Origin of the sequence: Marinobacter segnicrescens (assembly GCF_900111555.1) — a bacterium.
Classification (GTDB): Bacteria; Pseudomonadota; Gammaproteobacteria; order Pseudomonadales; family Oleiphilaceae; genus Marinobacter; species Marinobacter segnicrescens.
Map to the genome: position 1 here is coordinate 1 of NZ_FOHZ01000006.1, position 57,356 is coordinate 57,356.

Sequence of the window (57,356 nt, forward strand, 5' to 3'; positions counted from 1 at the left end):
CCGGCGTAAAGGTTGTTATCCAGGTATACAGCTCCCGGATCTGAGCGCCGCTCAGCTTTTTGGGGCGACCAGAAATTTGCTTGGCCTTAAGTGCGTCAAAGCCACCCTCTCGGTAGGCAGCCAGCCATTCGTAAATTCGTGCCCGGCTCATGCCAAGCGCTTTGATGACGACTTCCGGGCTCTCGCCATCCATGACTCGTTGAACGGCGCGAACGCGAATGGCTTCTAATGTTTTGTGATCAAGTTTACGACCGTCATCGTGGCGCATGTGTGTAGATATCCGATAAGCTTGGCAAACGACCGCTACATTATAAATGATGTTCGCTTACTTTTGTACCCATTAGTAAAACACTGAACCGAGACCAGTGTCGCGGCTTACGCTGCAATCCGCGCCGCCGCCACCACCGATAGCCAGGGCGGAACCTGACATGAACAGCCCTGACGCGAGAGCTGCGAAGACACTGGCGAACTTCGCTTTATTTGACAGTTTCATAAAAAACCTCTTGTTATATGTTTTCTCAAAGATTACGGTTTGCTTTCTTCAAATTAAGGATTCAATTTACAGCTATGAAACCTGCGGACATCTTCCTGTGCAAAGACGTTGATTAGTCTTTCCAACAGGTTCCGAAGCAGTGTAGGAGTCGGGGTTTTTGCTTACTATCACGCGAAGTTCACAAAAAGGCCGTTATTGGAAGCTCAAATAAACGGTATATGCGCAAGTTGACAAACTAGTGTGGTAGCAAATTAATAGGCGTTCTTAAAAGTTATTAAGGGCGGGGTGATATAACGAAAATGTGCCGCATGAGAGGGTGGATGCCGGTTCTGATTTGAAAGCAAGCGGGGCATATCATGGCAGGTTACCCCGCCTATCCTGATGCCGGTGAATACTTACCCGGCCCCGGCCCCGGCCACTGCCAATTGGGCCTTCGATTCGATGATCACAATGCACAAGATCAACATTGCAAGGCTCGAGGTCAGGCGCGACTGACAGTGACGTTTGAGGTCCGGGATGAAGTCATTTCGTCTTGAGCAGGTCCCGGATCTCCATCAGTAGCTGCTCCTGGGCAGACGGGGCAGGGGGCGCGGCCGGTGTTTCGGCCTCTTTCCTGCGCATGCTGTTCAGGGCCTTGACCGCCATGAATACTGCGAATGCGACGATGATGAAGTCGAACACCGTTTGCAGGAAAACCCCATAACGCAGGGTGACCGCTTCGACACCTTCCCCGGCCGCCTTGAGGGTGATTGCCAGGTTGGTGAAATCCACGCCACCGATCAACAGTCCGATGGGCGGCATCAACACGTCCGCCACGAACGACGATACGATCTTGCCAAAAGCTACCCCGATGATGATTCCCACGGCCATGTCGACGACATTGCCCTTTACCGCAAACTCCTTGAACTCTTTCATTATGCTCATCGTGCCTGACTCCTTGAACATAAATCCTTGTGGGCCCGCCTGGTGGCTGGGCACGCCCTGTCTGGCGTACTCATAGTCTAGTGCATTAACAGAAAACAGCGCGGTATACGCTTGCCCATCGCGCCGGACAGGATGACTTGAAATGGCGAAGTGGTGGACTCAGGTAAGGGTAATCAATCCCCGAATCAGGAGGTGATCCATGCGTGTTCTCATTGCCGGTGCCAATGGCAAGATTGGCCAACACCTGGTCAGGTTGATGGCAGCCAGCCCTCACACCGCCAGGGCCATGGTCCGAAAGCCGGAACAGGCCGCTGCCCTTGAAAAGCTCGGTGCGGCAGAGACGGTTGTCGGAGACCTTGAGCAGGACTGCACCCATGCCCTCAAGGATTGTGATGCCGTGGTTTTCACTGCTGGCTCCGGCCCCCATACGGGCCCTGAGAAAACCATCGATGTGGACCAGGATGGCGCCATTCGGCTGATCGACTCGGCCCGGGCTGCCGGCGTGAAACGCTTTCTGATGGTCAGCAGCATGAGGGCGGACCGGCCCGAAAACGCCCCGGAGAAGCTACACCACTATCTACGGGCCAAGCACAAGGCTGACGAGCACCTCCGGGCAAGCGGCCTGGACTTTACCCTGGTCCGCCCGGGCCCACTGACCAACGACCCGGGAACTGGCAAGGTCGAACTGGCAGCCCGCCTTGACCGTACCGGGTCGATCCCCCGGGAGGATGTGGCGGCCGTACTGCTCGCCACGCTTGATGCCGACAACAGTATCCATCAGAGCTTTGACCTGCTATCAGGGGATTACGGCATCGCCGAGTCACTGTCACGGCTGTGAGGCACTGACTGGAGCTCAGAATCTGAGAGGTGCCTGTAAGTGCCTGGAGGAAGGTCGTCAGGCAAGACGATGTCACCCACTCGTTCCCGGTGTAAACCGGTTACCCGGTTGCCGACTGCATGGAACATCCGTTTCACCTGATGGTAACGGCCTTCGAAGATGGTTAGCCGTGCTTCGCAGTGGGCCAGTTGCTCGAGTACCGCCGGCGAGGTAGTCAGTCCCTCCCAGGCGAACCAGATCCCCGCAGCAAACCGGCTTTCAGTATCCGGGCTTAGGGGATACGCCGTGGTAACCCGGTAAACCTTGGGAACCCTGGTAAGGGGATCGGTCAGGTTCCGTGACCAGTTACCATCATTGGTGAGGATCAACAGTCCGGTAGTTGCACGGTCAAGACGTCCAGCAATATGCAGGTCGTCGCACCATTCCGTCGGCAACAGATCCATCACGGTGCGGTGGACTGCATCCCGGGTGGCACTCAAATACCCTGCCGGCTTGTTCAGCATCAGATAGCGGGCCGGGGCGCCTTGCTGGATGATCTTCCCGTGAGAGGTTACCTGCTGAAAGCGCGAGACCTCTGCCGAGGCGTTGCTACAGCGCTGACCATCCACCATGACCATTCCTGTCGCAATGCTCTGGTTGGCCTGCTTGCGGCTTACGCCGTTCTCGTTGCTGAGTATTCTTGAGAGTTTCATGGTCGCATCGGGACAGGGGGAGGAGGGAAATGATAGCAAAGCAGACGGTGCTGTGAGCCTTCCCGCGGATCAATTCGCCTGCCCCTGATCATTTGATTGCTGCGAAGATGCTGCAAAAACCGGGGTAGAATAGCGCTCTTTCCCTGACCCGGAGACCGCCGCTGGTGCTATTCGTGAATCCTGTGCTAACCACTATCGTACTGCTGACGTGCAGTAACGTTTTCATGACCTTTGCCTGGTATGCCCACCTCAAGGAACTGAATAACAAGCCCTGGATTATTGCCGCACTGGCAAGCTGGGGCGTTGCCTTGCTTGAGTACCTTTTCCAGGTTCCGGCCAATCGCATCGGGTACTCGGTGATGAGCCTGGGGCAACTGAAAATCCTGCAGGAGGTCATCACCCTGAGCATTTTCGTGCCATTTGCGGTTCTTTACATGAAGGAGTCACTGAAACTGGACTACCTTTGGGCAGGGCTGTGCATCCTCGGTGCTGTCTACTTCATTTTTCGCAGTGAGATCCACTGAATTGCAGGGCTCTCCCCGGCCTATGTTGCCCGGGAGGCATCAAGGAGTAGCTCCAGGTTCGCATCCGCATCTTCCAGCGCTGACAGGTCCACAAAGCGGGCGTCGCGCTCGGCCAGGCCGGATTTCAGGCTCTGGTATACCTCCCGGGCGATGTACAGTGAGTCACTCTTGCCCCGGTTTATGAGGCGATTCCGGGTTGTCTGGTCTGGCACTTCGATGTAGGCATAGAGGTCGCTGGTTGGTAGCAGCGCGGCGACTTTCCTGGCCGTGTTCTGGGACAGGCCATTGAGGGTGAAAGTGCCGACACGGTGGGTCAGGCCTTCGTCCAGCAACAGTATGTCATCACTGTCACTGCGCTGGGCGAGGGTATGAATGACGTAGTCCCGGAAGAGCAGGTTCAGGCGCGATTGCAGCCGGTCATAGCGGGTTACTTCCTGCAGGATCAGCGCAATGGCCTCCAGCAGAGCCGGGTCTTGATCAAGACCGGCTCCGAACAGTTCACCGGTCTTGCTCGTGATGTAATCTTCCAGGTAGGGGCTTTCCAGGAAAACGTCGGGAACCCACCGGAACAGGCGGCCCCGGCTCAGCTCGCGCTTGAAGAAGGTACCCCGACTGATAACGTGGTCTGACTGCCGGTAAATCTTGCGCGCCAGGGTCGTTTTCCCGGTGCCCGGGCGGCCGACAAGTTCGATGACATCCATTGTGGTATCGCTGATTCCTGGTCTGATCCGTGTTGCTCCGCGCCGGAGCGATGGGTGATGGCCATTCTATGAGGTCATGAAACAGAAAGCTGCACACCCACAAATAAGCTTTTGTAACCTCCCTGAAAGGATCCGGACGGCGTGCAGTTTCTTCCCTTTTCTGCTGAATGCTCTTTGCCACAAATTGCCCTGGGTGGAAAGGGCGAGCCTTGTCACTTGATCTATAACAATATCCCTCGTATAACCACCCTCTACTATTCCCCGCCGATCTTCATGTCTAACTCCCTGGTATTCCGGCCACGAGGTATTCAGTGACCCTTTACACTGTCGTCAGATCCATGAGGTTACCCTTCCTGGTGCTGACCCCCGCCTGCGTGCTGGTGGGGGTAGCAACAGCCCTTGCAACCAGCGGCGCGGTGGCCTGGCTGGATGTGTGCCTGGCCCTGACCGGCGCGCTGGCGGCGCATATCGGGGTGAATACGCTGAATGAGTACCAGGACTTTGCCAGTGGCCTTGATGCCCTTACCGTCCGAACGCCGTTCAGCGGGGGCAGCGGGGCGCTGGTCACTGACCCAGGGGCCGCTACGGCGGTGCGTTGGGTTGCGATACTTTCCCTTGCGGTGACGGTGCTTGTTGGTAGCTATTTTATGGCGCGGTACGGAAGTGCCCTTCTGCCGGTGGGGGTGTTGGGCCTGGCAACCATTGTTCTTTACACCGGCTGGCTGAACCGCCGACCCTGGCTTTGCCTGGTCGCTCCTGGACTGGCCTTTGGACCGCTGATGGTTATGGGTACTCACTTTGTGCTCACCGGCGAATACAGTCTGTTGGCGGCCTTCGCTTCATTGATACCGTTTTTCCTCGTGAATAACCTGTTATTGCTGAATCAGTACCCGGACATCAAAGCCGATAACCAGGTTGGGCGCCGCCATTTGCCAATCGTTTACGGTCGCCGGTTCAGCACACAGGTTTATGGAATTCAGCTGGGTTTTGCGGCTCTCTTGGTGCTGGCCGGTGTGGCAGCGATGGGGCTGCCCGCCCTATCTCTACTGGTCCTGCTGCCACTCGGCGCCGGCGCCTTGGCCTGGATGGGGGCGCGCCGTCGTGGGGAACAGCCTGCGGCCTTCCAGAAAACCATGGGCTGGAACGTTGTCGCCGCTGTGTCAACCCCAGTGGTGCTGGCGGTTACGCTGGTAGCGGGTAGCTAGCCTGAACATCGCAGCGGCCATGCGCGATGGGCTTGACTACTGGTCACTCCGGGACGCCACGGGGCCAGTTTTTAGACCTTCTTCTTCCATCGTTTCCGTGCTCTCCTCAAACTCCGTGTTGCGCGGATCCAGTTCGGCCACGCCCAGCGCAGCTTCAGGCATGGTTGGGTAGTAGTGCTCCTGCTGCTCCACTGTGGGGTGACGATGCTGAGGTCCGACCAGCATGAACAGGATCAGCGCGGCCAGAACCAGGGTGTTGCTCACGAACAGCCCCTGGGGCCCAAGCACATCCATGAACAGGGCACTGAGCAGCGGACCAATAATGCTGCCCAGCCCATAGCTCAGCAACAGCGCCGTGCTCGCGGCCGTGATCTGGTGGCTCTCCATCAGGTCGTTGGTGATGGCTACGGCGATGGGATAAATGGCCGCGCTGATACCCATGTAGAGTCCCACGAAAAACACCAGCGCAATCATACTGGCGTTACCAACCAGGGCGGCAGCCAGGCTGCACGCGCCCGCCACGGCTGCCGCCACCAGCATGACACGGTAACGGTCAAACTGGTCGCACAGCCGTCCGATGGGCCAGGCCAGTATCATCGCTGAGACAATGGCGGCCGCCATGAAGTTTGAAAGCTGGTTGAGGTCCAGGCCAACACGGTCAGCATACACAGGACCCATCGCATAGAACGCGCTGATCAGCAGCCCGGCGACCAGCGCCCCAAGTGTGCCCGACGGCGACTTCCGGTAGAGCCGGGTGAGGGACAGCCGGTCTTCGCGGGTAATCGTAGGCGATGTACGCCTGGTCATCGAGAGAGGCGTGAGCGCAAGTACCACCAGGATCGTCGCCAATGAGAAAGGAATAAAGCTGGCCGGGTCGGCTACCCGGATCAGCACCTGACCGCCGGCGGTCGAGAGAAAGAAGATGACCTGGTAGATCGCGAACAGGCTGGCCCGGTTCCGGTTATCCGCCTTGCTGCTGAACCAGCTCTCCATAACGATCATCAGGCCGGCCATCACAAAGCCGCCAATAGCCCGCAGAAATCCCCACAGCCAGGTGTCGATCGCCATTGGATAGATCAGGGTGGACGCTGCCAGCACCGCGGCAAACACCGCGAACGCGCGGATATGGCCAACTTTCTCGATGATGCGCCCCGCGTACAGGGTGCCGGCGACAAAGCCAATGGAATAGAACGCCAGTATCCAGCCAATGATGCCGGGGTCAAAGTCTTCCATACTCAGCCTGAGGCCAAGCAGGGTCATCAGATACGCATTACCGACAATGAGCAGGATGATACTGAGAATCAGAGAAGACAGGCTGGTGATGGTTCGCCGCATCGATCTTACCCCGGCTGGTCAGGTGGTCCGTTGGAAAATCGGGTCAGGCTCTCAATGGTCCTTGCACTGGTCTCTGGGGACAGCATAGTGGAATAAAAGGGGGTGAGCAGGGTGATCGGGCCGGGGCTTACTGGACGTATGCCCGTTCAGCATCAAAGCTTGATACCTGTACCCAGACGTCAAAGGAGATATGTCATGGCAGATTCCAACAACCCTGTACTGTTGATTACCGGTGCGTCCTCCGGTATCGGCGCCGAAACAGCCCGGGCCGCCTCGGCAGATGGTTACCGGCTGATGTTGGCAGCCCGCTCGGAAGACAAGCTCAGGACCCTGCAGCAGGAGCTGGGCGGGGAAGACCGGGTGGCCATCACGGCCTGCGACGTGCAGTCTGTCAGCGACCAGAAGGCCATGGTCAACAAGGCCCTGGCGGCCTTCGGACGAATCGATGCGGTGTTTGCCAATGCCGGCCGGGGCGGGGAGCCCGGAGGCTTCAGCGGCGCGGACCCGGATGTATGGAAGGATATGATCCTGACCAATGTTCTCGGTGTAGGCATTACCCTGCAGGTGTGCATGCCGGCACTGAAAGAATCCCGTGGTCATATCCTGATCACCGGCTCTGCGGCGGGCCGCGTTACCATCCCTGGCTCTATGTACAGCGCCACGAAGTGGGCCGTCTCGGCAATTGGTTACGGTGTGCGCGAGGAAATCCGTGGGAGTGGCGTCCGTGTGACCCTGATCGAGCCGGGAATGGTGGATACGCCATTCTTCGATGAACGCCCGGACAACGCTCTGGAACCCGTTGATGTTGCCCGCGCAGTCACCTACGCACTGGCACAACCGGCCCACGTGGATGTGAACGAAATTCTTGTGCGTCCGACGCCGGCATTGAAATAAGCCGGGCTCGCGGGCGGCCTGAAGCCGCTCGCGGAAGTTGCCCCCGGTTCAGCCATCGTCTTTTTGATCAATCGGGCTTATTGCGTCCGATAAGCCCGATTCAGTTCCCATCATGTCGTTTGCCTCGTAGTATCGAACCCTTACCTATGTTTCCGGAGTTCAAGACAATGACAACAAGGTTTTCCGACAAGGTAGTTCTGGTTACAGGCGGCGCGGCCGGTATTGGTGAGGCGACAGCCCGGGCTTTTGCGGCAGAGGGAGCGAGGGTCGTGGTCAGTGATGTGGCAGAGCCAGAGGGTCAGGCGGTCGCAGCGGATATCGCAGAACAGGGTGGTGACGCCATGTTCATACCCTGTGACGTGAGCAGGGCGGGGGAAGTGCGGGGGCTGATCCAGCGCATTATCGACACCCATGGCCGCCTGGACTGCGCCTTCAACAACGCCGGGATCGATGTGGAAGACTCCAAGCTGGCGGATGGCAGCGAGGAGACCTTCGACCGACTGATGGACGTGAACGTCAAGGGTGTCTGGCTATGCATGAAGCACGAGATCGAGGCCATGCTGAATCAGCCTGGCGGCGGTGTGATCGTCAATACAGCCTCGGTCGCAGGCCTTGGCGCCGCCCCGAAAATGGCGGTGTACAGCGCCAGTAAACATGCCGTCATCGGGCTGACAAAGTCTGCAGCGGTGGAGTATGCCCGCAAGGGTATCCGGGTGAATGCGGTGTGCCCGGCGGTGATTGATACCGATATGTTCCGTCGGGCCGCCGAGGCGGATCCCCGAAAGCGGGAGGGCGCGATGAATATGCACCCGGTCGGCCGGCTGGGCCAGGCGGATGAGATCGCCCAGGCGGTGCTCTACCTGTGTTCCGAGGGCGCGGGTTTCAGCACCGGTGTTGCTCTTCCGGTGGATGGTGGCTACACCGCGATCTGAACGGTGTCCCTGTGATTCATTACCCGGGTGGCTATAATGCCCGAAAAACCTTCCTGGCCGGTCGCGATACCCGGCCAGGTGCGCCTGGCATGGAGAGCTGAATGCCCGTTCGACAACGTTTCCGCCATTTCCTGGTGTCCCTGCGCAGGGGGCTCCATGTGCTGGCGGCACCGGTCAAGGGCGACAATGGCCGGGGCGGGCTGTTCATCCAGGCCTATCGTGGCTACGGCTCGAGTGATCGGGTCTTCCTGATGGGCCGGGTGTTCCGGCAGCCGGGGTTTGGTGCGACGTTGCGGGAAGAGTGGCTACGTCGCGACCTGCTGGACCTGCTCAGGCGCCTGCTGCGTAAACCCATCGCCGGGGCCCGGGTACGTGTCCGGTACAAGGGCACGACAGCCGTGGTAGAGACCGACCGTCATGGCTTTTTCCGGGTCGATATGAACCTGGGCGAGATGCCTTCCGATGTGACCTGGCATGCCGTGGAGCTTTCCCTCGATTACCCGACGGATGAGCGGGCCACCACAACTGGCGAGTTTTTTACCCCAACCCGTGGAGCCAGTTACGGTGTGATCAGTGATATCGACGACACCGTGGTCTACACCGGTGTGGCCAATACCCTCAAGATGATGTGGCGGCTGTTTGCCCAGGGAGCAGACAGCCGGGTGATCTTTCCTGGCGTGCCGGCCCTGTACCAGGGCTTCCATGACGGCCCCGGCGGCAATGCGGGAAACCCCCTGGTCTACGTGTCCCGTGGGCCATGGAGTATCTATCAGGTGCTGGTGGAGATGTTCAGAATGCACCGCATCCCCAATGGCCCCATCCTGATTCTGAGGGAGTGGGGTATGAAGCGGGGAAGCCTGCTTCCCCGGCGCGCCCGGGACCATAAGCTGGACGCCATTCGCCACGTGATGGGCCTTTACCAGGACCTGAAATTTGTCCTGGTTGGCGACTCAGGCCAACACGACCCGGAAATCTATACCCGGATTCTGCGGGCACATCCTGACCGCATCCTGGCGATCTATATCCGGGATGTCAGTGCTGACCCCCAGCGTTCCGAGGCTATCGCCAGACTGGCAGAGGAAGCCCGTGAGGCGGGCTGCGAGCTTGTGCTCAGCGATGACAACCAGGTACTGGCTAAACATGCCGTGGCGCAGGGGCTGATTGCACCAGGGGTAGTAGACGCCGTGCGTCGTAGCGAGGCCGACAGTCGCTCATGATCACCAGTTATCCTTTTCCTTTTCTTTTTTCTCCTGTGCCTCCACTTCTTCCTTGCGCTTCTTGATACGTGCCATTTTCTCTTTCGAGATGGGCATGTTGGCAGAATCCTTGAGCATCAGCAGGCTGCCCACTACCAGGGCGATAGCCAGCAGGAGGAATACCCACCCAATCATAGGCATAGCGTGACTTCCTGATCCGTGACTGTGTTTCTATAGTGAACCAGGTTGCGGCTGTGCGCCAGTTCGTCGTCAGTTGCCATCCGCACTCCGGGGTTAATCCTGTGCTACATTTCTCGTTCTGCTGATGAGGAACCTATGGAACAAGACGTGCGCGAGACTGGCAAGGGGATAACCTTTGGATTGTCGGCCTATTGCCTGTGGGGGAGCTTTCCCCTCTACTTCGCCCTTTTTGAGGGCATACCCGCCTTTGAAGTGCTGATCCACCGGGTAATCTGGTCCTGTGTATTCCTGGTGTTCGTGATTTCACTGTTGCGACGCTGGCCGCCGGTCAAGGCTGCCCTGGTGCGCCCGAAAGAACTGGGCTATGTGCTGGCTTGTGCGATCTTTATCGCTATCAACTGGGGCGTATACATCTACGCGGTGGAAACCCGCCATGTGCTTCAGGCCAGCCTGGGTTATTTCCTCACGCCCCTGGTGAACGTGGCCATGGGGCTGATCGTGCTGCGGGAGACTATTACGCGAATGCAGGCAGTGGCGGTGGTGATCGCAACCATGGCCATCCTGTTCCAGCTGTTCCTGCTTGGCTTTGTGCCCTGGATTACCCTGGTACTGGCTTTCAGCTTCGGCAGTTACGGGTTGTTCCGCAAAAAGGTGGTACTGGATGGCCTGTCCGGGCTGTTCGTGGAAACCCTGTTGTTGCTTCCGCTGGGGCTGCTGGCGTTGGCGTTCCTGGCGCAGAGCGGGGCGTCTCATTTCACCGACAGCCCTGGTACCGCGTTATTATTACTTTCCAGCGGAGCGGTAACGGCCATTCCCCTGCTGTTCTTTGCCGGAGCCACGCGCCGTCTGCGGCTGGCGACGGTAGGCCTGCTGATGTACATCACACCGTCCATCCAGTTCCTGCTGGCACTGTTCGTGTTTGATGAACCCCTGAGCCCGGGCAAGCTGTTCAGCTTCGTGATGATCTGGGTGGCACTGGCAATCTATTCGGGCTCTGCCTGGTTTGGCCGGGAGCGGGCGGCGACCACCTGAGCGGTGGAGTTTCCCGCTCGGTGATCACGTCATGGCCAGGTGACCGGCTGGGGCCGGTTGTCGCCGTTACGGAACAGGTGACCGATTTCCGGTGAGACGAAGCAGCGGTCTCCCCGCTGCGGTTGCCAGCGGCTAAACTCACTGTGGGAGACGCCTACCTCCCAGATATCGTCGCAGTCCCAGCCGTCCGGTCTCAGTTCGACCCGCACTTCTGCACCAATCAGGTTGATCGCTTCGATGGTAAAGGGCAGGCAGGCGCGACTGTCCGGTTCGACGGACAGGTGCACCTCATGGGGGCGAAGATAGAGTTGGGCGTCACCAGAGGTCGACACGCCCGGTAGTGACACGCGGGCATTTCCTTGCTGCAGCCAGCCATCGCTCACCGTGCCCGAGATGATGTTGACGTGACCCAGGAAGTCGAAAACAAAGCGACTGGTGGGGTTGGCGTAGAGCCGGGTAGGGCTGTCCACCTGTTCTACCTGGCCCTGGCTCATGACCACTACCTGGTCCGATAACTCCAGGGCCTCTTCCTGGTCGTGGGTGACGAACACGCTGGTAAAGTGGAATTCGTCATGGAGTCCCCGTAACCAGCGGCGCAAGTCCTTTCGCACCCGGGCATCGAGTGCGCCAAACGGCTCATCCAGTAACAGTATATCCGGGCGGGTGGCCAGGGCGCGGGCCAGGGCTACCCGTTGTTTCTGGCCCCCGGAGAGCTGGGCCGGGTAGCGGTTGGCCAGTTCCGGCAGCTGGATCATCTCCAGCAGCCGGTTAACGGTTTTGCGAATTTCCGTTTTCGGAGGACGCTGATTCCTTGGCAGAGACTCCAGGCCGAAGGCGACGTTCTGGGCTACCGTCATGTGGCGGAACAGGGCGTAGTGCTGGAATACAAAGCCGACGTTGCGTTGCTTCACCGGCAGGCGGCTGATGTCCCGGTCACCAAAGAGGATGCGGCCGTCAGAGGCGTTTTCCAGCCCCGCAATAATACGCAGCAAGGTGGTTTTGCCGGAACCGGATGGGCCCAGCAGAGCGGTCAGCTTGCCATCCGGGATGTCCAGGGAAATATCCCGCAGGGCCTGGAAACTGCCAAAGGTCTTGTTCAGGTGCTCGATCTTGATACTCATTGGGGGTTCCTGTCTGCGGGTTCACGGGCCAGCAGCCGGGCCTGGCGCCATTCGGCCACGCCCTTGATCGCCAGGGTCAGAATGGCGATAGCAGCGAGCAGGGAGGCGGCAGCGAACGCGCCCGCAATGTTGTAGTCCTGATAAAGCAGTTCAACATGAAGCGGTAAGGTGTTGGTTTGGCCTCGAATATTGCCGCTCACTACTGAAACAGCGCCAAACTCACCAACGGCCCTGGCGTTGGTCAGAACCACACCGTAGATCAGCGCCCATTTGATGTTGGGCAGGGTTACCCGGCGGAACAGGCGCCAGCCCGATGCTCCCAACGTTACGGCGGCTTCTTCTTCCTCGGTACCCTGTTGCTGCATCAGCGGTATCAGTTCCCGGGCGACAAAGGGGCATGTCACGAAAATGGTGACCATGACAATGCCGGGCCAGGAAAACATCAGCTGCACGTCATAGTCGGCCAGCCAGCTACCGAGCCACCCATTGCGCCCATAAAGCAGCAGGTAGAGCAGGCCGGCAACCACCGGCGAAACAGCAAAGGGTACGTCAATCAGGGTGACCAGCAGTTTCCGGCCTGGGAACCGGAAGCGGGTCACCAGCCATGCCAGTGCGGTACCGAACACCAGGTTGAGCGGCACCGTCAGCAGGGCGACGAACAGCGTCAGCCCGATCGCATGCAGGGTATACCGGTCGCCAATATTACTCACTAATGCACCCCAGCCGGCGCTGAAAGCCTGGGTGAAAATCAGCACCAGCGGAATGGCCAGCAGCAGCGCGGACAGAGCCACGGCAGCAAGGATCAGCGTGCGTCTGAGCCAGGGCTGGTCGCCGACCCGGTGATGGGACTGGTATTTCATGGCCTTACTTCCCATGCAGGCGGCGCAGGTAGCGCCCCTGCCAAAGGTTGATGGCAAACAGCAACACCAGTGACACCAGCAAGACTACCGATGCGATCGCGCTGGCGGCGGCATGGTCGAATTCCTGCAGGCGCACGAACAGCATCAGGCTGGTGACCTCGGTTTCATAGGGGGTGTTGCCCGCAATAAAGATGACCGCCCCGAACTCACCAAGACTGCGGGTGAAAGACAAGGCGATACCGGTCAACAAGGCCGGCCACAGCGACGGAAAGATCACCTTGCGGAACACCCGCCCGTCGCTGGCTCCCAGCGTAATGGCCGCCTCCTCGTCTTCCGGCGGCAGCTCTTCCAGTACCGGCTGCACGGTGCGGACCACGAAGGGGATGCTAGTGAAGGCCATGGCAATGATGATCCCCACGGGGGTATAGGCAACGCTGATGCCAATGGTTTCCAGCCACTGGCCATACCAGCCTGAAGTGGAGAACAGGGTGGCCAGGGTAATACCGGCCACGGCAGTCGGCAGGGCGAACGGGAGGTCGACCATAGCGTCGATCAGGCGTTTACCCGGGAACTCATAGCGGACCAGTACCCAAGCCAGCAACAAGCCGAAGGCGCCGTTGAACAGCGAAGCGAGGAAGGCCGTCCACAGGGTGACCTTATAGGATTCCACTACCCGCGGATCGCTGACGACGAACCAGAACTGGCTCCAGGTCATGCCGGCGGTCTCGGCTACCAGGCCGGTCAGGGGCAGCAGCAGAACCAGGCTGATAAACAGCAAGGAAACCCCCAGGCTCAATCCAAAGCCCGGGAGTACCCGCTTCGAGCGGGGTTTTAATGGTGAAGCGTGGGCCACCAGTTGTTCCTAGCGGCGACGCTGCAGTTGGTCGAGTTTGCCGCCGCTGGCGAAGTGGGTCTGCATGGCGTCTTCCCAACTGCCGGCGATTTGATCGATGGGCAGCAATTTGACGTCCGGGAAGCGATCGGAGAACTCGGCTTTCACCGCGTCGTGGTGGACCCGGTAATTGAAGCCGGCCAGCAACCGTTGCGCTTCTTCGCTGTACAGGTGCTCCAGGTAGGCCTTGGCGAGCTCCTCGGTATCGTTCTGTTCGATGTATTCATCGATCCAGGTGACCGGAAACTCGGCCAGGAAACTCACCTTCGGGGTAACAACCTGGTATTCGCCGGGATAACGGTCAGCAATGTTCAGCACTTCCGACTCGAAAGTGAGCAGGGCATCCCCGATACCACGTTCGATAAAGGTAGTGGTGGCACCCCGGCCGCCGCTGTCGAAGACCTTCACCTGGCCCAGCAAGTCGGCCACGAACTGATCGATCCGTTCCTGGTCATCGCCGAAGGTTTCCTGGGCATAGCCGAGAGCCGCCAGGTAGGTGTAGCGGGCGTTGCCTGACGTTTTCGGATTCGGCATCACCAGTTCGACGCCATCCTTCACCAGGTCATCCCAATTCTGGATGTTCTTCGGGTTATCCTTGCGAACCAGGAAGGCCATGGTGGAGTAGTAGGGGGAGCTGTTGTTGGGCAAGCGGTCAGCCCAGTTCTCAGGAACCAGGTTGCCCCGCTCATGGAGGATGTTGATGTCGGTCACCTGGTTAAAGGTGGCCACGTCCGCCTTCAGACCCTGGATAATGGCCTGCGCCTGCTTGGAGGAGCCGGCGTGGGACTGGTCAATGGTGACGGTGTTGCCGGTTTTTTCCTGCCAGTATTCCTGGAACTGCTCGTTGTAGGCGGCGAACAGCTCCCGGGCGATGTCGTAGGAGGTATTGAGTAGTTGCTGTTCGGCGGCAACCGCTCCCTGTGTGCTGGCAAGGCTGGCGCCAATAACAAGACCCTTCAGCCAGTTTTTCATGGTGTTCCTCCCGGATCAGGTGATGAAGTCCGGGGAATGTAACAAATGGTGTTAAAAACCTAAAAGTCTAAAAAATAATAGTTATATCGCTTTAAGGAATATATTGTCGTCAGCCTGGATCGTGCAGGAGTGCCATTGTACAAAGCCGCTCCATCTCTGCCGCCCAGGCCTGGCGGGATTCGTCGTCCAGCTCGACCTGCAGGGCATAGCGGCGGCCCCCCCAGACAGACAGGTGCAGGGCTTCAAGGGTAGCGTCCGAGGGCCGGGGGGAGAGGTCAGGGCACGCGTCGACCACCCGGTGCCAGACGGCAAGCAGTTCGTTGTAGGCCCGCTGCTGAAGCCGGGTGTCTGCCACTTTGGGTTCGAGCTGCATCATTTCTGGTGAGAACCAGGTACTTTTGTCACCCGCCAGTCCGGCCAGGTGCTGAACCAACAGCTGGATGCGCTGTTGCCAGTCCAGGTCTGCAGGAGCAACGATCTGTTCATCGATCCGCCGGATCATCTGTTCGATGCAGTGGCGAACGTAGCCGGAATGCAGTGCTTCCTTATTGGGGAAATAGTCGTAAAGGGTGCCGATGGCAATGCCGGTTTCCAGGGCAACCTTGCGGGTAGTCAACTGCTCCCAGCCCTCCTGTTGCCAAATCCGAACATAGGCATCGTAGATGGCCTGTACAGTGAACCGGGCACGGGCCTGTCGGGGCCGCTTGAGGGGCCTGGTGCGCGGGTTTTCAGTGGAGCTGGGTCTGCTCATCCGGTTTCCGAACCACGGTGTATCTGGTGCTCGTTAGAATGGTGTTACGGGCAGTATCCCATATTCCGGAGTTTCCGTCCGGAACCTGGCACCCTGCCGAGACGTGCTCCATGAGGAAACAGAGGAACTGAATGATGACCGAGATCACCCGACTGCTGACGAATCAGGACAAGCTTGCCGAGTCCCGGCTGGAAACCACCGATTCGGGCCCCCTGGCTGACGGTCAGGCACGCATGCGCATCCACCGTGTGGCCCTCACCGCCAACAATATTACCTACGCTGCCTTCGGTCACACGCCCCACCTTCGTTACTGGGACTTTTTTCCGGTGGCCGACCAGGGCTGGGGCCAGATGCCGGCCTGGGGATTTGCGGAGGTAGAAGAAACCACGGTGGAGGGCATTGAGCCCGGCGAGCGCTTCTATGGCTTCTGGCCGTTGGCGACTCACCTGATCGTGGAACCGGTTCGGATCAGCGAGCGGGGCTTTTATGACGGTGCCAGTCACCGGCTCGAACTGGTATCCGCCTACAATCAGTACCAACGTATCAGCACCGATGCCGCCTACCGCCCGGAGAGCGAAAATTACCAGATGTTGCTGCGCCCGCTGTTCATTACCTCGTTCATGCTGGCGGACTTCCTGGAAGATAACGCCTTCTTCGGGGCGAAGCGGATTCTGGTTTCGAGCGCGTCCAGCAAGACCGCCTATGGCACGGTTTTCTGTCTGCAAGACCGTAACGACCTGGAGGTTATCGGCCTGACCTCCTCAGCCAATACCGGTTTCGTCGAGGGGCTTGGCTGCTACGATCGAGTCGTCAATTACAACGACATCAAAGCCCTGGATCCGGGCGTGCCGACGCTTTACGTGGACTTTTCCGGTAACGATGCAGTGCGTGAGACGATTTACCGGCACATGGCCGACCGCCTGGTGCATAACTGCTATGCCGGCTCTGCCCATAACCACGAGCATATCAGTGAGACAGAGTGGACCCTGCCGGGGCCAGCACCGAAGCGTTACTTTGCACCAGACCAGATTCGCAAGCGCAACGCTGATTGGGGTCCTGCGGAGGTAACCCGTCGGTTCAACCAGGCCCAGCTGGCCTTTATCGAGCGGGTGCAACAGCCGGACTCACCCTGGATTCACGTGCAGGAGCACAATGGACTCACGTCGGCCCAGTCCCTGATCCGCTCATTGGTGAACGGCGACGTTGACCCGGCCGACGGTCATGTGGTGAAACTCTGAGCTCGGGCCCCCTCTGGCGGGTTTGCGGCAGCAAACCCGCCAGAGGGGGCACTTGCCTAGCTGTAGATGTTCTGGTGGATGGTGCTTTCGTCCTCCGCTACCAGGTTCTTGTCCACGCTCTGGATCACGGCCTTCTCCAGGGGGCCGTTGAGCTTCTGGCGGATCATGCCCAGGAAGCGGGGCGGCGCCACCAGAATCAGGCTTTCAAACTTGCCTTCCTGTCTGGCCCTGTCAAGGGTCTGGACAATTTCGCCGGCAAACAGCATTTCCTCATGCTCGGTGGCGCTCGCTTCCTGCATGGCGTGGCCCTGGCCGCGACTCTCCCGGGAGCGACCCGGCTGGTCCGTCACCAGTTCGCTTTCCTTTAGCCGGCCCTCCGGGTGCTCCAGGCGCTTCACTTCGGTTGGCATGGCGGTGCGTGCGGTGGTGGCCAGAATCCGGGCATTGGCACTGTCGGCGACCAGAATCCAGATCTTTTCCATGGTGTCCTCCAGATCATAGGGGGTGGCAATCACTGAACCTTTCCATCCTGAGTATGGATGATCCCAGCGATTTTTGTGGGGCTACATACGAACATTAATGCCGTTTTCCGATTTTCAAGGACAGGGCAGGTTAGCTGGACGTAATGAAGGCTGGCAGAAGGCCGGTTTCGGTGACCAGGTAGATTCCTTCGCGAAAGGGAACAGATTCGAACAGATCGCTGGTCCAGCTTAGCCGGTCCACCCTTTTGCGGGAGTCACCAAGCACGAACACTGGCTTTCCGGCAGTCAGCATGGCATCAGCCAGTACACCGGTACCACTTTTGTTAACCAGCGCCTGGTCGTTGTACTGATCCACTCCGAATAGCGCGGCGTCCATGTCAGGTGCCCTGGCCAGCGCCTGCTCATCTGTCACCAGATGACTCTGTATACCCTCCCTCTGTAATGCCTGGTACTGGAGCCGACCTTCGCCACCCGGCGCTGATATCGTCTGCCACACCTCGATCGACGGTGAAAATTCGTGGAGTCGACAGATCACCGACAGCAAAACGCCACTATGGCTGTGGGTGAGAATCCGGCTGCTGTCCCAGTTGCGCTGCCGGAGGAGATGGCTCGCAAGCTTCTGGTCGATATCGCGCCACTGCTGATCGTAATGCTCGAGCGTCTCGGGCACGGCTTTATAGCCCCGGGCCTCCAGCTCATCCAGCAGGTGGTGGACTACTACCATGGACTTATCCACCTGCCGTAATGACTTCAAGGCCCATTTCAGCTGCTGCCGGTCCGGCTGCTCACCACCATAGCCGCTGAGCGCCTGCACAATCTTCGATGCCAGGGTGGATGAGCCATGGGCCTGGTCATTGATAATCTCCTGAATGCGTTTCTCAAAGGTGGTCATAGGCCACTCCACAGGGACACAGCCTGTTCATGTGAGCGTTGATGACAGTGTCGCTTGGGTCAAGCCCGAAGGGCAACGGGGCGTCAGCGGATACTGTTACCCATATAATCACAGTGAATGGCTGGTCGTGGGAATATAGTCTGCGGGTTCGAAATGTTGCCGGGTTCCGGTTTGGGTGGGATGATTTTGCTATCATTCGCGTAATGCCCTGGCCATGTTGCCCGATTCCCGGCGTACCGGGCCGTTGTTCTGCGAATGTCATGAGGTGTGAATGGGTCGTCCTGTCCATTTACTGGTTACAACCCTGCTTTGCCTTTTGCCTGCCATGGTGTCTGTCATGCCTGCTACTGCAGACACAGTGCGCCGGGTTGTCCACCCTGATGGTCGGGTGGAGTACACCAATGCCCCCGCAGGCCGCAAGGCCCTTGCCAGCACTGGCCGGGAAACGGTCTATAAGTACAAGGACGAGAACGGGGTAGTGACGTTCAGCGAGGCGAGGCCTTCCCGGGCAGCCTTTGATGTCATTCGTTTCGAATGCTACGCATGCAGGCCAGACTCGAAGGTGAACTGGCAACGCACCCCGCTGTTTACGGGTCGTTATGACGACGAAATCAAAACCACTGCGCAGGAGTTCAATATCGACCCGGCGCTGGTTCGCGCTGTGATCCACGCCGAGAGTGCGTTCAACCCACAGGCGGTTTCCTCCAAGGGGGCGCAGGGCTTGATGCAGCTGATGCCCGGAACGGCACGGGAAGTCGGCGTCACCAACGCCCTGGACGCTGGCCAGAACATTCGCGGTGGGGTTAACTACCTTGCCCGCATGATCGAGCTCCACAATGGTGATGTCCGACTGGCGACCGCTGCCTATAACGCTGGTCCGGGTGCCGTCCGGCGGCACAATGGTATTCCACCCTATGCGGAGACCCGGGCCTATGTGGAGCGGGTCGGCATTCTCCACGAACGTTATCGCCTGGCCAGCAACTGACCCCATTCATGGCCCTGGCGTACAGGGTCTGCTATGTCCTCCATATCCCTCCGTCGGTTGATCAGGTGGCCCTCCCATAGTCTAGACTGATCGGCATCGGGCCATGTTCCATGATCATGGCTGTTATCCGACATTGAGGAGGTCCTATGAACGCCAACGCCAACGCCGACCAGAATGTCCGCCCGGACTATGACGAGGTGATCAAGTCTATTGCAGACTATGTGCTGGACACCCCAATCGATAGTGAGGAAGCCTGGACCACAGCCCGCTATTGCCTGATGGATACCCTGGGGTGTGGACTGCTGGCACTGCGTTTCCCGGAATGCACCAAACACCTCGGGCCGCTGGTTCAGGGTACGTTGGTGCCCCATGGTGCCAGGGTCCCTGGTACGTCGTTCGAGCTGGACCCGGTAAAGGCGGCCTGGGATATCGGGTGTATCGTGCGCTGGCTGGACTACAACGACACCTGGCTGGCGGCGGAATGGGGGCACCCTTCGGATAACCTGGGCGGGATCCTGGCCGTGGCGGATCACCTTTCCCGCCGGCGAGTGGCCAACGGTGAAGCACCTTTGACCATGAAAACCGTGCTGGAGGCCATGATCAAGGCCCACGAAATTCAGGGCGTGCTGGCGCTGGAGAACTCCTTCAACCGGGTCGGGTTGGACCATGTGGTGCTGGTCAAGGTGGCGTCCACGGCAGTGACGGCGTGGCTGATGGGGGCAAGCCGGGACCAGTTGCTGTCGGCGCTGTCCCATGCCTGGGTGGATGGGCAGTCATTGCGCACCTATCGCCATGCCCCCAATGCCGGCTCGCGGAAGTCCTGGGCAGCCGGGGACGCCACCTCCCGCGCTGTACGGCTGGCGGATATCGCCCTGAGAGGGGAAATGGGTATCCCCGGTGTGCTCACGGCGCCACAGTGGGGTTTCTACGACGTTCTCTTCAGCAAGACCAACCGTGACCAGGCGATCAAGCCGGAAGGACAACGCCAGTTCTCGCTACCGCAACCGTTCGGCAGCTATGTGATGGAAAATATCCTGTTCAAGATCTCTTTCCCGGCTGAGTTCCATGCCCAGACGGCAGCGGAGGCGGCGGTGAAGCTTCATCCCCAGGTCCGTGACCGCCTGGGTGAGATTGACCGGATTGAGCTGGTGACCCACGAGTCCGCTATCCGCATCATCTCCAAGCAGGGCAAGCTGGCCAACGCCGCAGACCGGGATCATTGCCTGCAGTATATGGCCGCGGTGCCACTGATCTTCGGGGAACTGAACGCTGAGCACTATGAAGACACGTTCCACGAAGCCCATCCCATCATCGATGAGATCCGCGACAAGATGGAAGTGATTGAAGACGAGCGTTACACCCGCGAATACCTGGAGCCGGACAAGCGGTCCATTGCCAATGCCATACAGGTGTTCTTCAAGGATGGCAGCAGCACCGAGCGGGTAGCCGTGGAATACCCCATAGGTCACCGCCGCCGTCGGGAGGAGGGGTTGCCGCTACTGGTGGAGAAGTTCCGCACAAACCTGGCAACGCGGTTTCCGCAGCCGACCTGTGACCAGATCCTGGGTATCTGCGACCATCATCAGACCCTCGAAGACACTCCGGTACACCGTTTCATGGATCGGTTTGTCATCTGACGACGTGCCGGCAGGGGCCCGCCCGGGCCCTCAGGCCTGGGCGGCTTCGGCAGAGGTGTCGATACGGTATTTGTTCGTCAGGTTATAGAGTGTGGGTCGGGTAATCCCCAGCAGTCGTGAGGCCTGGGCCATGTTGAATCCGGTGGTTTTAAGCGCCTGCAAAATGGCATTGCGCTCGGCGGTTTCCCGAACCTGGCGCAGGTTGAGCTGATTATCCGCCTGCTCGCTGTCGTCGCTGAGTTCCAGGTCAGTGGCGGTAACCCGCTTGCCCTCTGCCATGATGGTGGCCCGCTTGACCTTGTTGATCATCTCGCGAACGTTGCCCGGCCAGCCATAGCTGTTGATGGCCCGCACGGCATCATCGCTGAAGGAGAGATTCGGCCGGTCAAGCTGGCGCGACAGGTTTTGCAACAGGGAGCGAGCAATCACCAGGGGGTCGCCCTGGCGGTCCCGGAGCGCAGGTACGTCCAGGGTGATCTCACTGATGCGGTAGTAAAGGTCTTCCCGGAATTCGCCGCTATCGATGAGTTGACGAACATCCCGGTGGGTGGCGCAAACCACCCGTACATCCACTGCCACGGGCTTTACGCTGCCGACCCGGTCTACTGAGCGCTCCTGCAGGAAGCGCAACAGCTTGGCCTGCAGCGACATGGGCATATCCCCGATTTCATCCAGGAACAGTGTGCCACCGTTGGCACTCTCGATCTTGCCTTTCTTGCTCTGGGTGGCCCCGGTGAATGCGCCTTTTTCGTAACCGAACAGTTCGCTTTCCAGCAGGTTCTCCGGAATGGCAGCGCAATTGATGGCGGCAAAGGACTTGTCAGCCCGGTGGCTGAGGTCGTGAAGTGCACGGGCCAGCAGTTCCTTGCCGGTGCCCGTCTCACCCGTGATGAGGGTCGTAACATCTGTGGGGGCGACTTTTTCGAGCGTGCGGCAGACGGAGAGCATCTGCGGACTGGCAGCAACAATACCCTTGATGTTGGTACCGTTGTGTCGACTGGCCAACTCACGGTTTTCCGTTTCGAGTTCAGCCAGCCGGAATGCCCGGTTGACCACGAATGTCAGGATGTCCGGGTCCAGCGGCTTCTGGTAGAAATCCGACGCGCCCATGCCAATGGCCCTGACGGCGTTTTCCTTGTCTTCGCGCCCGGTCACCACAATGACCTTGACCATGGGGGAGAGGCGGAGGATGTCATCGAGCAGGGCAAAACCCTCGGAAGCACCACCGGGGTCCGGTGGCAGGCCCAGGTCAAGGGTCACCACCTGGGGTTCGTTCCTGCGCAGGCTGGCCAGGGCGCTGGCCCGATCGGCTGCAACTTCCACCTCCAGGTCAGTGCTGAAACACCAGCGCATCTGACTCTGCAGGCCCGGATCGTCTTCAACTATCAGCAGTCGCTTGGTCACAACAAGACAAGTCCTTTCGTTGTTGGCGTAACTCGTTTTTATTCAACCGGGGTCTGTCGTAAGTGTCGACTGAATTCACGGGGAATGCAATCCTCTGGCCCGCTCTGGTAACGCTTCCGGGGCTGGCTCTTCTACCGTGTCGGGTTCAGGATCGGCCGGTTCAGTCCGGCTAGCCAGGCGTACGGTTGGCAGCAACACTGAAAAGCAGGACCCCATGCCGGGCTCACTGGTGACGTCAATATTGCCCCCAAGCTGTCGGACGTACTCCCGGGCCTGATAGGCACCGATACCCATACCCGTAAGGCCCTTGGTGCTCTCGAACGGCTTGAACAACTGCATGCGAATAAACTCCTCGCTCATGCCGGTACCAGTATCCTGGATAAACAGGACGACATGGTCAGAGGATGCCTTCAGGGTGAGTGTCACTTCTCCGTCTGGTGGTGTGGCGTCCTGCGCGTTCTGGATGAGGTGGCCCAGCACGCTCCACAACTGGTCCCGGTCAGCCCTCACCATCACCGGATCTGAAGGACCGAGAACCCTTGGCCGAGGCTGGTTACGGCAATAATGAGTAGCCAGTTCCCCGATCATCTGGTGCAGGTTCAGCGGACTCTGCTCCCCCTGAACGGGAGCCGGCTTGCGAATGTGGTCCACCAGGTTGGACATCTTCTGCACCGCATGGTCGGTGGTGCTGATCATGTCATCGATAAACGCCGGGTTGTCCCGGTGATGGGCGGAATTGCGTACCAGCAGCGAGAGCTGGGCAATGAGGGTTTTCAGGTCATGCACCATGAAGGCGGACGCCTTGCTGACCGCCTCGAATTGCATGGCCCGTGAGAGTCGGTTCTGGGCGTCCGCCTGCGCCAACAGGTTACAGGTCTGCCGGGCCACGACACGTACCAGGTCGAAGTTTTCCCAGTTCAGTTCCACCCGGGCATTGGCCCGTCCCACCAGCGTAATGCCGTAGAGTTCATTGCCCAGATACATGGGTATCAGGAGCCAGCCATGACTGAACTTCAGAATCGGGTCCGGTATTTCCAGCAGGTTGTAGCGCACGGGGTCACTGCGGTATTCGTCCAGGTCTATGATCCATTCCCGCTCGCTGAAGAAGCGGGCCAGTTCGCAGGTGCCGTCGATACTGGTGAAGCGGGGCTGCTCCATATTAACGGTGTTCTGGAGCATGAAATTACCATCTTCGTCCCTTACCCAGAGCGCACCGGAGCTGCTTTCCAGCAACCCTGCCAGAATCCGGATGATTCGCTCCGGAAGCGGTGGTTGGTCGCTCAGGTTGGCCAGCTCCCTGGTCATCTTGAGCCACTCTTCCCGGTAGTCATACTTGTAGTCGAAGAAGTTCTGGCTGATAAACACCATCAGGCGGGCGCGGAACCTGCGTGAGGTAAGCAGCAGGCCCAGAAATGCCAGGGCGCCGGTGATAAACAGCATTTGCAGGGCGTCGCCCCAGTCGCCGCCGAGAACCCGGACGTAGTAACCCCCGGCAGCGGCAAACAGAAGGTAGATACCGGCAAATACCAGGGCACTGACGTGGAACATGGCGTTGCGGGAAAGCTGGAATTCCACCGGCTGCTTGCGGGTGTTTATCATGGTGATGCCCAGCAATGGAACGATCAACGCGTTCACCATGCCCCGGGCGTCCCAGAAGCCGCTGGAGATTTGGCCGAACAGCAAGGCATCCGTGTACATGAAGAAGTCATAGGCAAACAGGGTCAGTATGCCAATACACAGATACCGGATACTGGAGCGGCTGGACTGAAGGGAATTACGCCAGATCTGCTCCACCAGGCAGATACCCAGGAGCGAAAGGGCGATCTGGCCGACGAGCTTCAGCTTGCCGCTCACCAGGGGAAACGATAACAGGGATTCCAGGGCTGCGAGGGTGAACAGCACGAAGATGATGGCAAAGGTGGAGAAGCCCAGCAGGCGGCGGGTGCGCCCCGCGGCCAGGATTTGCCGGTCAGCGGAGCGCAGCAGGGCCAGCAGGACCATGACCCAGCCCGAGTCGCGCAGCAGTTCCAGCAGATAGCGCACGATGAAGGACGGTTCACCCCAGAGTTGCTGGCTGACCAGCGACCCTGCCCACAGGGTGGACAGCAACGCCGAGAACAGCAGCATCCGGTCCGAGGTCCGGCGCAGGTAGCGAGTCAGGATCAGTCCACCCAGCAGCATGAATGCCAGGGTGGCGGCGGCATGGCTGATCAGTCCGAATTCATTGAACATCAACTGCACATCCTGTGATCCGTTCCCCGTCCGACCCTCACGAGGCTAAACCGGGTGCTTATTCTCACGATAATAGTGAAATATATCATCCAGGGACCGTTGGGGGTAAAAACCAAAGTCCCTTTTAAAGGCTCTTCCGTCGATGATGACAGGGTACTTGTAAAAGTCCATCAGATACGGTGGGAAGCGCTTCAGGCTGAGTACCCTGAGCAGCGTGCGGGGCAGTAACGGCGGTATCGACGGAATCGGCACCTGTCGGCAGCCGCAAAGTTCCAGCGCCCGCTGGTAGGCCACCCAGTCGTCTGGCGCCACGTTATAGATGCCTTTTTGCTTGTGGCGCCAGGTGGCCACCAGGGCATCCGCCATGTCGTCGATATGGATGAACTGCATCATCGGCGAGAAGCCTGCCAGCACCGGCGCCCGCTCACCGGATAGCAAGGTGCTGATCGTATTACGCACACCGGGTCCGACGATGTTGCAAGGGCGAAGTACGGTGATGTTCAGGTGGGGGTAGCGCCACAGATAGATGTTTGCGAGGTTCTCCAGCTCTACGGAGTCCACCAGGTCCATGGTCAGCCCGGCTGCCTTCAGTGGCGCTTCCTCGTCAATCAGTGCCGGATTGAAGGGCACTGCGCCGTAAACATGGAAGGTGGACAGGATAATGACCCGTCTGACATTGTATTTATGGCTCAGGTCGAGCAGCTTCTGGGTACCCAGTACATTGGCGTTGTAGCGGCGCAGCCTGTTTTCCTGGCTGGACATTATGCGGCCCAGGTGAATGACACCATCAAAGTGGAAGCGGCGGAACAGGTCCTCGAACACACGTTTGTTGAAGTCGATGCAATAGCTGGGAATATCATCTCCGAGCCACACCTGTTCGCGGAAGTCCACCGCCACCAGGTCACAGGTTTCCCGCAGCTGGGCGATGACCTTCTGTGCGAGCGTGCCGGCGGCGCCGGTTACCAGTATCTGCGGTCGTTTGGGTGCCGTCATCAGAACAGCCTCTTGCGCTGGTTGAGTCCCTTCTTGATCATTTCCCCGACCGCAGCCTTCACTGAATCCACCCGGGCGGTCACCTGCTCTTCGGGAATATCGTCATTGTCGAAGAACATCGGGTCACCCACGCAGAGATGCACCTTGGCCGGCAGGATCACCGGGGCCGCGACGGGAAGGTAGGGCAGGCCAAGCAACCGGGCAAGGGGTTTGATATTGGCCAGGGCCGGAATGGTTTCCTCGCAGCCCACCACGCCAACAGGAACCACCGTGGCCTTGTGCTCCATTGCGAGGTGCATGAACCCGTTACCGAAACGCTTGAGCTGGTAGCGGTCCCGGTAGAGCTTGCCGGAGCCCCTGATGCCCTCGGGAAAGACAATGACCGCCTCGTTATTGGCCAGCATCCTCGCGCAGTTCACCGGGTCCCCGAGCACAGCCCCAAACTGGTTCAGCAGGTTACCCAGATACGGCACTGTCGGGAAGAAACGCTCTATCATGGCCCGTGGAATCCGCGGCTTGTCCTTCCGGGAAGCCAGGGCAAAGCCGATCAGTAAACCGTCAATGGGCAGCTGGCCGCTGTGGTTGGCAATGATGAGTACCGGGCCTTCCGCCGGTATCTTGTCGATGCCGTCCACCTCGACCCTGAAATATTTTTCGTAGATCTGCCGGGTGATGGCATAGCCGATTTTGAGGGTTTCGTTGTTGTAGCCCCAGGGATCGTACCCAAGTGAGCCGATGGGCTTGCCGATGCTGTCGATCTGCTGGTCCAGTTCCGGGGAAACCAGACGTCGTTTGAGGAACTCTGCCAGACTCATGGGTAATCCTTTCTCCTGTCTAAACGGAGTATAGGCGATCCTGTAAAGGTATCGTCGTTCGGGCGCCGGGCGATGAAAGGTGGTCAGCTCGCACGACGCTCACGGCTCAGGGTCATTGCAAGGGTATGTTTCTGCCCTGCAGACAGTTCGCGGTAATCGTCAGCTGCATTGGCGGTTTCAACGCACAGCATGCTGGTCCAGGCATTGTCCGGGAAATCGGACAGGCGCCGGGCCTTATCAGGCCCCGGGTTCCAGACTACCGTGGAGGCACTACCCCGGGCCGTTAACCGATAAATTCGTTCTCCGGTCTCGATGGTCATGTCAGGCGCCGCCTGGTAAATGCGGTCTGTCTCTCCCCTGAACCACACAGGACCGTCCTGGTTGCGTGGCTGCCAGCGATCCAGGGTGTCCAGGTAGGTGACGCCCTCGAGGCCTGAAATGGTGGTTTGTTCGATACCCGAAGCAGGCAGGTAGGTATGAAGCGCCTGGGTAATTGCCAGGGCGCCGCTACCATTGTTCTCGGTGGTCAGTTCCAGTGTCAGGGCCGAGGGGCTGAAGCGGAAGGTGATCTGCGCCCTTGCCGTGGCTGCCCAATGTTCCCGATGATTGACTGATGGCTCGAGCACGAGGGCGAGGGTCAGGTCTTCCGCTGTTTCCTGGAAACCTGCGAGGCTCCAGGGTGCGGTGCGCGCAAACCCGTGGGCGGGAATGTCGCTGCCACGGAGCTGGGAGCGCACTGGCCCTGGGTTGCGTGCCGGGTCGCCGAACCACGGCCAGCAGATCGGAATGCCCCCGCGAATGGACCGACCCAGCTCAAAGCGGGCAGATGGACTGAGCCAGAGCCAGTTCTGGTCGCCGGCCGGCGCGAACCTGTAGAGGTGGGCCCCCTGCAAAGCCAGGGAAGCGTGGAACCGTGGGTGGCTGATTTCCAGAACATCCAGTTCACCGACGCGGGTGAGTCGGGCATGGCGGGCGTTGGCGAGGTGGTTCATGAAGATCCCTGCATTTTGCAACCAGGTAACGGTAACTGCCTATCAGAAACCGCGAACAGGGGGCTTCCTGCGCCCCCGGAAAGGTCTAGAATGCCGTTTTTTACCCGCCGGGAAAACCATTGATGACCATTGCCTTCGCCGATCTGCCCACTTCACACAATGACGCGCCGGACGGCGCGGTTGTCGAGGAAACCTGGCTGGATACTATCGCTGCTGACCTGAGCGAACGGGGCTGGCTGAACCTGGATGTCCGTGACTATTTGGGGCGGGCGTTGCTGGCGGAGTTGCGCCAGGAGGTCGAAATCCTCGAGAAAACCGCTGCCATGGAGCGTGCGGGTGTTGGTCGGGGCAGCGACTTCACCCGGGACCGTTCGGTCCGCCGGGACAGGATTGCCTGGCTAAACGGCCAGACGCCGGCCCAGCAGCAATTGTTCGGTTTCCTGGAGCAGGTCCGGGTGGGGCTGAACCGCCGCTTGTTCCTTGGGTTGCAACGTTTTGAAGCGCACTACGCGAGCTATCAGCCGGGAGACTTCTATCGCCGCCACGTAGACAGTTTCCGTGGCCGTGCCTCTCGGGTGGTTAGCCTGGTGCTTTATCTCAATGAAGGCTGGCGTCCGGAAGATGGCGGCGAACTGCAGGTCTTCAACCGGGAAAGTCCGGAGGAAATCTGTGGCCGGGTTCAACCGGATGAGGGCAGGGTGGCTCTGTTCATGAGTGAAGAGGTGCCCCATGAGGTTTTGCCGGCGGCCCGCACCCGCCATAGCATCGCCTGTTGGTTCCGCCAGGACGTGGTGCCGGTTCCGCTGACCGGGGTGTGACCACTGCCCCTTTTTTTCTCCGGTAGCCCGAACAGGGATTGATACCACCCCCGGCTGTTGCTACTATGCGCCGCGTTCGGGCAATCCGGACTACCGTTATGGTGGTCCTGCCGGTGCCCCCGCAACGATAAACCGTGAACCCGGTCAGGCCCGGAAGGGAGCAGCCGCAGCGGTGGACTCGTGTGCCGGGGTGTCGCTGGTGGGGCCACCCCCAGTTTTCTCCCTCATGCCCCCCCGATGTTCCATTACTTCCTGATCTGGAACGTGCCGCGTGTCTGCTTCTTCGGGGTGCCGGTCCGTGATAAGCTTTTCTCCTAATTTCTTCTTTGTGCAGTGACGGCCCTATGAGTTATCAGGTACTTGCCCGTAAGTGGCGTCCCAGAACATTCCAGGACATGGTAGGGCAGGAGCATGTGCTGCAGGCACTGGTGCATGCCCTGGAGCATAACCGTCTTCACCATGCCTACCTGTTTACCGGCACCCGGGGGGTGGGCAAGACCACCATCGGGCGTCTGTTGGCCCGCTGCCTGAACTGTGAAACCGGGGTCACGGCAACCCCCTGTGGGGAATGTTCCAGTTGCCGGGAAATCCTCGATGGCCGGTTTGTTGACCTGATCGAGATCGACGCCGCCTCCCGCACGGGGGTGGACGACATGCGTGAGCTTACAGACAACGTCCAGTACGCGCCTACCCGTGGACGTTTCAAGGTGTACCTGATTGACGAGGTGCACATGCTCACCAACCAGTCCTTCAACGCTTTCCTCAAAACGCTGGAAGAGCCGCCAGAGCACGTCAAGTTCCTGTTGGCTACAACAGATCCCCAGAAGCTTCCTGTTACGGTGCTGTCCCGCTGTCTGCAGTTCAACCTCAAGCGCATGACCCCGGAGCATATTGTGGGCCATCTGCGTTACATCCTGGGTGAAGAATCGATTCCGTTCGAGGAGCCGGCCCTGTGGCAGCTTGCCAGGGCCGCGGACGGCAGTATGCGGGATGCCCTGAGCCTGACCGACCAGGCCATTGCTTTCGGCAACCAGAAACTGGCAGCCAGCGATGTCAGCAGCATGCTCGGTACCATCGATCAGCGAGACATTGAAAAACTGGTTGAGGCGCTGGTAACTGACAACGGCCCGGAGCTGCTTGCGGAAATTGACCGCATTTCTGACTTTGCCCCGGACTTCAGCGCGATTCTGGCGGACCTGCTTTCGTTGTTCCACCGGGTCACCATGGAACAGGTGGTGCCGGGCAGCGCAGATAATGCCATGGGCGATGCCCACCGGGTCCAGGAGCTGGCGCGTCAGCTGAGCGCAGAAGACGCACAATTGTTTTACCAGGCGGCCCTGGTGGGTCGGAAAGACCTGGAAATCACCCCTGATGCCCGAATGGGGTTCGAGATGACCCTCCTGCGCATGCTGGCATTCCGCCCTGGTGCCGAGCGCCGTGAACCGCCTGCTGTGAGCGTCGGCACACCTGACCGAACGGAAGGTCGTGAGAGCAGCCCGGGTGGCAGTCGCAGCGGTGGCGACCGGGAGACTGGTGAGGAGCCCGCCCCCGCAGGCCTTGAAACGGTCGCTGCAGGACCCATTCTGGACACTGGCGCTCAGCCGTCACCGACAGATAGCGCTCGCCAGTCGACTATCCCCGACGTTTCGCCACCCGTTCCGGTAGAAGCTTCGTCAGTGCCGGCCCCGGAGCAGTCTCCCGGGCCATCAGCAGTCCGCGGCCCGGAAGATGACAGCCTGATGGCGATGGCGGACCAGTTGGCGGGAGGTGCCGATGATGATGACGTGCCCTGGGATACGGGGCCTGAACCGGCGGATGCGGAAGCGATCAGTGGATCAGTATCACCGGCACCGGAACCGCCTGCACCCTTGATATCGGAGCCTGTCGAATCTTCGGCGCAGGCTGCGAGCGTGCCGCAGGCACAAGGCGGGACCGCTGCAGAACGGACTGCGGCGATGCCAGTACCGGCTGAACCCCGCGAGTTGCTGGATGCTGAGGGTTTCGTCTGGCCGCGGGATTTTCGCGAGTTGGGGATTGTCGGCATGCCAGGAAACCTGGCGAGCCAGGCCTCCTGTGAGCGTGAAGGAAACCACTTCCGGCTGACGCTTGATGAGGGGCACTTCCGGTTGCTGACCGATCGCCACCAGCAAAGGATCCTGGAGGGGCTGCGGCAGGCATTTGGCGGGGAGGCGACCCTTGAAGTCACGCCCGGCAACGCCGGAGACCAGACTCCTATCGCCTGGGAAGCGCGTGAAAAAGCTCGCCGTCAGCAACAGGCTGAGCAGTTTATTGAGCAAGATCCGCTGGTCAAGGCCATCGTGGAACGGTTTGAAGGTCGGGTCGTCAAAGATAGTATCCGGCCGCTTGAAAATTCCGCCGGATAACGTCGAAACAGAATCGAGAGGTACTCAAGATGATGAATGGTATGGGCGATCTGATGAAAAAGGCCCAGCAGATGCAGGAAGAAATGCAGAAGGCGCAGGAAGAGGCGGCCAAGGCAGAGGTGACCGGGGAGTCCGGTGCTGGCCTGATCAAGGTGGTGATGAACGGACGCCATGATGTTCGCAAGGTCTCCATTGATGACTCACTGATGTCGGAAGACAAGGAAGTGCTGGAAGACCTGCTTGCTGCCGCCATCAACGATGCGGTACGTCGGGTGGAGTCAGAGCAGAAGGAGCGCATGTCCGGAATGATGTCCGGTATGGGGCTGCCCTCCAACTTCAAGATGCCGTTCTGACGGCCGATAAACCGGATCGTGGCCATTTCCGGAAAGGGACATGGTTGCTGATGACCGCAGACAGTCGTAATTGCAGGAGTACGGATGGCTTTTAGCCCGCTGGTGGATGAACTGGTTGAATCCCTGAGGTGTTTGCCTGGTGTTGGCCAGAAAACGGCCCAGCGAATGGCGTTTCACCTGCTGGAGAAGGGGCGCGGTGGTGGTGAAAGGCTGGCCGGGGCGTTATCCGCTGCCATGACCGGTGTCCGGCGCTGCGATAGTTGTCAGAACTTCTCGGATACACCGATCTGTCCGATCTGCGAGAAGCCTGAAAGGCACACCGGCACCCTCTGTGTCGTTGAGAGCCCATCAGACCTGTTAGCGATTGAACAGGCGGGCGACTACAGGGGCGGCTATTTCGTGCTCATGGGGCACCTTTCACCCATTGACGGTATTGGCCCCGAAGACATTGGAATCGAGTTGCTGCTTCGCCGTGTCCGGGATGAGTCCGTCAGTGAACTGATCCTTGCTACCAACCCTACGGTGGAAGGGGAGGCAACGGCCCACTACATCGCTGACCGCCTTGATGGCACCGGCGTGCTGACCACGCGGCTTGCCCACGGCATCCCCGTCGGGGGTGAGCTTGGTTACGTCGACGGATTTACCCTGACCCACGCCTTCCGGGGTCGCAAGCCCCTGACCGACTGATTCCATGGCCTACCAGGAGATTTCATGAACCAGGCTTTACCCCCGGTGCCGCCGGTACAGACCCCCCAGTGGCTGGAGACGGTTGCCGACCTGGATGCCTGGCTGGAAGTCCATCAGCAGCATCCGCTGGCACTGGATACCGAATTCGAGCGGGTTTCAACCTTTTATCCCATCCCCGGGCTGGTGCAGCTTGGCGCCGGTGACTCCCTTCGGTTGGCAGAGCCCGCCGTCGTCGAACAGTCTACCCGGTTCCGTGAACTGCTGGCTGATCCGGGCAGGCCCAAGTTGCTGTATGCGATGGGCGAAGACCTGGAGCTCTTCCGGCACTGGTTGTCGCTGGAGCCGCGAGGCCTGCTTGACTTGCAACTGGGCGCAGCCCTGGCCGGTGCCGGCTTTTCGTTAGGCTATGCCCGGTTAGTGGAAACGCTCTTCGGGGAAACCCTCGACAAGTCTGCCACCCGGTCCGACTGGCTGGCCCGACCCCTCAGTGCCGACCAGTTGCGATATGCACTGGATGATGTGCGTTTCCTGCTGCCGCTTTATGAATGGGTTGCCGGCCGCCTGGACGCTCGCGGCCTGTCCGGTGCCATGGCGGAAGAATCAAACCGTTTTGCCGAGGACCTGCTGGCGCTTTCCGACCCGGCTAACTGGTACCTCAAGCTTCGTGGTGGCTGGCACCTGGCCCCGGCCAGCCAAGGGATTCTCAAGGCCCTGGTGGCCTGGCGCGAAGAGGAATGCCGTCGCCGCGACCGCCCCCGCAACCGGGTACTGTCGGACGCAGCCCTGATCAACCTTGCGGACCGGCTTCCCGAGAGTGCCGGCGCTCTGGCGGCGGTGGAGGATGTACCGCCGGTGGTCGTTCGTCGTTATGGCGACCAGCTACTGACGCTCATTCAGGCGTCCCGGGCAGCCGGGAATGTGCCAGATCCCCTGATCGACCGGCCCCTGACCCGGCCGCAGCAGGATCAGTACCGCAAAGTGAAAAAGCACATGGCCAGGGCCGCGGAACAGGCGGATGTCCCGATAGAGTTACTGGCACCCAGGAAACGACTGGAAGCAATATTGCGTGTCGGCACCCCTGGAGCAATGGATGACTTTGCGACCGGCTGGCGGCGACAGGTACTTGCCCCGGTACTCGACGATATCAAGGTACTACTGGAAACCAGGAATGACTGAAAAGGCCTTTATTTCCGTATTTCGCAGCAGCAAAAGAGGCGAGACGTACCTGTACGTTCGCCGTGGCCATGACTGGCAGGCCTTGCCTGAATCCTTGCGGGAGCTTTTTGGCAAGCCGGTGCACGCCATGGACCTGGTGCTGACACCCCAGCGCAAACTGGCCCGGACCACCGGCAAGGAAGTGCTGGAGGCCATCGACGAGAAAGATTACTATCTGCAGCTCCCTGAACAGGCCGACAGCTATATCGTTGCCTTCAAGGAAAAGCTCAGGGACTTCGGTGCCTGATGGCGGATATTCCGTTCTGGCAGCGCAAGCGCCTTACCGAAATGACTGCCACAGAGTGGGAATCCCTCTGTGACGGTTGTGGCAAATGCTGCCTGACCAAGCTGCAGGATGCGGACACCGGTGAGGTCTACTACACCGACCTTGCCTGCCGGCAAATGGATACAGCCAGCTGCCGCTGCCTGGACTATGAGCGACGTCAGCAGATCGTGCCGGAGTGTACCGTGCTTACGCCGGAAAACATCGGAGAGTTCCACTGGCTGCCCCTGACCTGTGCCTATCGTACCCTGGCCGAGGGGCGCCCCTTGCCGGACTGGCACCCGTTACGTTCCGGCTCACCGGACACGGTCCATGACGCCGGTGTGTCCGTTGCCCACCGGACGATCCCGGCGAACCAGGTGCCGGAAGAAGAGTGGCAGGAACACATAATTTACTGGGTATTGTGAAGGAATCATTGCGACCTATGACTGACTCACTGGCCATCGCCACCATGGACGCCGACTCCCAGACCGCCTACGCCCTGTTCTGGGGTATCTACGTGGTAGGCTTCGTCCTGTTCTACTGGGCCATGTCCCGGGTATTCCGCTTGTTACCGCTGTATGGCCTGCGCAGCTTGCTCAGGGCGGCGTTGATTGCGCTGATTGCTACCCCGGTACAATCCTCGGTCGTGGATGGTTGGTGGGTACCGGCCTGGCTGTTTGGTGGTTACGAAACCTTTCTGGGGGAGCCCGCCGAGGCCGCCCGGGCGTTTTTCAATATTGGCGTAGCGTGTCTGATCATGGCACTGGTCTGGATACTGGACCTGGTGAGGTACCGCTTCACCCGGTGCTGACAACCGGCACTCATGTCCCGCTGGCGCACTGACGCGGCAGCCAACCTGGCAGGGATGCCGCCCCAAAACCGGGAACCCCGAAAGATAACAAGAGGACCCGTACATGCTGTTGCGAAAGCTGCTTTTCACGCTGACTGTGGTGGTCGCGTTGATGCTTTCACCTGCCTACGCCCAGCAGGGCCAGGATGACTCCGTGCGGGATATCCGGGTGGTGGTGGATATCTCCGGAAGCATGAAACTCAACGATCCGGATAACCTCCGGCGCCCGGCAGTCAGGCTGCTGGCAGGGCTGCTGCCAGATGGTACTGGTGTTGGCTTGTGGACCTTCGGTCGTGAAGTCAACATGCTGGTCCCGCATGGTTCCCTCGATGATCCCCTGAGGAACTCGCTGAACGAAGGTTCAGAGAAGATCAATTCAGTCGCCCAACGAACCAATATCGGCGGAGCCATCGAAACCGCCAGCGACAACTGGTTCGCTCCCGGGCGGTCCCTTCGCAATACCCACCTGATCCTCCTCAGTGACGGCAAGGTCGATATTGCCCCCAGCGCCGCCCGCAACAACACTGAACGGGAACGCATCCTCGAGCAACTGGTGCCACAGCTGGCCTCGGAAGGGCTGACCATCCATACCATTGCCCTGTCCGCAGAAGCAGACCTTGACCTGCTCGGTGCGATTGCCGATCACACTGGCGGAGTTGCCCGCGTCGCCGGGACCGCCGATGAGTTAAGCCGCATTTTCGCTGACACATTGGGCCAGGCGGTCGCTGCCAATGAGGTTCCGCTGAATAATAACCGCTTTAGCGTGGATCAGGGGGTGGAGGAATTTACTGCGCTGATTTTCAGCAGTACGGCCCCTGCAGAACGGCAGCTGACCCTGGTAACTCCGGACGGCAGCGCCATTGCATCTGACGAGTCTGTCGACGGTGTCCGCTGGGTACGGGAGGTCGGGTACGACCTGATCACCATCGACCAGCCAGTGGCCGGTGAATGGCAACTCGAAGGCACGTTGGGTGAGGGCAGCCGCGTAACCGTGGTCAGTGACCTGAAGCTGGAAGTGGAGCCGCTGCCGGCGCGTTTCGAGCCTGGGGATACTCTCGAGGTGAGGGCATTTTTTACTGAGGACGGGGAGCGAATTACTGATGGTGATTTCCTCCGGGTGATTGAGGTTCGGCTCACCATGACCACGGAGGACGGGCGTCAGGGTACTCGAAAGCTGAGTGAGGGTGAGCCACCCGTGGACGGTGTTTACCGGGATACCATTGCCCAGTTGCAGGAGCCAGGCCAATACCAGATGGAGCTCGAAGCTGATGGTGGTACTTTCTCCCGCAAGTATCGTCAGGCGTTGACACTAACGGCCCCGGAAGGCGCCGCGCAGGAGACGGGGCGTGATGTGGCCGAGGAAACCGTACAGCAGGAAGCCGTGCAGTCAGAGCCTGCCGGAGCCACTGTCCCGGAACCCGCCGTTGACGGCCCGATTGACCTCAGTCAGGTGGAGGAAAGCACACCGGTGACGGAAGGCGAAACCGCCGAGCCGAAACCAGTGGTTAATTCCGATGCCGCCCGGGAAGGGTTTTCGCTGACCGGCTTGTGGCCATGGATCGCCGGAGGCGCAAGCCTGTTCGTCGCGTTGGCGGTCATCGCGGTTTTCTTGCTGCGCCGCAGGCGTCAGGCCGCTTCCGCAGCGCTTGCCGACGCCGATCCTCAACCGGCCGCCGGGGCAGACGCCTCAGCGCCTGAACCGGAAACCTCCGCTGACGTAGATACCAGAGCGGCCATGGAAGACGAGGACGAGCCAATGAACGAGGCTCCCCCGATGCTTGATGACGATACGGATCCGGTGCCGGAAGAGGCGCTTCAGAGCGAGCCTGTGGGTGACGCAGAAATCAGCGATGCAGCTGATGACCAGGCCGCTGCCATGGAAGAGCCGCCGGTGGCAGAAGAGATTGAGCCAGCGGAAGATCGGGAGGTGTCCGGGCCGGAGCCGGAAACTCTGCCGGAAGATGGTCAGGAGGGAGCCCAGGACGAACCGGACCTGCAGGAATTTGCAGAGCCTGATATGGACTCCGCAAAAGAAGCCAGCCGGGCGGATGATCCGGGGCTCGATGAGTTTGACGATTCACTGCTCGAGGATGAAGACGGCGATGAATTTGGCCTGGAAGACTTCGATCTTTCTGATATCGATGACCTTCCGGACCTGGACGCCGAGGAGGACGAAATCACCAGGCGGCAGAAGCCCTCCCAAGAAGAGGGCAAGAAGGACGATTAATCGTCTTCACCACTGACCGCCGCCCGCGCTCCTTATCAGCGACGGGTAAAAAACCTATACTCGTCCTCCATTAACCAATGGCAGGCAATGCGCGTTTCCGGAGATGACGCTCCGGGCCATCGCCAGCCTCAACTTTTAACGGTCAATTCAGAACACAGGATTTATTACCATGAAATTTACCGGTACCGATAAATACGTAGCCACCGAAGACTTGCAGATGGCGGTCAACGCCGCCGTAGCCCTTGAGCGTCCATTGTTGATCAAGGGTGAGCCGGGTACCGGTAAGACGCTGCTGGCGGAAGAGATGGCTGCAGGCCTCGGGCTGCGACTGATTCCCTGGCACATCAAGTCCACCACCAAGGCCCAGCAGGGCCTGTATGAGTATGATGCGGTTTCCCGTCTGCGGGACTCGCAGCTCGGCGATGAAAAGGTTAAGGACATCCGCAATTACATCGTCAAGGGCAAGCTCTGGGAGGCGTTCGAGGCCGACGAGCAGGTCGTTCTGCTGATTGACGAGATCGACAAGGCGGATATCGAGTTTCCCAACGACCTGCTGTTGGAACTGGATCGCATGGAGTTCTTTGTCTACGAGACCCAGGAGTTCGTCAAAGCGAAGAAGCGTCCCATCGTCGTGATCACCAGTAACAACGAGAAAGAGCTGCCCGATGCTTTCCTGCGCCGCTGCTTTTTCCACTACATCGCCTTCCCGGACCACGACACCATGAAGACCATCGTCGACGTGCATTTCCCCGGTATCCAGCAGGAAGTGGTGCGAGATGCCCTGGAGGTGTTTTTTGATGTGCGTAAGGTCCCGGGCCTCAAGAAAAAGCCGTCCACTTCGGAACTGATCGACTGGCTCAAGCTGCTGATGGCGGATGACCTGTCCCGCAAGATGCTTCAGGAAAGCGATTCCAGCAGTGCATTGCCGCCGCTCTACGGCGCCCTGGTCAAGAACGAGCAGGACGTGCATCTGCTGCAGAAGCTGGCATTCATGGCTCGTCGCAAGAAGTGAGGTTCCCCGGGCAGGCTGCTGCCCGGTGGATAAATGACCTAACGGCCTCTTTTGGGAGGACGCCATGCTGATAGATTTTTTCATGGAAGTTCGCGCAGCCAAGGTTCCGGCCAGCCTGCGTGAGTTTCTCGACCTGCTGGAGGCGATGCAAAAGCGGCTCGCCTTTGGCGATATGGAGGAGTTCTATTACCTGGCACGGCTGTGTCTGGTGAAGGACGAGCGCCATTTTGACAAGTTTGACCGGGCCTTCGAAGCTTATTTCAAGGGCATTGAAAACCTTGACGAGCTGATGGAGGCGCTGATTCCCGATGACTGGCTGCGGGCCGAGTTCGAGAAGCAGCTGACCGACGAGGAAAAGGCAAAGATCGAATCCCTTGGTGGCCTGGAAGAGCTGATCGACACCTTCAAGAAGCGCATGGAAGAGCAGAAGGAGCGGCACCAGGGTGGCAATAAATGGATCGGTACCGGTGGCACTTCACCTTTTGGTGCCAACGGCTACAACCCTGAAGGGTTCCGTATCGGCCAGAACGAAGGTCGCCACGGCCGTGCGGTGAAGGTCTGGGAAAAGCGGGAGTTCCGTGACCTGGATGACTCCATCACCCTGGGTATACGTAACATCAAGGTGGCTCTGCGCCGGCTGCGCAAGTTCGCCCGTCAGGGTGCGGCGGACCAGCTCGACCTGGACGATACCATCCGTTCCACCGCCCGCAATGCCGGTTACCTGGACCTGAAAATGGTGCCGGAACGCCACAATGCGGTGAAGGTGTTGCTGTTCTTTGATGTGGGTGGCTCCATGGACCCTCATGTCCGGGTTTGTGAAGAGCTTTTCTCCGCCGCGCGGATGGAGTTCAAGCACATGGAGTATTTCTACTTCCATAACTTCATCTACGAGGCGGTGTGGACGAAGAATGTGCGTCGCCTGCACGAGACCACGCCGGTCTGGGACATCCTTCACAAGTACAGCCCGGACTACAAGGTGATCTTCATCGGGGACGCTACTATGGCGCCCTACGAAATCACCCATCCCGGCGGCTCCATTGAGCACTGGAACGAGGAAGCCGGTGCCACCTGGTTCCAGCGGGTTACCGACCACTTCCGCAAGGTGGTCTGGCTCAACCCGCTGCCGGAGAGTTACTGGGGCAGGGGAGGCTCACTGGGTATCACCCGGCAGTTGGTAGGGGATCACATGTATCCACTGACCATTGAAGGGCTGGAGTCGGCCATGCGCCACCTCAGCAAGTAATGAAAGCGGCTTGATCCCGCTCACAGACCGGAGTCAGACCGGTCACCCCAGATGCAGCCCGGGCCGGTTCCCGGGCTGTTCTGTATCTGCTAAAGAATAAGACATTTTCAGTTAATGTCTCACTATGTTTCAATCACTTCCCGGAGTGACCGACGGCTTGCTGTGAAGGCTTGCCCGTCAAACTCCAAGGTTATGCCCTGGTTTGCGAGACGGAACCTCGCGCGGTATTCCGGGGCTCCCCACTTCAAGAACCTGCCAGGAAGGAACCTGTTTATGAACAAGAAACTGTTGCTTGCCAGCGTCGTTTTTGCCGGTATGGGCCTTGCCACTGTTGCCCAGGCAAACCCTGTGTGTGAAGCCCAGAAAGCCGCTGCCCCGGACCTTGTGGGCGCACGTGACAACGACACCGCAATCGAGGAGGTCTATTCGGCCATCGATGAGAATGCGAGCAGCGAGGCATCTGCCAATGTACTGAAGGAATCCGTAGGTCAGATCTACGCCGATAAGTCCATGGACGTTGAAGCCGCCACCAGGCTGATCGGTGAAAACTGCGAAGCGAAACTGGGCGCCTGATCCGGCTTCCCGGTGTCGGAGATAGCCGTACCGGCACCAAAACGGACATTAATGCCGCTTTTCCCCTTCGCCAGGTAAAGGGCCAAAAAAAGCCGATACACGGTTGAGTGTGTATCGGCCAAGCTCGGCATTTAACGCAAACACCTCCAGTAAGCGCCTGCGTCATCCACCTATCTAGCAGGATCGCTGCCACCTCCTGAAATTACCCTTCTAATCAATTTGGTACCCCTCCTGAAACGCGTTATAAACCGCGGAGCCTCGCAGATCTGTAAAAATAACTGACGGATTAACGCGAAAGCGATCACAGAGATCGTCAGCAAACGTGGTCGAACCGGGCAGGATCTACCTGAATAAGGACAAAACTGGTATTCTCGCCTTTCTTTTAAGGCTGATACTTTTGTCTGCTTGTTTTTTCGCTGGAACCGGTTCCGGTGGAATAACTGGTCGGGCGTCTGCGCAGAAAAAAAACCTCGCAGACTCCTTGACGGTATCCCGACAAGCTAAAGCAGTTCTTGGCTGGTCACGGCAGGGAATCCGGGGGTGGCGAGGCTGCGACACTATAATCATAAGTAACTACAGGAGATGGTGCGATGGACTTCGAACAGTTCTATCAGGACAAGTATCCACCCGGTGTTCCGCGCGAGATTGATCTGAACAAATACCAGAGCATGGTTGATGTCTTCAACCAGTCGGTAAAAAAGTACGCTGATAAGCCGGCGTTCAGTGCGGTAGGCGTCACCATGACCTATGGTGAGCTCGACGCCCAGGCCCGCAACTTCGCTGCCTGGCTGCAGAACAAGACCAACCTGAAGCCGGGTGACCGCATCGCCGTGCAGATGCCGAATCTCACCCAGTACCCAGTGGTTGTCTACGGTGCCATGCGCGCCGGGCTGGTGGTGGTCAATACCAACCCGCTGTACACCACACGGGAGATGGAGCACCAGTTCAATGACTCCGGCGCCAAGGCGCTGGTGGTGCTGGCTAATATGGCGTCGAACGCCGAGAAAGTGCTGCCCCATACCGGTATCGAGCACGTCATCGTGACCGAACTGGCGGACATGCACTCGCCACTCAAGCGCACCCTGATGAACGCCGCGGTCAAACACCTCAAGAAGATGGTGCCTGCCTACAACCTGCCCCAGGCCCACAAGTTGCCTGCAGTACTTGCCGCCGGTGCGAAGGAAAAACTGGACGAAGCCCGGCCCACCCAGGACGACCTGGCGGTGCTGCAATACACTGGCGGAACCACAGGCGTAGCCAAGGGTGCCATGCTGACCCACGGCAACCTGGTCGCCAACTTGCTGCAGACACGCCCGTTGCTGGAAGACAAAATCGAAGAAGGCAAGGAGGTGATGATTGCGCCCCTGCCGCTGTACCACATTTATTCGTTTACCCTGAACTGCGGCATCATGCTCGAAGCAGGCGCCCATAATGTGCTCATCCCGAACCCGCGTGACATTCCGGCGTTCGTGAAGGAAATGAAGAACTACAAGTTCACGTCGTTTGTCGGGTTGAACACGCTGTTCAACGGCCTTATGGCCAACGAGGATTTCCGGAACCTGGACTTCAGCCAGATGAAGATGACCTCTTCCGGCGGCATGGCCCTTACCAGCGCCACCGCCAAGCGCTGGCAGGAAGTGACCGGTGTGGAGATCGCCGAGGGTTATGGCATGACCGAAACCTCACCGGTAGTAACCTTCAACCCGCCCAGCGCTATCCAGCTCGGCACCATTGGCCTGCCCATCTGTAATACCGTGTGCAAGACCGTGGATGAAGATGGCAACGACCTGCCGCTGGGTGAGCCTGGCGAGCTGTGCGTCAAGGGCCCCCAGGTCATGCGTGGCTACTGGCAGCGCCCGGAAGAAACCGAAAAGTCGTTCACCGCAGATGGCTTCCTGCGCACCGGCGATGTGGCGGTCATCCAGGAAGACGGCTATATCCGCATTGTCGATCGCAAGAAGGACATGATCATTGTCTCCGGGTTTAACGTGTACCCGAATGAGGTGGAAGACGTAGTAAGCAGCCACCCGAAGGTGCTGGAATGCGCTGCTGTGGGTATTCCTGACGAGAAGAGTGGCGAGGCCGTCAAGGTATTCCTGGTGCCGTCAGACCCGAGCTTGGAGGAAGACGAACTGCGGGAATTCTGCCGTGAGCGACTGACCGCGTACAAGGTTCCGAAATCGTTCGAAATCCGTGAGGAACTGCCAAAGACCAACGTTGGCAAGATCCTTCGTCGCGAACTGCGTGACGAAGAGATCGCCAAAAACTCGTAACCTGCGGTTTGACTGATGAAAAACCCCGCCCCGGCGGGGTTTTTCGTTTGTGGTCCGGGTTCCGTTACAATATCGCCCTCATTTACCAACCGGGCTATCCATGAGTAACACCCCCTCCGGCAAATCGTCTTCAACCCTTCCTGGTGAAAAGCCTTCAGTCGAGCGTCCGCTGTTGACTGTTGACCACGTCAGGCAGCAACTGGGTGAATGCAACCAGCGTGAAACCGCCCGTATTCTGCGACTGCTGGCGAAAACCCGGAACAACCCTGATCAGCAACAGTTGGCCCGGGTAAACCGCTGGCTGGAGCAGGGGCTGGCCAGGGTGGAGTCCCGCCGTCGGTCCCATCAGCCCGCCCGCTATCCGGAAGGGCTGCCGGTGTCCGAACGGGTTGACGACATCACCCGGGCCCTGGAGGAAAACCAGGTCATCATCGTGGCCGGCGAAACCGGTTCGGGCAAAACCACTCAACTACCCAAGATCTGCCTGAATGCAGGACGTGGAACCCGGGGCCTGGTGGGGCACACCCAGCCACGGCGAATCGCAGCCCGCACCGTGGCTGGCCGTATCGCAGAAGAGCTGGGCCCGGAGCAAGGCCGCCAGGTTGGATACCAGGTTCGCTTTACGGATACCAGTAACGAGGATACCCGGCTGAAGGTGATGACCGACGGGATCCTGTTGGCTGAAATCCAGCACGATCGCTTCCTGGATGCCTACGATACGATCATTATCGATGAGGCCCACGAACGCAGCCTCAACATCGACTTCCTGCTGGGCTACCTCAAGCAATTGCTGCCCAGGCGGCCCGACCTGAAGGTCATCATCACCTCGGCCACCATCGAGGTGGAGCGGTTCAGCGAGTATTTCCACCAGGCGCCGGTGATCGAGGTTTCCGGCCGCACCTACCCGGTAGAGATGCGCTACCGACCCATGGCTGGAGACGCCGATGAGCGGGACCAGGGCTGGGGCGATGCAGTGGTGTCGGCGCTGAATGAAATCGAAGACCATGAGCGGGCCGAGAAAAAGCCACCAGGGGATATCCTTGTGTTCCTGCCCGGGGAAGGGGAAATCCGCGCCCTCAGTAAGCAGTTACGCCATGCAGACCTGCGTCATACCGAGGTACTGCCGCTCTATTCGCGGCTGAGCACGAAGGAACAAAACCGGGTATTTCAGTCCCACCGGGGCCGGCGCATTGTGCTGGCTACCAACGTGGCAGAGACGTCGTTGACGGTACCGGGTATCCGTTATGTCATTGACACCGGTGTGGCCCGGATCAGCCGTTACTCGGTACGTTCCAAAATCCAGCGCTTGCCGGTTGAGGCTATCTCCCAGGCCAGTGCGAACCAGCGGGCAGGGCGCTGCGGGCGGGTAGCACCGGGGATCTGCTTCCGGCTGTTTGATGAACAGGACTTCGTCAGCCGCGACGAGTTTACCGATCCGGAGATCCTGCGCACCAACCTGGCGTCGGTCATCCTGCAGATGGTGACCCTCGGGTTGGGGGATATTCGCCACTTCCCCTTCCTGGAGGCGCCGGACAACCGTCAGATCAATGATGGCTATAAATTGCTGGAAGAGCTTGGCGCTGTTTCCGGCAAACGCCGCATTACCAGCCTCGGGCGCACCATGGCCCGTTTGCCACTTGATCCACGGCTGGCCCGGATGCTGGTGGCCGCCAGCGAACTGGGCAGCCTGGCCGAGCTACTGGTCATTATTGCCGGGCTCAGTGTCCAGGACCCCAGGGAGCGACCGCAGGACAAGCAACAGGCAGCGGACCAGGCACACAGTCAGTGGAATGACAAAGAGTCCGACTTCATTACCCTGCTCAATCTCTGGAATGACTTCGAGGAGCAGCGTCAGGAACTGTCCGGTAACCAGCTCAGCAAGCACTGCAAGAAACAGTTCCTCTCCTACATGCGAATGCGGGAGTGGCGGGATATCCATCGTCAGCTCACCCTGTTGTGCCGGGAGCAGAGGTTCACCATGAATCGGGATACGGCCGGTTATGATGCCATACACAAGGCTGTACTGGCCGGTCTGTTGGGGCAGGTGGCGACCAAGCTGGAGAAAAGGGAGTACCTGGCTACCCGTAACCGCAAAGTGTTTATCTTCCCTGGCTCAAAAGTGGCGAAGTCTGCGCCCAAGTGGATCGTGGCCGCGGAGATTGTTGAAACCAGCCGGGTGTTTGCACGGATGGTTGCCAAAATCGACCCGGACTGGGTGGAGCCACTGGGTGAACACGTGGTCAAACGCCATTACTCGGAACCGCACTGGGAACAAAAACGGGCCCAGGTTATGGCCTTCGAGCGGGTCAGCCTCTACGGCCTGGACGTGGTCAGCCAGCGACGGGTGCCCTATGCAAAGATTGACCCGGTTACCTGTCGCGAACTGTTTATTCGTCGTGCCCTGGTGGAAGGCGACTACCGTACCAAGGCACCTTTCATTGCCCGTAACCGGGAACTGCTGGATACCGTCGAGAGTCTGGAGAACAAGACCCGGCGCCGGGATCTGCTGGTGGATGACGAGCAGCTTGTCGCTTTCTATAACGAGCGCCTCCCGGCGGAGATCGTCAGTGGCCGTCATTTCGAAAGCTGGTGGAAATCCCTGTCCGCGGCAGACCTGAAGTCCATGGAACTCACCGAGAAGGATATCCTGCAACGGGACCTGGACTACAGCGAACTGGAGCAATACCCGGACGAGCTGGAATGGGAGGGAGCGAAATACCCCCTGAGCTACGAATTCGAACCCACGGCTGAGGATGACGGTGTCACCATCCAGGTGCCGGTCATGGCGCTCAAGCAGTTGCCGGGGCATCGGCTGGACTGGTTGGTTCCTGGCCTGGTGAGGGAAAAGTGCATTGCCCTCGTCAAGGGGCTGCCAAAGGCCGTTCGCCGTAACTTTGTGCCGGTACCCGATTTTGTCGACGCGGCGTTGCAGAACATGGCGCCATCAAACCAGCCGTTGACCGAGGTGCTCGCTGACCAGCTGCGCCGCATGACCGGCGTCCGGATCGCGCCGGAAGACTGGCCAACCGATGAACTGCCCAGGCACCTGCGCATGAACCTGAAGGTGCTGGGTGAGGGCGGCAAGGTACTGGCACGGGGGCGGGACCCTGAAGTACTCCAGAAGAAACTGGAAAAGCAGGCGGAAGAAGCCCTCAGTCGGGTGGATGAGGCCGAGGGCAAGGCGGAACGGGTCCAGGCGTCTGACTGGCAGTTCGGCACCTTGCAGGAATCGGTTCATACCGACAGGGGTGGTATGCAGGTTACGGTCTATCCGGCGCTCGAAGACCTGGGCGGTGAGGTGCGGGAAACCCGTTTCCTGGATCCGCTGACGGCTTATGAAAGCCACCGTAAAGCAGTCGCGCGGCTGTTGCTGAACCGGCTCGGCAATTCCCTGGATCGCATAGATAGCCGGCTGCCCCGGTTTCGCCAGTCCGCGCTCATGTTTGCGCCGATGGGCCAGGCCCGGGCGCTGCTTGATGACTTTCTGCTGGCCAGTGCGGCCAATCACTTCCTGGGCGAGCCGGAACAGGCATCTGGAGCACTTCCGCGCAGCGGTACAGACTTTGACCTGGTTTATAACAATGGACGGGGAGATTTTCTGCCAGCGCTTGAGCAGGCTGACGAACAGCTCCACCAGGTGATGCAGGGCTATCACCGGGTGATGAAACAACTGAAAGGCAAGATCAACCTTGCCCTGGCCAATAGCATGGCGGATCTCAAGTTCCAGATGGAGCACCTGGTGTACCCCGGGTTCCTGGTGGCAACGCCCCCGCAGTGGCTGGCCTGCTTTCCCCGTTATTTCGAGGCTGCGGACATCCGGCTGGAGAAGATGCCCAGGGAAATGGGGCGGGAGAGGGAATTTCTGCACACGATTGCTCCCCTCTGGAGCCGCTACCAGCAAAAGCACGAGCAGCAGCGTCGTCAGGGCGCTATGGACCCACAGCTTACCCTCTACCGCTGGATGCTGGAGGAGTTCCGCGTATCCTGGTTTGCACAACAGCTGGGAACAGCCATGCCGGTCTCGGTGAAACGGCTGGACCGCCAGTGGGCGGAAGTTCGTCAGTAGTCAGTAACTGGAGCGGCTGCAACCCGCTGGTAGCCGGTCTTTCGGGCCGGTCGCCTTTCTCGTTTTCGGGTGGGGACCGGACTCCGGGGTTTGTGATAACATCCCCGCTAATTATCGGACAGGGATGTTTCACGCGTCCTGTTTAGCCTGCAGGATAGCTGTCCACAATAATTTCCAGAACAGTCGGGGTCCTACGTGAGCATCACCGCCATTATCACCGGTACCGGGTTGTATACACCGCCTGCCTCCATCAGCAATGAAGAACTGGTGGCTTCCTTCAATCGTTATGTCGAGCTCCACAATGAGCGCAATGCGGATGCCATTGCACGGGGAGAGATCGACCCCCTGCAGCCTTCAGCTGTGGAGTTCATCGAGAAGGCCTCAGGAATCAAGAGCCGTCACGTCATGGACAAGGACGGCATACTGGACCCGGAGCGGATGTGCCCGCGCCTGCCGGAGCGCAGTAACGACGAGCCTTCCATCCAGTGTGACATGTCGATGGCTGCCGCCCGTGAAGCGTTGGCCCAGGCTGGCCGCACGCCGGAGGATGTGGATGCCGTCATTGTGGCTTGCTCAAACCTGCAGCGGGCCTATCCTGCGGTTGCCATCGAGGTTCAGGAAGCCCTGGGTATCGACGGTTTTGCCTACGATATGAACGTGGCGTGCAGCTCGGCCACATTTGGCATCCAGGCGGCTGCCAATGCGGTTGAAAACGGCACTGCCCGGGCCGTGCTGGTGATCAGCCCGGAAATCTGCTCCGGACATCTCAACTTCCGGGATCGCGACAGCCACTTCATTTTCGGCGATGCGTGCACCGCCGTGCTCGTGGAGCGTGACGACCAGGTAGCGGCAGGTCACGGCTTCGAGGTGCTGGGCACCCGCCTGAAAACCCGTTTTTCCAACAACATCCGCAACAACTTCGGCTTCCTGAACCGGGGTGATGAAAGCGGCATTGGCAAGCCGGACAAGCTGTTCGTGCAGCAGGGCCGCAAGGTATTCAAGGAGGTTTCACCCATGGTGGCAGAGCTGATTGTCAGCCACCTGGAGAGCCTGTCCCTGAAAGCGGAAGACCTGAGGCGTATGTGGTTGCACCAGGCCAACCTGAACATGAACCAGCTGATTTCCAGGCGCGTCCTTGGCCGTGACGCCACTACCGATGAAGCGCCGGTCATCCTGGACGAATACGCGAACACCAGTTCCGCCGGCTCTATCATCGCCTATCACCAGCACAAGGATGACTTTACCCCCGGTGATCTGGGAGTGATCTGTTCCTTTGGCGCCGGCTATTCCATTGGCAGCGTGGTGGTGCGCAAGCGCTGATCCGATACCCGTTCAAGGCCGAACTTCTGGATGATGACTGCCAATCAGGAATGACCATGTTTCATGAAATGCCCAAAGCGGCTGCAACACTGACCCTGGCGGCGCTGCTGCTTGCCGGGTGTGCATCTTCCCCGGACCAGGTAGCTGATGAAACGGTCCAGCCCGATGAGAGGGTTTCCACCGAGACCGGACAAACGGGCAGTCGCGATCCCTGGGAGCCCTGGAATCGCCAGGTCTTCGCTTTCAACGAGACGGTAGACGACTGGGTGCTGCGGCCAGTGGCTGAGGGATATCAGTTCGTGATGCCCTCGTTCGCGGACCGGGCAGTGACCAATTTCTTCAATAACCTCACCGAAGTCCGCAACTTCGTTAACAGTGTCCTCCAGCTCAAGGGGGAACACGCCGTGGTGGCTGCAGGGCGGTTTACCTACAATACTGTCTTTGGTCTTGGCGGGTTGTTTGATGTGGCAACCGCCTTTGACCTGCCCGAGCGCCCGGAAGATTTCGGGCAGACCCTGGGGTACTGGGGCGTAGGGCCGGGCCCGTACCTGATGTTGCCGTTCCTGGGGCCATCCTCGCCGCGTGATTTCACCGGTTTCGCCACTGAAACCCTGACCTTCCCGTCACTGTGGGTTTACGCAGAGAGTCCTGATCGTTACTACGCCCTGGCCCTCGATGTTGTCGACACGCGGGCCGACCTGATTTCAGCAGAGCGCTTCATATCTGGTGACCGATATGTGTTCGTGCGTAATGCCTATCTGCAACGGCGGGAATACCTGATCAACGACGGCAAGGCTACTTCCGACCCCTTTACCAGCGGTGAAGAGGAAGACCTGATGCTGGACAACTTCTGAGCTCGTCCAACCGGCGATATTCTACGCGGGAAAGTGAACCGGTCGGTGTGTCATGGTGACAGTCAGCGACCGCCGACGGTATCATGGGAGCATCATAATGCGGGCCTTCGACTGAAAGGGACGGGCCCGGTAATTCCGGCCGCCAGCTGACTGGATCTTCATGTACTACGACTTCTTCGGGTTTCGGGAGCCGCCGTTCTCAATTGCGCCGGACCCTCGATATCTGTACCTCAGCGAACGCCACAAGGAAGCCCTGGCTCACCTGATGTATGGCGTCCAGGGGCAGGGTGGCTTCGTGGTGATCACCGGTGAGGTAGGTACCGGCAAGACCACCATCAGCCGCTGTTTCATCGAGAATGTTCCCGATCACGTCGACATCGCGCTGATCCTTAACCCACGCTTGTCTGCCCGTGAGTTACTGGCGTCCTTCTGCGATGAGCTGGGCATCCCCTACGCCGAAAATGCCACCATCAAGCAGCTGATTGACCGGATCAACCAGCACCTGCTGGAAGCCCATGCCCGCGGGCGCCACCAGGTACTGATGATCGACGAGGCCCAGAACCTGTCCGCGGAAGTGCTGGAGCAACTGCGCCTGCTCACCAACCTTGAGACGGCGGAAAAGAAACTGCTGCAGATTGTCCTGCTGGGACAGCCGGAACTGAAAGAAATGCTAGACCGGCCGGAACTGCGGCAACTCAACCAGCGGGTCACCGCGCGTTACCATCTGGATGCCCTGGAGCGGGAGGAATTGCCGGCTTACCTGCATTACCGACTGGGAGTGGCCGGGGTCAAGGTGGAACTGTTCAGTCCGGCGACAACCCGCCTGCTGTTCCGCAAGAGCCATGGTATTCCCCGGTTGATCAACCTGCTCAGCGACCGGGCCCTGCTGGGGGCCTACAGCGAGGGTGTCCAGCATATTGAGCCCCGTCACATCCGCGCCGCCGCAAAGGAAGTCGGTGGCCTGGCGTCGCGCCCGTCGCCCAATGCTGTGCCCCCTGTGCTTCGCCTGGTAACCGTGGCCGCTGTCGTTGTCGCATTGGCGGTTGCTGCATGGGCGGTGGTTGACCAGCGCCAGGGGGCTGCCATTCCCGAGCAGCTGGCGGCTGCCGGAGGCGCGCAGGGAGGAGACGCTGTTGAAACATTGCCAGGGCCGGGCAGTGAGGAAGGTGACCCGAATGATCCGGTGTCCACCGCCGGCGGCGACGATTCCGCCGAGGCGCAGGTCGCGTCGGGCACCGTCGAGCGTCAACAGGATGCGGTCAATGAGGCCCCTGAGCTACCTGCCTTTGACCTCGAGGAGCATGGCCTGTCAACGGCGGATGCCTATGCCGGCCTGTTCCGCCTGTGGGGCTTTGACTGGGATCGAAGTGCCTATCCCTTCGCCTGTGACTATGCCGATGCTGCGGGATTGCGTTGCATGCATCGCCAGGGGAGTCGGCGCAGCATGGAGGCTATCAACCGACCTGCGGTTCTGGATCTCCGTGGGCCCGGAGGAGAACGAACATACGTCACCCTGCTTCGCCTGAAGGGCGATGTGGCCACAATTGCTACCAGGGAGGGGACGCTGGATGTATCGTTCAGCGACTTGGAAGACTACTGGTACGGTCAGTTTTCAGTGCTCTGGCAACTACCGCCCTATATGGCATGGGGGGGTGACCCGTCGGAGTTGCCCCGCAATAACCGCGAGGGTGTATGGCTCAGCGCCAGGATGATGCAGTTGGTCGGGATGCATGCCTCGGACCGTGAAGAAGTCGACCGGGTAAGTCGTATGATCCGCAACGAGCAGGTCCGCTGGTACCAGAAAGTCAAAGGCCTTAAGCAGGACGGGGTGGTCGGTGCCATGACCCTGATCCAGATGAGTAACGACCTGGACGCCGGCGTGCCTCGCCTTGTGCCCAGTGATGCTGCCATGGTCGCCCCCGTTGAAACCGGTCAGGCGACCCGGCCAAGGTCAGGGTAGTTCGAAGTATGTCCTACATTCTGGAAGCACTGAAGAAGTCCGAGTCCGAGCGCAACCAGGGCAGGGTGCCAGACCTTGGCCAGCAGGTTCGCATGATTCACCGGCGTCATCGTCGGGGTATCCCCGCCCTCGGCTGGCTGGCGATCGCCCTGACCCTGAATGCACTGGTGCTCGGGGTGCTGTTCTGGCCGGACAGCGGCCTTTTGCGGACCACGGTCGTCCCGGACCCGGCCCCAGCGCAGCACCAGGCGAACATGTCTTCAGTATCATCGACACCCAGCCCGGCGGCGGACTCCGCCACTGCGACAGAAGCGGTTCCCCAGGGCGGCACCGGGGCAGGCGCGCAGCCCGTGACCGAAGCGCCGGGGGAAATTGCTGAGGCTACCGGTGACCTTGATGGGGCCGGGGTAGTGGTACTGGATACGCTGGACGAAGCGCCTACGGTTATTGTCCCGACCGTTCGCCCTGCCAACCCAGATGGCAGTGACGACGCCTATTCACCGGCACCCTGGGAAGGTCGGGTTCCCCATCTGGTGGAATTGCCCATGGCCTTCCAGCGGCAGGTACCTGACCTGGTGTTCAACAGCCATGTCTACTCCTCACGCCCATCGGCTCGCAGTGTGATGATCAATAATCGCTACCTGCGGATGGGGGATACCCTGGGGCCGTTAAGGATCGAGAATATAACCGAGGATGGCGTGGAGCTCAGTATGGATGGCCAGCGCTTCCGGGTGGGTGTGGTCCGTGACTGGAGCAGCCCCCGCTAATGCCCCTGAGTGACGACGTAAAGGCGGAAATCCAGCAGGGTTATCGCGATGTACTGGCAGGCAAGGGTATCCGGGCCCGCTATGGCCAGCGGCTGATGATTGCCGAGATAGCCCGCTATATGGGAGATATCACCGAGGATGACGGCAAGCGCACTTCCGCGCCGGCAGCCTGCGTGGTGGAGGCTGGTACCGGTACCGGCAAGACCCTGGGCTACCTGATTGCAGCTATTCCGGTCGCTCGGGCGCTGGGCAAGACCCTGGTGATTTCCACGGCGACGGTGGCCCTCCAGGACCAGATCATCAGCAAGGACCTGCCGGACCTGGAGAAGCACACCAGGCTCAGGTTCGAATGGACCCTGGCAAAGGGGCGGGGCCGCTATCTCTGCCTGTCTCGCCTGGAAACCCGCCTGCAGGATGAAGGCCATGGTGACAGCGATACCATGCCGCTGTTCCTGTTGGATGAGGGCAGGGAACAGGAACCGGGTACCCGGGAGTTCTTCGAGGAACTGCTGGGGCAGTACGGTTCCAGGCAATGGGATGGCGACCGGGATCACTGGCCCAGCACCATCCCGGATGATATCTGGCGCCAGGTCACCACTGACCATCGTCAATGCACCAATCGTCACTGTGCCTATTTTGACAACTGCGCCTTCTTCGACGCTCGCAAGGGCCTGGAAACCGCTGACGTGGTGGTGGCCAACCATGACCTGGTGCTGGCTGACCTGGCCCTCGGCGGCGGTGCTATCCTGCCAGAGCCGGAGAACGCCCTCTACATCTTTGACGAGGCCCACCACCTGCCGGACAAGGCCCTGAACCACTTCGCCGCTTCGGTGCCGCTCAACAGTACTCGCCAGTGGCTCAAACAGCTGGGCCAGGCCCTGGTGAAGATCCAGCCCTGGTTACCGCCATCCACTGTGGCCAGTCGCGCCGTGGAAAAGGTGTCTGAAGCCTCCCGTCAGCTGGAAGACTGCCTCAACCGGGTCCAGGAACACCTGCTGAACAGTATCCAGTGGGAGTTTTCCGATGAGCGCCGCACGGCCCAGTGGCGTTATCCGGAAGGAGAGTTGCCTGAGCAGTTGCTGGCCCTGGCCACGGAAACCCGCGCCGCGACGGCAGGACTGGTTCGTCACCTGGGCACAATGGCGGACGAGCTCCAGAAAGGGTTTGACGAACGCAAGGACCATGAACTGGACCGGGACACGGCGGAAGCCTGGTATCCGGTGATCGGCAGTTTCCATGCCCGCGCAGAGGACCAGTCCCGGCTTTGGGCCGCCTGGTGCGAGTCCCCGGCGCCCGCTTCGGATGACGACAAGCCGGCGCACCGGCCGCCACCTCCGGCCCGTTGGGCGGTGCGGCAACGCTGGGACCATGCCGAGGAGGTCACCCTGTACAGCAGCCCTGTACTGGCGGATAACCTGCTCTATTCGAGACTCTGGTCCCGGGCCCATGGCGCGGTGTTAACCAGCGCCACGCTGACTGCACTGGGGCGGTTCGACCGCCTGCGTTCCCGCGCGGGCCTGCCTGCCGACAGCCGCTACCTGGTGGTTCCCAGCTCTTTCCGCTATGGCGAAATGGCGACCGTGGAAGTGCCCCCCATGGACGCCTTGCCAACGGATACGGAAGGCTTTACGGCCGCCCTTGTGAAGCGGCTGCCGGAATTGTGGGCGGCGGAAAAGGCAACGCTGGTGCTGTTTACCTCACGCCGGCAAATGAACGCGGTGCGTGACCGGCTGGCCCCGGACCACCCGGGACTGATTACCACCCAGGACGATATGGCCAAGGGTGAGGTGCTGCGGCATCACTGCGAGAGGGTAGACGCGGGCAAGCCCTCGGTTCTGTTCGGTGTCGCCAGTTTCGCCGAGGGCATAGACCTGCCAGGGCGTTACCTGGACCACGTGGTAATCACTCGCCTGCCGTTTTCTGTGCCGGACGACCCTATCGAGGCCAGCCTGGCAGAGTGGGTCACCAGCCGTGGCGGTAATCCGTTCATGGAAATTACCGTACCTGACGCTTCCGTCAAGCTGGTACAGGCGGTGGGCCGACTGTTACGTACCGAGTCGGACACCGGTCGGGTATCCATCCTGGACCGGCGCATTGTCAGCCGCCGATACGGACAGCTGTTGCTCGATGCCTTACCACCATTCCGAAGAATCATTCAGTAACGGTTCTGTGGTCCGGGCAACAGTTGCATTTGAGGAATATGGACTACACTGAGTATTCGGAGACTCTCTATTCTCAAAAAGAATGAAAACAAACATCTTTATGCGTATTCTGGTAATAACACTGACAAAACCGTGACGCATAGCCGGTGGCAGGGCGCAAAGTCCTGAATCCGCTTAGGGAGCGAAAGGATCAATGAAATTACAGCAGCTGCGTTATATCTGGGAAGTCGCCCATCACGACCTCAATGTTTCCGCTACGGCCCAAAGTCTGTTCACCTCCCAGCCTGGTATCTCCAAGCAGATCCGGCTACTGGAAGATGAGCTGGGTATCGAGGTGTTTGCCCGCAGCGGCAAGCATCTGACCCGGATTACACCCGGTGGCGAGACCATCATCCGCGAGGCTGGCGAAATCCTGCGACGGGTCGAAGGCATCAAGAAAATCGCCCAGGAGTTCTCGAACCAGCGCAAGGGCGACCTCAGTATTGCCACTACCCACACCCAGGCCCGGTATGCGCTGCCGCCGGTCATCCAGGGCTTTATCGAAGCCTACCCGGATGTATCCCTGCATATGCATCAGGGTACACCCATGCAGATTTCGGAGATGGCTGCCAACGGTGCAGTGGACTTCGCGATTGCCACCGAGGCCATGGAGCTGTTCAACGACCTGATCATGATGCCCTGCTACCGCTGGAATCGGTGCGTCATTGTGCCCCGGGACCATCCGCTCACCCAGCTGTCTGAACTGACCTTGCCGGAGCTGGCCCAGCACCCGCTGGTCACCTATGTGTTCGGGTTCACCGGCCGTTCCAAGCTGGATGAGGCGTTTCAGGCCGAAGGACTGGAACCGAAGGTGGTATTCACAGCTGCCGATGCCGACGTCATCAAGACCTATGTGAGACTGGGGCTCGGAGTAGGGATTATCGCGTCCATGGCCTATGACCCGGAAGCCGATTCGGATCTGGTGGCCCTGGATGCCAGCAAGCTGTTCCGTCCCAGCGTTACCCGGCTTGGCTTCCGCAAAGGGACCTTCCTGCGTGGTTACATGTACGATTTCATGGAGAGATTTGCCCCACACCTGAGCAGGGACATGGTAAATGAGGCCGTTGCCCACCAGGGTAGCCGGCAGGAAATCGAAGACCTTTTCCGTGATGTGGAGCTGCCGGTCTACTGACCGGTCAGCTTCCGGGTGTCAACGTCAGGCGCTGCCAATGTCGCTGGCAATCAGGTTGCCAGCGTGCAGTCCGCATTCCTTCTGGGTGGCTTCTTCCCACCACCAGCGGCCCTCCCGTTCGTGCTGTCCGGGGAGCACCGGGCGTGTGCAGGGCTGGCAACCGATGCTGACAAAGCCCCGCTCATGGAGCTTGTTGTAGGGCGCCTCTGAAATACGGATATAGTCCCAGACCTCCTTTGACGTCCAGTTGGCAAGGGGGTTGAACTTCACCAGTTCTCCGCTTCGACCTTCAAAGGCATCGTCGAGCTGTACCACCGGCACCTCATTGCGGGTGCCCGGGCTCTGGTCCCGGCGCTGGCCGGTAATCCAGGCATCCAGGGTTTGCAGCTTCCGGCGCAGGGGTTCGACCTTGCGGATACCACAGCACTCCCCGTGGCCGTCCTCGTAGAAACTGAACAGGCCTTTTTCGGTTACCAGCGATTGCACCGCTTCCGCATCCGGAAACTGGAACTCAATCTCGATACCATAGTGCTTGCGGACCTGTTCGAAGAATTCATAGGTCTCCGGATGCAGGCGGCCGGTGTCCAGGGAAAACACCCGCAACCGGTCTGTGAGCTTGTGAGCCATTTCGATCAGGGCAACATCTTCGGCTCCACTGAAGGAAATGGCGATTTCATCGTAACGGGCCAGCGCGGCCTTGAGGATGGCCCGGGGGCTTTGTCCATCAAGCTCTTTCTGAAGTTGTTCAATCTCGCTCATCGGAAGTCTGGTCCCATTGCAGGTCGTCGCCCGGACCGACCGGGTCCGGAGGATGCTGGTTATTGGATGGTGGCGCCAATCTATCACCGGAACGCAGGTTGCTGAAGGAATCTGCAATCATAAGGTTATATCAACGGTCGGGGCACAGCCCGGTCGAACGTGATGGACGGTGCATTCCCCGCGCGTTTTTTCTATCATAGCCGCGCGATTTGCCATTAACCCCATTGCCGCTAGCCGGCGACTGACAGGAGACCACCGTGGAACTTGCGTGCCTTGACCTTGAGGGAGTACTGATCCCGGAAATCTGGATTGCCTTTGCGGAAAAAACCGGTATTGAGGAGCTCAAGGCCACCACCCGGGATATTCCTGACTACGATGTGCTGATGAAGCAGCGCCTGCGTCTGCTGGACGAACACGGCTATGGCCTGCCAGCAATCCAGGAGGTTATTGGTGAACTGGATCCGTTGCCCGGTGCCCGGGAATTCCTCGACTGGTTGCGTGACCGCTTCCAGGTGGTGATCCTGTCGGATACCTTCTACGAGTTCGCCATGCCGCTGATGAAAAAGCTGGGGCATCCCACATTGCTGTGTCACAAGCTGGAAGTTGACGAAAATGGCCGCATCATTGACTACCTGCTGCGCCAACGTGACCCCAAGCGCCAGTCGGTCCGGGCCTTCCAGTTGCTCAACTACCGTGTAATCGCCGCAGGCGATTCCTATAACGACACTACCATGCTGACCCAGGCGGAAGGTGGCATTCTGTTCCATGCGCCCCAGAATGTGATTGACGAATTCCCTCAGTTCCCTGCAGTGCACGACTTCGAGGAGCTCAAGAAGACCTTCCTGTCACTCAGTCACCGCCACTGACGGGAGGTTCACGCAGGCGCGCCTGGAGGCGAGGCTGGTTCAGGCCTGCACTCAGGCGCTGCCTTCACTGCGTTGCAGGCCTCCCATGGCCTCCAGGGTGTCGAGCAGACGTTGTATCTTGCTGAGAGACTCCTGGTACTCATCCTCCGGATCGGAATCCGCCACAATACCGCAGCCCGCCCAGGCCCGGATGGTCCCGTCTGGCCAGGTCTGAAGGCTGCGTATGGCAATATTGCTCACCAGGTGATTGTTCGCATCCCACCAGAACAGGGTGCCGCAATAGGGGCCCCGGACGTGGGATTCCAGTTCGTCGATGATTTCCATCGCCCGCCGTTTTGGTGCGCCGGTAATGGAGCCTCCCGGGAAGGCGCTCAGCATGGCCTCGAAAGGAGTAATTCCACGCTTGAGCAGACCGGTAACGGTGCTGACCAACTGGTGGACATTGCGATAACTCTCCACCTCGAACAACTGCGGTACCTTTACTGAGAATGGCTTGCAGAAGTGAGAAAGGTCGTTGCGGATCAGGTCCACGATCATCAGGTTCTCGGCCCGGTCCTTGGCGTTGTTTACCAGGTCTTCTGCCAGCGTCCTGTCCCTGTGCGTGTCTTCGCTTCGAGGCCTGGTACCCTTGATGGGTTTGCTGGTAACCCGGCCGTTGTCGATTTCCAGGAACAGTTCCGGTGACACGCTCAGCAGTTGCCACGACCCTGCGTCCAGGTAGCCTCCATGGGGCACGGGTATCGCATCCGCCAGGGCCTGCCACGCCTGCCAGGGCGAGCCCTCGAAGGTGCCTTCAAACTGTTGTGACAGGTTGGCCTGGTAGCAGTCGCCGGCCTGGATGTACTCGAGCACCTGTCCGACCCCCTTCCGGTACTGCCCGGGCGTGCAGCACGCCTGGAAGTGACGGGTCATCCGGAAGGTATCAGCGGGCTCTGTGGGGGAGGGGGCCGCCAGCAGGGCCAGCACCTGCTTACGAGTGGCAGGGGGGCAGGCCGGATCGAAAACCAGTGTGGCGGTTGTCGAAATCTCCTGCCGGGTAACTTCCAGTTGCCAGAAGTAGAGCGCTGCCCAGCCAACCGAGCCCGGCGTTGTTTTTTTGCTACAAAACCCGGGAACTGTATGGCCGCCGGCATCGTAAAACAGGCTGCCAGCGATAAAACCGCAGCGATCCGTACCGGCAATAACCCGGTGGCTTGCCAGGATATCGTCCACGGCCTGGTCGAACGTTTCCCTCTCGGTGGAGAACTGCCATTGCCGTTCAGGCATTGCGCTGTAACGGCGACTGCTGCCGCGCTGTGTCCCCAGGCACAGGAATCCGTCAAGCCCCGACAGGGCAGTGACGAAGTCGGCAATTTGGGCAGGCGGCACAGAGAAGCGATTAGACATCCGGTAACCTGACAGGAAAATGGGCCGTGCATGATACCCTATATCCACCTCGAGCCTGTAACCCGGAAACTGCGGGAAACCCGTTTCGTTCCAGTCTGCTGTCCACGGTGAAGCGTCCATTGTTGTCCACTATCCGATCAAACATCCGCAAGCGTTGGCAGGCTTGGATCAACCGTCGAATTCCGGTGGACGACCGGCGACGCTTTGATCGTCACTCCATTTTCATCCTTCCCACCGCTGCCGGGCTGGTGTTTGGCCTGCTACTGGTGGTTATGCTGCTTACCGGAATCAATTACCAGAACAGCCTGATCTACCTTTTGACGTTCCTGCTGGGGGCGCTGTTTGTCGCGGCCATGCACCAGACCCATAATAATCTCAACGGCCTCGAACTGACCTTGTTGCAGCCAGGGGAAGGCTTTGCCGGGGAGCCGATCCCGTTCCGGTTTGTCCTGCAGGCACCCCATGACGCTACCGCCATCGAGTTGGGAGAAGAGACCGGGGGTGCCGTTACCCTGTCGGTATCCGGCCACGACCGGGTCGAGGGCACACTGCAGGTGGCCAGCCGGGAGCGAGGTTATCTGCGTCCGCAACGGTTGCGGGTGGAAACCCGGTTTCCCTTTGGTTTGCTCATGGCCTGGTCCTGGTTATGTCCGGTTACCCCGGCCCTGGTCTACCCGAAACCTGTGGTGCCACCACGCGCGCCGGAAGGCAGCGTGGAAGCTGGCGACACTGAAGCCGTATCCGTCAGCCAGGGCCAGGACCAGGTGGAGCTCCGCCCCTGGCGGGAAGGTGACCTTAGCGCCCGCATCGACTGGAAGCGATACTCGCGGAACGGGGAGATGGCTGTCGCCGACTGGCAGGGGGAGCAGGGCAGTCCGCAATGGCTGGATTTTGATGGCTTTCCGGGAGTCG

At 59.6% G+C, this 57,356-nt stretch carries 53 protein-coding genes and 1 other RNA gene (1 of these 54 running past the window's edge); 33 read left to right on the forward strand and 21 right to left on the reverse strand.

What is annotated here, in order from left to right; translation table 11 throughout:
- The 3 genes from BM036_RS07795 to mscL all read right to left on the reverse strand — a co-directional run.
- A partial coding sequence (locus tag BM036_RS07795) for a helix-turn-helix domain-containing protein (protein ID WP_143066583.1) occupies positions 1-268 on the reverse strand: 268 nt, incomplete at its 3' end.
- 72 nt (positions 269-340) lie between these two features.
- On the reverse strand, positions 341-493 hold the full coding sequence (locus BM036_RS20085; RefSeq protein WP_177186027.1) for a hypothetical protein: 153 nt from the start codon (positions 491-493) through the stop codon (positions 341-343).
- 522 nt (positions 494-1,015) lie between these two features.
- Positions 1,016-1,417 carry a large-conductance mechanosensitive channel protein MscL gene (gene mscL / locus BM036_RS07800; RefSeq protein WP_091850213.1) on the reverse strand — a complete coding sequence of 134 codons (402 nt, stop codon included), beginning with the start codon at positions 1,415-1,417 and terminating at the stop codon, positions 1,016-1,018.
- 199 nt (positions 1,418-1,616) lie between these two features.
- Here mscL and BM036_RS07805 point away from each other — a divergent pair, with 199 nt between their 5' ends.
- Positions 1,617-2,255 (forward strand): SDR family oxidoreductase, encoded by a 639-nt coding sequence (locus BM036_RS07805; RefSeq protein ID WP_091850216.1) that lies wholly within the window; start codon positions 1,617-1,619, stop codon positions 2,253-2,255.
- Here the strand turns inward: BM036_RS07805 and BM036_RS07810 are convergent.
- Positions 2,222-2,947 (reverse strand): pseudouridine synthase, encoded by a 726-nt coding sequence (locus tag BM036_RS07810; protein WP_091850218.1) that lies wholly within the window; start codon positions 2,945-2,947, stop codon positions 2,222-2,224. The genes BM036_RS07805 and BM036_RS07810 overlap by 34 nt on opposite strands.
- Positions 2,948-3,120: 173 nt before the next feature.
- On the opposite strand from BM036_RS07810, the gene BM036_RS07815 reads away from it, so the two are divergent.
- The gene (locus BM036_RS07815; RefSeq protein ID WP_091850570.1) at positions 3,121-3,471 is read left to right on the forward strand and encodes a DMT family protein; all 351 of its coding nucleotides are present in this window, start codon (positions 3,121-3,123) and stop codon (positions 3,469-3,471) included.
- 20 nt (positions 3,472-3,491) lie between these two features.
- Here the strand turns inward: BM036_RS07815 and BM036_RS07820 are convergent, their stop codons facing one another.
- Entirely contained in the window at positions 3,492-4,172 is a 681-nt protein-coding gene (locus tag BM036_RS07820; RefSeq protein ID WP_091850219.1) for an ATP-binding protein, read from the reverse strand.
- Between the two features lie 311 nt (positions 4,173-4,483).
- Here BM036_RS07820 and BM036_RS07825 point away from each other — a divergent pair, with 311 nt between their 5' ends.
- Positions 4,484-5,377, forward strand: a complete 894-nt coding sequence (locus BM036_RS07825; RefSeq protein WP_218144795.1) for a prenyltransferase — start codon at positions 4,484-4,486, stop codon at positions 5,375-5,377.
- Between the two features lie 36 nt (positions 5,378-5,413).
- On the opposite strand, the gene BM036_RS07830 is transcribed toward BM036_RS07825, so the two are convergent.
- On the reverse strand, positions 5,414-6,712 hold the full coding sequence (locus BM036_RS07830; RefSeq protein ID WP_091850224.1) for an MFS transporter: 1,299 nt from the start codon (positions 6,710-6,712) through the stop codon (positions 5,414-5,416).
- A 195-nt stretch (positions 6,713-6,907) separates the two neighbouring features.
- Between BM036_RS07830 and BM036_RS07835 the strand changes: the two genes are divergently transcribed.
- The 3 genes from BM036_RS07835 to BM036_RS07845 all read left to right on the forward strand — a co-directional run bounded on the left by BM036_RS07835 (position 6,908) and on the right by BM036_RS07845 (position 9,755).
- Complete coding sequence (locus BM036_RS07835; RefSeq protein ID WP_091850226.1) at positions 6,908-7,606, forward strand: SDR family oxidoreductase; 699 nt, start codon at positions 6,908-6,910, stop codon at positions 7,604-7,606.
- A 167-nt stretch (positions 7,607-7,773) separates the two neighbouring features.
- Positions 7,774-8,538 carry an SDR family oxidoreductase gene (locus BM036_RS07840; protein ID WP_091850228.1) on the forward strand — a complete coding sequence of 255 codons (765 nt, stop codon included), beginning with the start codon at positions 7,774-7,776 and terminating at the stop codon, positions 8,536-8,538.
- A gap of 101 nt (positions 8,539-8,639) precedes the next feature.
- Positions 8,640-9,755: an App1 family protein phosphatidate phosphatase gene (locus tag BM036_RS07845; protein WP_091850230.1), complete on the forward strand. Its 1,116-nt coding sequence runs from the start codon at positions 8,640-8,642 to the stop codon at positions 9,753-9,755.
- On the opposite strand, the gene BM036_RS07850 is transcribed toward BM036_RS07845, so the two are convergent.
- The gene (locus tag BM036_RS07850) at positions 9,756-9,935 is read right to left on the reverse strand and encodes a DUF2897 family protein (protein WP_091850231.1); all 180 of its coding nucleotides are present in this window, start codon (positions 9,933-9,935) and stop codon (positions 9,756-9,758) included.
- A gap of 135 nt (positions 9,936-10,070) precedes the next feature.
- On the opposite strand from BM036_RS07850, the gene rarD reads away from it, so the two are divergent.
- Complete coding sequence (gene rarD / locus BM036_RS07855) at positions 10,071-10,967, forward strand: EamA family transporter RarD (RefSeq protein WP_091850233.1); 897 nt, start codon at positions 10,071-10,073, stop codon at positions 10,965-10,967.
- 29 nt (positions 10,968-10,996) lie between these two features.
- Here the strand turns inward: rarD and BM036_RS07860 are convergent, their stop codons facing one another.
- From BM036_RS07860 to BM036_RS07880, 5 genes are all read right to left on the reverse strand, one after another.
- Positions 10,997-12,088 carry a sulfate/molybdate ABC transporter ATP-binding protein gene (locus BM036_RS07860; protein ID WP_091850235.1) on the reverse strand — a complete coding sequence of 364 codons (1,092 nt, stop codon included), beginning with the start codon at positions 12,086-12,088 and terminating at the stop codon, positions 10,997-10,999.
- A complete protein-coding gene (gene cysW, locus BM036_RS07865) occupies positions 12,085-12,948 on the reverse strand; it encodes a sulfate ABC transporter permease subunit CysW (RefSeq protein ID WP_091850237.1) in 864 nt (287 codons plus the stop codon). Before cysW ends, BM036_RS07860 begins: the two co-directional genes overlap by 4 nt.
- 4 nt (positions 12,949-12,952) lie before the next feature.
- Positions 12,953-13,801 carry a sulfate/thiosulfate ABC transporter permease CysT gene (gene cysT, locus BM036_RS07870; protein WP_091850239.1) on the reverse strand — a complete coding sequence of 283 codons (849 nt, stop codon included), beginning with the start codon at positions 13,799-13,801 and terminating at the stop codon, positions 12,953-12,955.
- Between the two features lie 9 nt (positions 13,802-13,810).
- A complete protein-coding gene (gene cysP / locus BM036_RS07875; protein WP_091850241.1) occupies positions 13,811-14,812 on the reverse strand; it encodes a thiosulfate ABC transporter substrate-binding protein CysP in 1,002 nt (333 codons plus the stop codon).
- 109 nt (positions 14,813-14,921) lie between these two features.
- Positions 14,922-15,563 carry a TetR/AcrR family transcriptional regulator gene (locus BM036_RS07880; protein ID WP_091850243.1) on the reverse strand — a complete coding sequence of 214 codons (642 nt, stop codon included), beginning with the start codon at positions 15,561-15,563 and terminating at the stop codon, positions 14,922-14,924.
- A 134-nt stretch (positions 15,564-15,697) separates the two neighbouring features.
- Here BM036_RS07880 and BM036_RS07885 point away from each other — a divergent pair, with 134 nt between their 5' ends.
- Positions 15,698-16,801, forward strand: a complete 1,104-nt coding sequence (locus BM036_RS07885; RefSeq protein ID WP_091850245.1) for a DUF2855 family protein — start codon at positions 15,698-15,700, stop codon at positions 16,799-16,801.
- Positions 16,802-16,857: 56 nt separating this feature from the next.
- On the opposite strand, the gene BM036_RS07890 is transcribed toward BM036_RS07885, so the two are convergent.
- Both BM036_RS07890 and BM036_RS07895 read right to left on the reverse strand, forming a co-directional pair.
- On the reverse strand, positions 16,858-17,283 hold the full coding sequence (locus tag BM036_RS07890; protein ID WP_091850572.1) for a host attachment protein: 426 nt from the start codon (positions 17,281-17,283) through the stop codon (positions 16,858-16,860).
- Positions 17,284-17,413: 130 nt separating this feature from the next.
- On the reverse strand, positions 17,414-18,175 hold the full coding sequence (locus BM036_RS07895) for an eIF2B alpha/beta/delta subunit family protein (RefSeq protein WP_091850247.1): 762 nt from the start codon (positions 18,173-18,175) through the stop codon (positions 17,414-17,416).
- 337 nt (positions 18,176-18,512) lie between these two features.
- Here BM036_RS07895 and BM036_RS07900 point away from each other — a divergent pair, with 337 nt between their 5' ends.
- Positions 18,513-19,160, forward strand: coding sequence for a transglycosylase SLT domain-containing protein (locus tag BM036_RS07900; RefSeq protein ID WP_245742531.1), 648 nt, complete (start codon positions 18,513-18,515; stop codon positions 19,158-19,160).
- Between the two features lie 146 nt (positions 19,161-19,306).
- Positions 19,307-20,797: a bifunctional 2-methylcitrate dehydratase/aconitate hydratase gene (locus BM036_RS07905; protein WP_091850251.1), complete on the forward strand. Its 1,491-nt coding sequence runs from the start codon at positions 19,307-19,309 to the stop codon at positions 20,795-20,797.
- A 30-nt stretch (positions 20,798-20,827) separates the two neighbouring features.
- Here the strand turns inward: BM036_RS07905 and prsR are convergent, their stop codons facing one another.
- The 5 genes from prsR to BM036_RS07930 form a co-directional block, all read right to left on the reverse strand.
- The gene (gene prsR, locus BM036_RS07910; RefSeq protein WP_091850253.1) at positions 20,828-22,201 is read right to left on the reverse strand and encodes a PEP-CTERM-box response regulator transcription factor; all 1,374 of its coding nucleotides are present in this window, start codon (positions 22,199-22,201) and stop codon (positions 20,828-20,830) included.
- Positions 22,202-22,276: 75 nt separating this feature from the next.
- Complete coding sequence (prsK, locus tag BM036_RS07915; protein WP_091850255.1) at positions 22,277-24,433, reverse strand: XrtA/PEP-CTERM system histidine kinase PrsK; 2,157 nt, start codon at positions 24,431-24,433, stop codon at positions 22,277-22,279.
- A gap of 45 nt (positions 24,434-24,478) precedes the next feature.
- Entirely contained in the window at positions 24,479-25,426 is a 948-nt protein-coding gene (locus tag BM036_RS07920; RefSeq protein ID WP_091850257.1) for an SDR family oxidoreductase, read from the reverse strand.
- Positions 25,426-26,241 (reverse strand): lysophospholipid acyltransferase family protein, encoded by an 816-nt coding sequence (locus BM036_RS07925; protein ID WP_091850259.1) that lies wholly within the window; start codon positions 26,239-26,241, stop codon positions 25,426-25,428. Before BM036_RS07925 ends, BM036_RS07920 begins: the two co-directional genes overlap by 1 nt.
- A gap of 83 nt (positions 26,242-26,324) precedes the next feature.
- Positions 26,325-27,233, reverse strand: a complete 909-nt coding sequence (locus BM036_RS07930; protein WP_091850261.1) for a D-hexose-6-phosphate mutarotase — start codon at positions 27,231-27,233, stop codon at positions 26,325-26,327.
- Positions 27,234-27,355: 122 nt separating this feature from the next.
- Between BM036_RS07930 and BM036_RS07935 the strand changes: the two genes are divergently transcribed.
- The 21 genes from BM036_RS07935 (at position 27,356) to cysB (ending at position 53,433) form a co-directional block, all read left to right on the forward strand.
- Positions 27,356-28,051 (forward strand): 2OG-Fe(II) oxygenase, encoded by a 696-nt coding sequence (locus BM036_RS07935; RefSeq protein ID WP_091850263.1) that lies wholly within the window; start codon positions 27,356-27,358, stop codon positions 28,049-28,051.
- A gap of 108 nt (positions 28,052-28,159) precedes the next feature.
- Positions 28,160-28,256: signal recognition particle sRNA small type (gene ffs, locus BM036_RS07940), an RNA gene on the forward strand.
- A 139-nt stretch (positions 28,257-28,395) separates the two neighbouring features.
- Positions 28,396-30,435, forward strand: coding sequence for a DNA polymerase III subunit gamma/tau (gene dnaX / locus BM036_RS07945; RefSeq protein ID WP_091850265.1), 2,040 nt, complete (start codon positions 28,396-28,398; stop codon positions 30,433-30,435).
- 29 nt (positions 30,436-30,464) lie between these two features.
- On the forward strand, positions 30,465-30,788 hold the full coding sequence (locus BM036_RS07950) for a YbaB/EbfC family nucleoid-associated protein (RefSeq protein WP_091850267.1): 324 nt from the start codon (positions 30,465-30,467) through the stop codon (positions 30,786-30,788).
- Between the two features lie 84 nt (positions 30,789-30,872).
- The gene (gene recR / locus BM036_RS07955) at positions 30,873-31,475 is read left to right on the forward strand and encodes a recombination mediator RecR (protein WP_091850269.1); all 603 of its coding nucleotides are present in this window, start codon (positions 30,873-30,875) and stop codon (positions 31,473-31,475) included.
- 24 nt (positions 31,476-31,499) lie between these two features.
- The gene (locus BM036_RS07960; protein ID WP_091850271.1) at positions 31,500-32,651 is read left to right on the forward strand and encodes a ribonuclease D; all 1,152 of its coding nucleotides are present in this window, start codon (positions 31,500-31,502) and stop codon (positions 32,649-32,651) included.
- Positions 32,644-32,937, forward strand: coding sequence for a YcgL domain-containing protein (locus tag BM036_RS07965; protein ID WP_091850273.1), 294 nt, complete (start codon positions 32,644-32,646; stop codon positions 32,935-32,937). Before BM036_RS07960 ends, BM036_RS07965 begins: the two co-directional genes overlap by 8 nt.
- Complete coding sequence (locus tag BM036_RS07970; RefSeq protein ID WP_091850275.1) at positions 32,934-33,380, forward strand: YcgN family cysteine cluster protein; 447 nt, start codon at positions 32,934-32,936, stop codon at positions 33,378-33,380. The genes BM036_RS07965 and BM036_RS07970 overlap by 4 nt, the downstream gene beginning before the upstream one ends.
- A 17-nt stretch (positions 33,381-33,397) precedes the next feature.
- Complete coding sequence (locus tag BM036_RS07975; RefSeq protein ID WP_245742532.1) at positions 33,398-33,766, forward strand: hypothetical protein; 369 nt, start codon at positions 33,398-33,400, stop codon at positions 33,764-33,766.
- A 103-nt stretch (positions 33,767-33,869) separates the two neighbouring features.
- The gene (locus tag BM036_RS07980; protein WP_091850277.1) at positions 33,870-36,032 is read left to right on the forward strand and encodes a vWA domain-containing protein; all 2,163 of its coding nucleotides are present in this window, start codon (positions 33,870-33,872) and stop codon (positions 36,030-36,032) included.
- Positions 36,033-36,201: 169 nt separating this feature from the next.
- The gene (locus BM036_RS07985) at positions 36,202-37,044 is read left to right on the forward strand and encodes an AAA family ATPase (protein ID WP_091850279.1); all 843 of its coding nucleotides are present in this window, start codon (positions 36,202-36,204) and stop codon (positions 37,042-37,044) included.
- A gap of 64 nt (positions 37,045-37,108) precedes the next feature.
- Positions 37,109-38,287 carry a vWA domain-containing protein gene (locus BM036_RS07990; RefSeq protein WP_091850281.1) on the forward strand — a complete coding sequence of 393 codons (1,179 nt, stop codon included), beginning with the start codon at positions 37,109-37,111 and terminating at the stop codon, positions 38,285-38,287.
- 273 nt (positions 38,288-38,560) lie between these two features.
- Positions 38,561-38,860 carry a hypothetical protein gene (locus BM036_RS07995; protein ID WP_091850283.1) on the forward strand — a complete coding sequence of 100 codons (300 nt, stop codon included), beginning with the start codon at positions 38,561-38,563 and terminating at the stop codon, positions 38,858-38,860.
- Positions 38,861-39,450: 590 nt separating this feature from the next.
- Positions 39,451-41,133: an AMP-binding protein gene (locus tag BM036_RS08000; protein ID WP_091850285.1), complete on the forward strand. Its 1,683-nt coding sequence runs from the start codon at positions 39,451-39,453 to the stop codon at positions 41,131-41,133.
- Between the two features lie 100 nt (positions 41,134-41,233).
- Positions 41,234-45,199, forward strand: a complete 3,966-nt coding sequence (hrpA, locus tag BM036_RS08005; protein ID WP_091850287.1) for an ATP-dependent RNA helicase HrpA — start codon at positions 41,234-41,236, stop codon at positions 45,197-45,199.
- A 201-nt stretch (positions 45,200-45,400) separates the two neighbouring features.
- Positions 45,401-46,519 carry a beta-ketoacyl-ACP synthase III gene (locus tag BM036_RS08010; protein ID WP_091850576.1) on the forward strand — a complete coding sequence of 373 codons (1,119 nt, stop codon included), beginning with the start codon at positions 45,401-45,403 and terminating at the stop codon, positions 46,517-46,519.
- A 56-nt stretch (positions 46,520-46,575) separates the two neighbouring features.
- A complete protein-coding gene (locus BM036_RS08015; protein ID WP_245742533.1) occupies positions 46,576-47,373 on the forward strand; it encodes an MlaA family lipoprotein in 798 nt (265 codons plus the stop codon).
- A 160-nt stretch (positions 47,374-47,533) separates the two neighbouring features.
- Positions 47,534-49,333, forward strand: coding sequence for an ExeA family protein (locus tag BM036_RS08020; protein ID WP_091850289.1), 1,800 nt, complete (start codon positions 47,534-47,536; stop codon positions 49,331-49,333).
- 8 nt (positions 49,334-49,341) lie between these two features.
- Positions 49,342-50,100, forward strand: coding sequence for a general secretion pathway protein GspB (locus tag BM036_RS08025; RefSeq protein WP_091850291.1), 759 nt, complete (start codon positions 49,342-49,344; stop codon positions 50,098-50,100).
- Positions 50,100-52,262 (forward strand): ATP-dependent DNA helicase DinG, encoded by a 2,163-nt coding sequence (gene dinG, locus BM036_RS08030; RefSeq protein WP_091850293.1) that lies wholly within the window; start codon positions 50,100-50,102, stop codon positions 52,260-52,262. Before BM036_RS08025 ends, dinG begins: the two co-directional genes overlap by 1 nt.
- Positions 52,263-52,455: 193 nt before the next feature.
- On the forward strand, positions 52,456-53,433 hold the full coding sequence (cysB, locus tag BM036_RS08035; RefSeq protein ID WP_091850295.1) for an HTH-type transcriptional regulator CysB: 978 nt from the start codon (positions 52,456-52,458) through the stop codon (positions 53,431-53,433).
- A gap of 24 nt (positions 53,434-53,457) precedes the next feature.
- Here the strand turns inward: cysB and BM036_RS08040 are convergent, their stop codons facing one another.
- On the reverse strand, positions 53,458-54,192 hold the full coding sequence (locus BM036_RS08040) for a phosphoadenylyl-sulfate reductase (RefSeq protein WP_091850297.1): 735 nt from the start codon (positions 54,190-54,192) through the stop codon (positions 53,458-53,460).
- A gap of 257 nt (positions 54,193-54,449) precedes the next feature.
- On the opposite strand from BM036_RS08040, the gene thrH reads away from it, so the two are divergent.
- Complete coding sequence (gene thrH / locus BM036_RS08045; protein ID WP_091850299.1) at positions 54,450-55,058, forward strand: bifunctional phosphoserine phosphatase/homoserine phosphotransferase ThrH; 609 nt, start codon at positions 54,450-54,452, stop codon at positions 55,056-55,058.
- Positions 55,059-55,109: 51 nt separating this feature from the next.
- On the opposite strand, the gene pabB is transcribed toward thrH, so the two are convergent.
- Positions 55,110-56,444: an aminodeoxychorismate synthase component I gene (gene pabB, locus BM036_RS08050; RefSeq protein WP_177186028.1), complete on the reverse strand. Its 1,335-nt coding sequence runs from the start codon at positions 56,442-56,444 to the stop codon at positions 55,110-55,112.
- A 26-nt stretch (positions 56,445-56,470) separates the two neighbouring features.
- On the opposite strand from pabB, the gene BM036_RS08055 reads away from it, so the two are divergent.
- On the forward strand, positions 56,471-57,356 hold the 5' portion of the coding sequence (locus tag BM036_RS08055) for a DUF58 domain-containing protein (RefSeq protein WP_245742534.1). The gene runs 185 nt beyond the window's last position; only the first 886 of its 1,071 coding nucleotides appear in the window; the start codon lies at positions 56,471-56,473; the stop codon falls past the right edge of the window.

Bases quoted from the DNA above. Each gene is read 5' to 3' on its own strand.
- BM036_RS20085 (WP_177186027.1), bottom strand. From the start codon at position 493: ATGAAACTGTCAAATAAAGCGAAGTTCGCCAGTGTCTTCGCAGCTCTC.
- mscL (WP_091850213.1), bottom strand. From the start codon at position 1,417: ATGAGCATAATGAAAGAGTTCAAGGAGTTTGCGGTAAAGGGCAATGTC.
- BM036_RS07805 (WP_091850216.1), top strand. From the start codon at position 1,617: ATGCGTGTTCTCATTGCCGGTGCCAATGGCAAGATTGGCCAACACCTG.
- BM036_RS07810 (WP_091850218.1), bottom strand. From the start codon at position 2,947: ATGAAACTCTCAAGAATACTCAGCAACGAGAACGGCGTAAGCCGCAAG.
- BM036_RS07820 (WP_091850219.1), bottom strand. From the start codon at position 4,172: ATGGATGTCATCGAACTTGTCGGCCGCCCGGGCACCGGGAAAACGACC.
- BM036_RS07830 (WP_091850224.1), bottom strand. From the start codon at position 6,712: ATGCGGCGAACCATCACCAGCCTGTCTTCTCTGATTCTCAGTATCATC.
- BM036_RS07835 (WP_091850226.1), top strand. From the start codon at position 6,908: ATGGCAGATTCCAACAACCCTGTACTGTTGATTACCGGTGCGTCCTCC.
- BM036_RS07840 (WP_091850228.1), top strand. From the start codon at position 7,774: ATGACAACAAGGTTTTCCGACAAGGTAGTTCTGGTTACAGGCGGCGCG.
- BM036_RS07845 (WP_091850230.1), top strand. From the start codon at position 8,640: ATGCCCGTTCGACAACGTTTCCGCCATTTCCTGGTGTCCCTGCGCAGG.
- BM036_RS07850 (WP_091850231.1), bottom strand. From the start codon at position 9,935: ATGCCTATGATTGGGTGGGTATTCCTCCTGCTGGCTATCGCCCTGGTA.
- rarD (WP_091850233.1), top strand. From the start codon at position 10,071: ATGGAACAAGACGTGCGCGAGACTGGCAAGGGGATAACCTTTGGATTG.
- BM036_RS07860 (WP_091850235.1), bottom strand. From the start codon at position 12,088: ATGAGTATCAAGATCGAGCACCTGAACAAGACCTTTGGCAGTTTCCAG.
- cysW (WP_091850237.1), bottom strand. From the start codon at position 12,948: ATGAAATACCAGTCCCATCACCGGGTCGGCGACCAGCCCTGGCTCAGA.
- cysP (WP_091850241.1), bottom strand. From the start codon at position 14,812: ATGAAAAACTGGCTGAAGGGTCTTGTTATTGGCGCCAGCCTTGCCAGC.
- BM036_RS07880 (WP_091850243.1), bottom strand. From the start codon at position 15,563: ATGAGCAGACCCAGCTCCACTGAAAACCCGCGCACCAGGCCCCTCAAG.
- BM036_RS07885 (WP_091850245.1), top strand. From the start codon at position 15,698: ATGACCGAGATCACCCGACTGCTGACGAATCAGGACAAGCTTGCCGAG.
- BM036_RS07890 (WP_091850572.1), bottom strand. From the start codon at position 17,283: ATGGAAAAGATCTGGATTCTGGTCGCCGACAGTGCCAATGCCCGGATT.
- BM036_RS07895 (WP_091850247.1), bottom strand. From the start codon at position 18,175: ATGACCACCTTTGAGAAACGCATTCAGGAGATTATCAATGACCAGGCC.
- BM036_RS07900 (WP_245742531.1), top strand. From the start codon at position 18,513: ATGCCTGCTACTGCAGACACAGTGCGCCGGGTTGTCCACCCTGATGGT.
- BM036_RS07905 (WP_091850251.1), top strand. From the start codon at position 19,307: ATGAACGCCAACGCCAACGCCGACCAGAATGTCCGCCCGGACTATGAC.
- prsK (WP_091850255.1), bottom strand. From the start codon at position 24,433: ATGTTCAATGAATTCGGACTGATCAGCCATGCCGCCGCCACCCTGGCA.
- BM036_RS07920 (WP_091850257.1), bottom strand. From the start codon at position 25,426: ATGACGGCACCCAAACGACCGCAGATACTGGTAACCGGCGCCGCCGGC.
- BM036_RS07925 (WP_091850259.1), bottom strand. From the start codon at position 26,241: ATGAGTCTGGCAGAGTTCCTCAAACGACGTCTGGTTTCCCCGGAACTG.
- BM036_RS07930 (WP_091850261.1), bottom strand. From the start codon at position 27,233: ATGAACCACCTCGCCAACGCCCGCCATGCCCGACTCACCCGCGTCGGT.
- BM036_RS07935 (WP_091850263.1), top strand. From the start codon at position 27,356: ATGACCATTGCCTTCGCCGATCTGCCCACTTCACACAATGACGCGCCG.
- dnaX (WP_091850265.1), top strand. From the start codon at position 28,396: ATGAGTTATCAGGTACTTGCCCGTAAGTGGCGTCCCAGAACATTCCAG.
- BM036_RS07950 (WP_091850267.1), top strand. From the start codon at position 30,465: ATGATGAATGGTATGGGCGATCTGATGAAAAAGGCCCAGCAGATGCAG.
- recR (WP_091850269.1), top strand. From the start codon at position 30,873: ATGGCTTTTAGCCCGCTGGTGGATGAACTGGTTGAATCCCTGAGGTGT.
- BM036_RS07960 (WP_091850271.1), top strand. From the start codon at position 31,500: ATGAACCAGGCTTTACCCCCGGTGCCGCCGGTACAGACCCCCCAGTGG.
- BM036_RS07965 (WP_091850273.1), top strand. From the start codon at position 32,644: ATGACTGAAAAGGCCTTTATTTCCGTATTTCGCAGCAGCAAAAGAGGC.
- BM036_RS07975 (WP_245742532.1), top strand. From the start codon at position 33,398: ATGACTGACTCACTGGCCATCGCCACCATGGACGCCGACTCCCAGACC.
- BM036_RS07980 (WP_091850277.1), top strand. From the start codon at position 33,870: ATGCTGTTGCGAAAGCTGCTTTTCACGCTGACTGTGGTGGTCGCGTTG.
- BM036_RS07985 (WP_091850279.1), top strand. From the start codon at position 36,202: ATGAAATTTACCGGTACCGATAAATACGTAGCCACCGAAGACTTGCAG.
- BM036_RS07990 (WP_091850281.1), top strand. From the start codon at position 37,109: ATGCTGATAGATTTTTTCATGGAAGTTCGCGCAGCCAAGGTTCCGGCC.
- BM036_RS07995 (WP_091850283.1), top strand. From the start codon at position 38,561: ATGAACAAGAAACTGTTGCTTGCCAGCGTCGTTTTTGCCGGTATGGGC.
- BM036_RS08000 (WP_091850285.1), top strand. From the start codon at position 39,451: ATGGACTTCGAACAGTTCTATCAGGACAAGTATCCACCCGGTGTTCCG.
- hrpA (WP_091850287.1), top strand. From the start codon at position 41,234: ATGAGTAACACCCCCTCCGGCAAATCGTCTTCAACCCTTCCTGGTGAA.
- BM036_RS08015 (WP_245742533.1), top strand. From the start codon at position 46,576: ATGTTTCATGAAATGCCCAAAGCGGCTGCAACACTGACCCTGGCGGCG.
- BM036_RS08020 (WP_091850289.1), top strand. From the start codon at position 47,534: ATGTACTACGACTTCTTCGGGTTTCGGGAGCCGCCGTTCTCAATTGCG.
- BM036_RS08025 (WP_091850291.1), top strand. From the start codon at position 49,342: ATGTCCTACATTCTGGAAGCACTGAAGAAGTCCGAGTCCGAGCGCAAC.
- dinG (WP_091850293.1), top strand. From the start codon at position 50,100: ATGCCCCTGAGTGACGACGTAAAGGCGGAAATCCAGCAGGGTTATCGC.
- cysB (WP_091850295.1), top strand. From the start codon at position 52,456: ATGAAATTACAGCAGCTGCGTTATATCTGGGAAGTCGCCCATCACGAC.
- BM036_RS08040 (WP_091850297.1), bottom strand. From the start codon at position 54,192: ATGAGCGAGATTGAACAACTTCAGAAAGAGCTTGATGGACAAAGCCCC.
- pabB (WP_177186028.1), bottom strand. From the start codon at position 56,444: ATGTCTAATCGCTTCTCTGTGCCGCCTGCCCAAATTGCCGACTTCGTC.